The organism is Stenotrophomonas sp. YJH_SMC_19, assembly GCF_059367915.1.
On the sequence record NZ_JCAFRI010000001.1, the window covers coordinates 283256 to 338876 of the forward strand.

Sequence of the window (55621 nt, forward strand, 5' to 3'; positions counted from 1 at the left end):
ATGTTGGCCACCAGCGCGGCCACACCCGCGCGCACCGGGGTCTTGGTGTCCTGACGTGCGTAGAACGCCGGCAACACCACCTTCAGCAGGGCGAACGCCGGCAGGCCGAAACTCAGGCCGTACACCGACAGCGCGGTCATGCGGGTATCGAAGGCACTGAACTGGCCGTGCTGGAAGATGGTCGCGATCAGCGGTTCGGCCAGCAGCAGCAGGCCCAGCATGGCCGGCACCGAGATCAGCAGGGTCATCCGCAGGCCCCAGTCCAGCGAACGCGAGAAGCCCTCGCGGTCGGTGCTGACGTGGTGACGGGCCAGCGCCGGCAGGATCACCGTGCCCAGCGCCACGCCGAACACGCCCAGCGGCAGCTCCAGGAAGCGGTCGGCCAGCGACAGCCAGGACTGCGAGCCATCGGTCAGCTTGGCCGCGATGACGGTGTCCAGCAGCAGGTTGATCTGCGCCACCGAGGAGCCGAACAGGGTCGGCACCATCAGCGTCATCACCTTGCGCACGCCCGGATGGCTCCAGCCCCAGCGCGGCAGGGTCAGCAGGTTGATGCCCTTCAGCGAGGGCAGCTGGAACAGCAGCTGCAGGATGCCGGCAGCCAGTACCGCCCAGCCCAGCGCCAGGATCTGTTTCTCCGGGGTGCCGCCCAGCCGCGGGGCCAGCCACAGTGCACCGGCGATCATGCACAGGTTGAGGATGACCGGGGTCAGCGCCGGCATGGCGAAGCGCTGGAAGCTGTTCAGCGCGCCGCCGGCCAGGGCGGTCAGCGACACGAACAACAGGAACGGGAAGGTCAGGCGGAACAGGTCAACCAGCAGGCCCTGCTTGACCGGATCGGTATCAACGCCACTGGAGAAGACCGAGGCCAGCTGCGGCGCGAAGATCAGCGCCAGCGCAGTGACCAGCATCAGCACCCCGCCCAGGGTGCCGGCGGTGCGGGCCATCAGTTCACGCAGCTCGGCGTGGCTGCGGGTCTCCTTCACTTCCGTGAACACGGGCACGAAAGCGGTGGCGAAAGAGCCTTCGGCGAACAAACGCCGCAGGAAATTGGGTACCCTGAAGGCGACCCAGAAAGCATCAGTGATGGCGTTGGTGCCGAACGTGGTGGTCACCACGAAGTCCCGGACAAGTCCGAGAACGCGCGAGACCATGGTCATGCTGCTGAACGACAGCAGGCCCCGCAACAACTTGGGTGAACTCACTCAGCGTCCCTCTTGACAATCGACTTGACGTGCATTTCTTACGCCATCATACTAGCTAGCTTGCTGTTCCCATAACACCGATTTTTTCAGGAAACCACCACCGTGGCCAATATCAAGTCCGCCAAGAAGCGCGCCAAGCAGACCGTCGTGCGCAACGCGCGCAACGTGGCTCAGCGCTCGATGCTGCGCACCGCTGTCAAGAAAGTGATCAAGGCGCTGGACGCCAACGATGCCGCCGGCGCCGAAGCCGCCTTCGCCGTTGCCCAGCCGATCCTGGATCGCTTCAGCGCGCGTGGCCTGATCCACAAGAACAAGGCTGCTCGCCACAAGAGCCGCCTGAACGACCGCATCAAGGCCCTCAAGGCCGCCTGATCCGGCGTTGCCGCCCTGCCCTCCGGGGCCGGGCAGCAGACAAGAACCCGGCCCCGGCCGGGTTTTTTGTTGCCAGCGATCCGGTAGTGCCGGCCGCTGGCCGGCAACCCCGAGGAATGCCGGCCAGCGGCCGGCACTACCGGAAAATGAAAAACCCGGCCGAAGCCGGGTTTTTGCCAACGTCAGTCGACTGACAGTCGACTCTACTGCGCGTTACGGGCTTCCTGCTCTTCTTCCTTCTGGCGATCGAAGAAGGCCATGATCCGGCTCATGATCGGGAAGGTGCCTTCGCGGCCCAGCGCGGAGACCAGGAACCACGGCTCCTTCCAGCCCAGCTCGGCGACGATCTGCTCGGCCGCAGCCTTCGCTTCGTCCTCGAACATCAGGTCAGCCTTGTTCAGCACCAGCCAGCGCGGCTTCTGCAGCAGTTCCGGATCGTGCTTTTCCAGCTCGCGCTCGATGGCGCGCACCTGCTCGACCGGAGAAATGCCTTCCACCCCACCCTCCATCGGCGAGATGTCCACCAGGTGCAGCAGCAGGCGGGTGCGCTGCAGGTGGCGCAGGAACTGCGCACCCAGGCCGGCACCGTCGGCCGCGCCTTCGATCAGGCCCGGGATGTCGGCAATCACGAAGCTGCGGTAGTTTTCCACCTTCACCACACCCAGGTTCGGGTACAGCGTGGTGAACGGGTAATCGGCCACCTTCGGCGTCGCCGCCGAAACGGCACGGATCAGGGTGCTCTTGCCGGCGTTGGGGAAGCCCAGCAGGCCGACGTCGGCCAGCAGCTTCAGCTCCAGCTTCAGCGTGCGCTCCTCACCCGGCTCGCCCGGCAGCGCCTGGCGCGGCGAGCGGTTGGTCGAGCTCTTGAAGTGCATGTTGCCCAGGCCACCGCGGCCGCCCTTGGCCACCAGCAGGCGGTCGCCGTGCTGGGTCAGGTCGCCGATGACTTCATCGGTGGCAACGTTGATCACCACGGTGCCGACCGGCACGGTGATGGTCAGGTCTTCGCCGCCCCTGCCGTAGGCCTGGCGGCCCATGCCGTTCTCGCCCCGCTGCGCCTTGAAGATGCGGTCATGGCGGAAGTCGACCAGGGTGTTCAGGTTTTCGTCGGCGCGGATGTACACGCTGCCGCCCGCACCGCCGTCGCCGCCGTCCGGGCCGCCGAGCGGAATGAACTTCTCGCGACGGAAGCCAATGCAGCCGTTGCCGCCGTTGCCGGCGAACACTTCGATTTCTGCTTCGTCTACCAGTTTCATTGTTTCGATGCCTGCGATGGGCGCGGCCTGCCGGCCGTCACCTTGAATGTTATGCCTGCCGATGGCCGGCAGCCCGGCCTGGCCGGTCTTGCTTCAACTCTAACGAAAAGCCCCGCCGAAGCGGGGCTCTTCATGCAGCACCCCCATGCCGAGGCACGGGCGCCGGCGATGCCTGGATCAGGCGTCGGCCGAGACGATGCTGACGGTGCGACGCTTCTTGGCGCCCTTGACCGAGAACTCCACCTTGCCGTCCACGAGGGCGAACAGGGTGTGGTCACGGCCCAGGCCAACGCCGGTGCCCGGGTGGAACTGGGTGCCGCGCTGACGCACGATGATGTTGCCGGCTTCGATGGCCTGGCCGCCGAAGATCTTGACGCCCAGGTACTTCGGGTTGGAGTCGCGACCGTTGCGCGAGGAGCCTACGCCCTTTTTATGTGCCATGACTGCTTCTCCTGATGCTTAGCCGGCGATGCCGGTGATCTCGATTTCGGTGTAGTACTGACGGTGACCCTGACGCTTCATGTGGTGCTTGCGGCGACGGAACTTGATGATCCGGACCTTGTCAGCACGACCCTGGGACAGGACCTTGGCGGTGACGGCAGCGCCCTTCAGCGCATCGCCCAGCTTCACGCCGTCGCTGTCACCCAGCATCAGGATGTTGTCAAACTTGATCTCGCTGCCGACTTCGACTTCGAGCTTTTCAATGCGGAGCTTTTCGCCCTGCGCCACGCGGTATTGCTTACCGCCGGTGACCAGTACTGCGTACATGACCAGGCCTTCCTCTGTAGTTATTGTGGTCTGAGCTGCCGCCATCGAGGGCGGACAGGAGCGGAATTGTACGCAGATCAGCGGGGGCGGGTCAAGTCAACCCCTGAACGTCGAAGGAGACGGCAGCGGCACGGGGGTCAGATCCCTTTTCACGGCGTGAAAAGGGATCTGACCCCTGGCTGACGGCCTGTCTCACAAGGTGAGACACCGGGCTGGCATTGTCGCCCATTGCCCCCATCTGGTCACCTCGGTAGGCTGACCGATTGCCGTTCCCTGCTGGCCCGGCACCCAGCCAACGCCCCCACAACCGGATCCCCCATGGCGATGGATTTCATCCGCATCCGCGGCGCGCGGACGCACAACCTGAAGAACCTCGACCTCGACCTGCCCCGCGACAAGCTGATCGTGATCACCGGCCTGTCCGGCTCGGGCAAGTCCTCGCTGGCGTTCGACACCATCTATGCAGAAGGCCAGCGCCGCTATGTCGAGTCGTTGTCGGCCTATGCGCGCCAGTTCCTGAGCGTGATGGAAAAGCCGGACCTGGACCACATCGAAGGCCTGTCCCCGGCCATCTCGATCGAGCAGAAGTCGACCTCGCACAACCCGCGTTCGACCGTCGGCACGATCACCGAGATCTACGACTACCTGCGCCTGCTGTACGCCCGCGTCGGCACCCCGCGCTGCCCGGACCACGGCTATCCGCTGGAAGCGCAGACGGTCAGCCAGATGGTCGACCAGGTGCTGACGCTGGACCCGGAACAGCGCTACATGCTGCTGGCGCCGGTCATCCGCGACCGCAAGGGCGAGCATGCGCAGGTGTTCGACCAGCTGCGTGCGCAGGGCTTCGTCCGTGTGCGCGTGGACGGCGAGCTGCATGAAATCGACGCGGTGCCGCCGCTGGCACTGCGCCAGAAGCACACCATCGAGGCGGTGATCGACCGCTTCCGCCCGCGCGAGGACATCAAGCAGCGCCTGGCCGAGAGCTTCGAGACCGCGCTGAAGCTGGGCGACGGCATGGCCTCGGTGCAGAGCCTGGACAACACCGAAACCGCGCCGACGCTGTTCTCCTCCAAGTATTCCTGCCCGGTCTGCGATTACTCGCTGCCGGAGCTGGAACCGCGCCTGTTCTCGTTCAACGCACCGATGGGCGCCTGCCCCGGCTGCGATGGCCTGGGCATGGCCGAGTTCTTCGACCCCTCGCGCGTGGTGGTGCATCCCGAACTGTCGCTGGCCGCCGGTGCGGTGCGCGGCTGGGACCGCCGCAACGCCTACTACTTCCAGCTGATCGCTTCGCTGGCCAAGCACTACCGGTTCGACGTCGACGCGGCGTGGAACTCGCTGCCGGCCAAGGTGCAGCAGGCCGTGCTGTACGGCAGCGGCGACGAAGCGATCACCTTCACCTACTTCACCGAAGCCGGTGGCCGCACCCAGCGCAAGCACCGCTTCGAGGGCATCATTCCCAACCTCGAACGCCGCTACAAGGAAACCGAGTCGCCGGCGGTGCGCGAAGAACTGTCCAAGTACATCAGCGAGCAGCCGTGCCCGGAATGCCACGGCGCGCGCCTGAACAAGGCGGCTCGCAACGTGTTCGTGGCCGACCGCCCGCTGCCGGACCTGGTGGTGCTGCCGATCGACGAGGCGCTGAAGTTCTTCAGCGAACTGAGCCTGCCGGGCTGGCGTGGCGAAATCGCCGCGAAGATCGTCAAGGAAATCGGCGAACGCCTCGGCTTCCTGGTCGATGTGGGCCTGGATTACCTGACCCTGGAGCGCAAGGCCGACACCCTGTCCGGTGGTGAGGCACAGCGCATCCGCCTGGCCAGCCAGATCGGCGCCGGCCTGGTCGGCGTGATGTACGTGCTCGACGAGCCGTCCATCGGCCTGCACCAGCGCGACAACGAACGCCTGCTCGGCACCCTCACCCGCCTGCGCGACCTGGGCAACACGGTGATCGTGGTGGAGCATGACGAGGATGCGATCCGTCTGGCCGACTATGTGCTGGACATCGGCCCGGGCGCGGGCGTTCATGGCGGCGAGATCGTCGGCCAGGGCACCCTGCAGGACATCCTGGAAGCCCCGCGCTCGCTGACCGGCCAGTACCTGTCCGGCAAGCGCGCGATCGAGATTCCGGCGCGCCGGCACAAACCGAACCCGAAGATGACCCTGCACCTGCGCGGGGCCAGCGGCAACAACCTGAAGGGCGTGGACCTGGCGATTCCATCGGGCCTGCTGACCTGCGTGACCGGCGTGTCCGGCTCGGGCAAGTCGACCCTGATCAACGACACCCTGTTCTCGCTGGCCGCCAACGAGATCAACGGTTCCTCGCACCCGATCGCCCCGTACAAGGAGATCGATGGCCTGGACCTGTTCGACAAGGTGGTGGACATCGACCAGTCGCCGATCGGCCGCACCCCGCGTTCCAACCCGGCCACTTACACCGGCCTGTTCACTCCACTGCGCGAACTGTTCGCACAGGTGCCTGAGGCGCGTGCGCGCGGCTATTCGCCGGGCCGCTTCAGCTTCAACGTGCGCGGCGGCCGCTGCGAAGCCTGCCAGGGCGACGGCCTGATCAAGGTCGAGATGCACTTCCTGCCGGACGTGTACGTGCCCTGCGACGTCTGCCATGGCAAGCGCTACAACCGCGAAACGCTGGAGATCCTGTACAAGGGTTTCAACATCAACGACGTGCTGGAAATGACCGTCGAGGATGCGCTGAAGCTGTTCGAGCCGGTGCCGTCAATCGCGCGCAAGCTGGAAACGCTGGTCGACGTCGGCCTGAGCTACATCAAGCTGGGCCAGAGCGCGACCACGCTGTCTGGTGGTGAAGCGCAGCGCGTGAAGCTGTCCAAGGAACTGTCGCGCCGCGATACCGGCCGCACCCTGTACATCCTCGACGAACCGACCACCGGCCTGCACTTCCACGACATCGAAGCGCTGCTGGGCGTGCTGCACAAGCTGCGCGACGAGGGCAACACGGTGGTGGTGATCGAGCACAACCTGGACGTGATCAAGACCGCCGACTGGATCGTCGATCTGGGCCCGGAAGGCGGGCATCGCGGTGGCACCATCCTGGTCACCGGCACGCCAGAAGACGTGGCGGCCTGCCCGCAGTCGTACACCGGCCAGTTCCTGGCCCGCATGCTGCCGTCCACCAGCGCGCGCCCGGAACAGCCAGCCGCCGTGGCCAACAAGCCCGATGCCCGCCCGCCGCGCAAGGTGAAGCCTGAGAAGCCGGCCAAGGTGGCGAAGAAGGCGGTGGCTGCCAAGAGCACCGGCAAGGCCAGCAAGAGCACGACCAAGAAGAAGGACGCCTGATGAGCAGCGAACACAAGATCCTGGCCCGCATCCCGATCAGCGTACGCTGGCGTGACATGGACAGCATGGGCCACGTCAACAACGCCAAGTACATTTCCTACCTGGAGGAAGCGCGCGTGCGCTGGATGCTGGGCGTGGACGGCGTATCGATGACCGACCGCATCGCACCGGTGGTGGCCGCGACCAACGTCAATTACCGGCTGCCGATCGTGTGGCCCAACGACATCGTGGTCGAACTGTTCGTCGAGCGCCTGGGCAACAGCAGCGTGACCATCGGCCACCGCATCGTCGATCAGCAGGACGATTCGAAGCTGTATTCCGATGGCAACGTGGTGGTGGTCTGGATGGATACCCAGACCGGCAAGAGCGCACCGCTGCCGGAGGCGATCCGCAGCGCCTCTACCTGACGCGCCCTGGTGGGTGCCGACCTTGGTCGGCACGCATTGGCTGCAATGAGGTTGCCGGCCAGCGGCCGGCACGACCGACACTGATCAAAGGACTGACATGATCCACCAGACCGAACTGCGCGACCTGCTGCCCGGCATGGTCCCCTTCCCCACCGACGTCTTTCCCGCCGACCAGGCCTGGCTCGGCCAGCACCTGCTGCCGCTGCTGAAGATCGACCTGGGCGTGCTGCGCCCGGAACTGGCTGGCCAGGTGGCAACGATGCTGTGCCCGATCGAGCCGTACGACGGCTGCATCGGCGAGACCACCGAAGAACACCACAACGATTTCACCGGCACCAACTGGATCGCCTTCGAACTGACCGCCGGCAACCAGATGCGCTTCCTCGGCAACGAGGGCTATTTCATCGGCGATGCGGTACAGGACAAGGACGCACAGGAACACATCGCGCAGATGCGCGAGAGCTACGCCAAGGCCCGCGACTACCATGCCACGCACGGCCGTCTCGCCTGCTACTCGCGCTACGGCAAGGGTGAGGCCAGCGAGCGCGATTATCTGGATACGCTGGGTGGCCCCATTGGTTTCGGCAACTGGACCGAGACCGCGGAGATTCCCGCAGCCTTCGAACTGGGCTTCACCGAGGCGGCCGATGACCCCAATGCTGCGGACGATGCCGAAACGGTGATCATCACCCGCGATGGCAACAAATTCTTCGCCGTGGCCGACGTAGCCGGCTACAACTGGTGCGCCACCGGTGCCGACGCGATCGTGATGCTGTACGAGCCGGTCAGCCGCACGGTGCTGTTCTCTTACGACTGGTCGTAAGCCTGTTTGGTAGTGCCGGCCGCTGGCCGGCATTGCCCGTGCTGCCGGCCAGCGGCCGGCACTACCCGACCGTCATTTCGCAGCCTTGCGCACGGTCAGCGTCGCGCTCGCTTCACCCCCCCCTTCCAGCTGCAGCCGCAGCGGCAGCACCTGCCCTTCCTTCAGCGCGCCCTTGCCCTGCATCAGCATCAGGTGCAGGCCGCCGGGCTTGAGCTCGGCACGCGCGCCGGCTGCCAGCGGCAGGCGCTCGATCGCGCGCATCCGGCTGACCCCGTCGACAATCGTGGTCTCGTGCAGCGACACATCACCGAAGCTGCTGCTGGTCGCGCCGGTGATCGCCACCGCCATACTGCAGCGATTGTGGATGACGCCGTAGCCGGCGGTCATCGGCATTGCCGGATTCGGAGGCAACCGCGCCCAGCCCTGCTCCACCGTGACGCACGCCGGTTCGGCGGCCGAGGCCGATGCTGCGGTCGCACACAGGACCCACAGTACGCCAACGAATGGTTTGGTTATCATCGCCCAGGTTCCTTCTTCGCAACGAGACCGCAGCATGACGACGCTCATCGAGGTGATCAACCATGGCCCCATCCGCGAACTGCGCCTGGCACGGCCGCCGGTCAACGCACTGGACACCGAACTGTGCCGGCAGTTGATCCATGCCATCGAGCTGGCCATGGCCGAAGACGCGCATGGCATCGTGCTGTCGGGCAGCGAGCGCGTCTTCACCGGCGGCATGGACGTGCCGCACCTGCTCTCGCATGGCGATGACAAGCACAAGTTGTTGGACACCTGGAACGCCTTCTTTGGCGCCGTGCGCACGTTGGCCGAGAGCCGCATTCCGGTGGTCGCGGCGATCACCGGCCACGCCCCGGCGGGTGGCTGCGTGCTGGCCCTGTGCTGCGACTACCGGGTGATGGCGCGCAGCGCCGATCCGTCGCGGCCGTATGCCATCGGCCTGAACGAGGTGCAGGTCGGCCTGATTGCGCCGGAGGGCATCCAGCGCCTGCTGCGCCGTGCGGTGGGCGTGCACCGCGCCGGTGTGCTGCTGACCACCGGTTCGCTGGTGCCGGCCGAACAGGCGCTGCAGATCGGCCTGGTGGATGAGCTGGCCGAGGGAGACCTGGTGGTGGCACGCGCCATCGCTTGGCTGCAGAACCTGCTCAAGCAGCCGCGCCAGCCGATGCTGCTGACCCGCGCGATTGCCCGTGCCGACCTGCATGAGGCGCTGCACCCGGACCTGATCCAGCTGGACCGCTTCGTCGAGGCCTGGTTCGCCCCGGACGCACAGAACGCCCTGCAGGCACTGGTAGCCCGGCTGGGCAAGTAAACGGTAGTGCCGGCCGCTGGCCGGCAACCAGGCAATCCTTCCGGGACGCCTGTGGCTGCCGGCCAGCGGCCGGCACTACCGATGATGGGCTGGCCTGCACCGGTATAATCGGGGCCTCTTCACTGCTGTGGCCGCCCCCCCTTGAACGACACGCCCGAACCCGTCGTCTCCGAGCTGATCGACCTGCTCACGCTGGAGCGTCTGGAGGACAACCTGTTCCGCGGGCAGAGCCGCGACATCGGCACCAAGTACGTGTTCGGCGGGCAAGTGCTGGGCCAGGCGCTGGCCGCAGCGCAGGCCACGGTCGACAATGGCCGCCACGTGCACTCACTGCACGCCTATTTCCTGCGCGCCGGCAACATCGACCACCCGATCGTCTACGACGTGGACCGTACCCGCGACGGCGGCAGCTTCTCGGTGCGCCGGGTCACCGCGATCCAGCACGGCAAGGTGATCTTCTTCTGCGCGGCCTCGTTCCAGCAGGCCGAGACCGGCGCCGAGCACCAGCACAAGATGCCCGAAGTGCCACAGCCGGAAGACATCGAGCCGAATCGTCCGCTGCCGGCGGAAGTGCTCGAACGCCTGCCGATCAAGGTGCAGCGCTGGCTGTCGCGCGGTGGCCCGTTCGAGTTCCGCCACGTGTACCCGCGCGACGAACTGAACCCACCCAAGCGCCCGCCCTACCACCAGGTGTGGCTGCGCCTGAGCGAACCGGTGGGCGATGCGCCGGAGCTGCACCAGGCGCTGCTGGCTTACGCCTCCGACTTCCACCTGCTGGGCACGGCGACCTTCCCGCACGGTATCAGCTACTACCACCCGCACGTGCAGATGGCCTCGCTCGACCACGCGATCTGGTTCCACCGCCCGTTCCGCGCCGACGACTGGCTGCTGTATTCGCTGGACAGCCCCAGCGCGCAGGATTCGCGCGGCCTGGCCCGCGGCCAGTTCTTCACCCGCAATGGCGTGCTGGTGGCCAGCACCGCGCAGGAAGGCCTGATCCGCGTCGTTCCCGACCAGGCCGCGGCCGCTGCCGTGCCAGCCAAGGAGTAACCCCATGCGCCAGATCTTCAGCAGCCAGCGCGTGGAAACCGTCGAAGGCGTGGCCGAGCTCCTGCGCGAGCATGGCATCGACGTCAAGGTGACCAACGGGCGCTCGTACAAGACCCGCCGCCGCGGTCAGTTCAGCTATACCGACCTGGGCAACGCCAACGCCTATCCGGCGGTGTGGATCGTACGCGCCGACGACCAGCCGCGCGCGCGTGAAATCCTGCGCGAGGCGCGCCTGCTCGACACCACCCGTCGCGACCACCCGACCGCCGAGTTCGCCTTCCGCGACGCGCCGGAACCGGGCAGCGGCGGCCGCAGCTGGGCCTGGCGCATCCGCATCGCCCTGCTGGTGGTGATCGCCGGCGTGGCGTTGGTGATCGGCCTGCGCCATCGCGGTGCCCCGGCACCGGTCGCACCGGCCCCTGCGCCGCAGGCCCAGCCGCAGCAGGTACAGCCGGCACCGCAGGCCGCGCCGGAAGAGGAAGAAGAAGTCCGGGTCCGCATCCAGCCCTCAAAATGACGCACGGGTAGTGCCGGCCGCCGTCCGGCAGCCACAAAAAGGGGACGGAGGGGATTAAGTCGTTTGAGGCACAAACGACTTAATCCCCTCCGTCCCCTTTTTTGTCATGAGGATGCCGGCCAGCGGCCGGCACTACCGCACAGAAAGTCGGTCACATTGGGCGCGCGGCTCCGTCATGGGACACAATCCCAGCAGGAGAGCCGCCGCCATGACGACGTTCGCCGCATCGATCGACCAGACCCTGGAACGCGAACTGCCGGCCGCCGCCAGCGGTTGCCAGCACGCCTATGGCCGCATCGTGCTGGCTTGCCAGAACACGGTCACCGCCATCGCGCTGGCCATCACCCGCGACCGCCAGGCCAGCGAGGACATCGCCCAGGAAGCCTTCGTCAAGGGCTGGCAGCAGCTGCACCAGCTGCGCAGTTCGACCAGCTTCCTGCCCTGGCTTCGGCAGATCACCCGCAACCTGGCCCGCGATTGGCTGCGTGCACAACGTGGCCGGCCGCTGACCGGCGAGGCCGCCGAGGTGGCGATGGGCATGGCCGCCGACCCTTCACCGGGCGCGGCCGACCGCCTGCAGCGGGTGGAAGAAGAGATCGCCGCCGAGGACATCATTTCAGCGTTGCCGGCCGACAGCCGCGAAGTCCTGCTGCTGTACTACCGCGAAGGGCAGCGCTCGCAACAGGTCGCCGATCTGCTCGGGCTCAGCGATGCGGCCGTGCGCAAGCGCCTGTCACGTGCACGTGCCCTGGTGCGCGACGGCCTGCTGCAGCGCTTCGGTGAGTTCGCGCGCAGCAGCGCGCCGAGCGCCGCATTCGCCACGGCGGTGGCTTCGATGGTACTGGTGGCCGCGCCCGGCACGGCCAGCGCAGCGATCCTGCTCGGCACCGGTGTCGGCGTGGGCGGCAGCAAGCTGGGCCTGGGCGGCGTCAGTGCCGCAGGCGGGGCTGCCATGGGTTCACTGACGGCCGCCGCCAGCCAGCTGCACCTGATTCCCGCCAGCGACTGGGCCACCGTTGCCGGTGGCGTCGTCGGCGGCATCATCGGCAGCTATCTGGGTGGCCGCTTCCTGCTGCGCTTCGCAGACACCCAGCAGGAACGAACAGCAGTGCGGCGCTTCGTGCACCTCAATACGTTCACCGCGATGGTCGTCTGCACCAGCCTGCTGATCTCGCAGATGCTGCAGGTGCCAATCTGGCTGCAACTTGCGATTCTCGTCATCGGCCTGGGTACGGTGAACTACCAGTGCCTGGTGCCGCTGCAGCGCGTGATGGCACCCATGATCGCGCGCGATTCAGCGCGGCGCGGCCGCAGCGGAACCAACTGGAAATATGAATCCGTGTACGGGCGCACCGGCATCATCGGGGCGAACGTATTCGTGATCGGCCTGGTGGTATATGCGCTGATGCGCAACGGAAACGTGTAACGGACAACGCCGGCAGTACGCCGGCGTTGTCATCAATCACTGCATTGAACCTCAGCGCTGCGGCTTCGGCGCAGCGCCATCACGCGGACCGCCATGGCGCGGGCCACCGTGCATCGGGCCCTTGGCAGCGTCGAACTCGGCCTTGCTCAGCTGGCCATCCTTGTTGGTGTCGGCGGCAGCGAACCAGGCATCACGATGCTGCTTCATGCGCAGCTCGCGGTCGGCCTTGTCCAGGTAGCCGTCCTTGTTCAGATCAAGCTGGTCGAAGCGCGCGGCCAGGCGCGGATCGGCCTTGGCTTCCTCGCGGCTGATGCGGCCGTCCTTGTTGACGTCCAGCTTGGCCCAGCGCTCACCGCCGTGGCCACGTCGCCCATGCTGCCAGCGCGGCAGCTCATCGCGCGAGAGCTTGCCGTCCTTGTTCTTGTCCAGCTCGTCGAACTTCGCGGCCAGGCGCGGGTTGGCGGCGGCCTCGCTGCGGTCGATGACGCCGTCGCCGTTGGTGTCCAGCCTGGCCGGGCGCGGCGCGGGCGTGGTCGGGGTGTCGGCCGCCAGCGCGATACCGGAAGCGGAGGTGCCCAGCAGCAGGGCCAGCAGCAGGGGGGTACGGATCATGAGGTCACTCCTGGGGATGGGAACAGCGTCGGGGTGATCACTTCACCCTCGGGAGACAACAACGCCCGGGCGCGACGTCGGTTGACGCTACTGCCGATTCCATTCATCCGCCGGACAGTCGCCGCCACTGCGACAACCTGGGGCTATGCTGTGCCCATGGCGATACATGGCGACAGAGACGACGAACTGCGACTTTTCCAGACCGGCGAGCACCCCTGCGGGTACTGGTCGGACCGGGTAGCACGCGACCTGGTGCTGGACCCGAACGACCGCCGCCTCGGCGCGCTCTATCCACTGGCACTGAGCTGGGGCTTCCGCCGCAGTGGCGACCTGGTCTACCGGCCGCACTGCGCGCACTGCCAGGCCTGCGTCGCAGTGCGGATCCCGGTGGCACGCTTCGCTCCGGACCGCAGCCAACGCCGCTGCGCCGCCCGCAATGCCGACCTGGAGGTGCGGATCACCGCCGCCACCGCCCGCGACGACCTGTTCGCGCTGTACCACCGCTACCTCACCCACCGTCACGCCAATGGCGGCATGGACGATCACGGCCCGCACGAGTTCGAGCAGTTCCTGATCGGCAGCTGGTCGCACACACGCTTCATGGAAATGCGCCTGCCCGGCGACGACGGCCAGCCCAGCCAGCTGCTGGGGGTGGCGGTGACCGACGTCACCGAGCACGGCCTGTCGGCGGTCTACACCTTCTTCGACCCGGACCACGCCGCGCGCGGGCTGGGCACCTTCGCAATCCTGCAGCAGATCGAATGGGCGCGCCGCGAGGGGCTGCCGCACGTGTATCTGGGCTACTGGATCCGCGGCCACCAGAAGATGGACTACAAACGTCGCTTCCATCCGCTGGAAGCCTACGATGGCCGCCGCTGGCACGATTTCGACAATGATCTGGACGGGCGCTGACAAACCGCTGACACCGGGCCGGGTGCACAATACGGCCCATGAACATGACCCGCCGCCATCCCCTGATCCTCGCCCTGGCCCTGCTCTGCGGCGCCACCGCCCCTGCCTTCGCCACGTCCCCCGCGATGACCGAAAAGCCGTCCGCAGCGCTGCGCCTGGCCACCTACAACACCTCGCTGTACTCCGACGACGCCGGTGGCCTGATCAAGGAACTGGAAGGCGACAGCGAGCACGCGCGCAAGATCGCCGCGGTGCTGCAGCAGGTGCGCCCGGACCTGGTGCTGCTGAACGAATTCGATTTCGACGACGCCCATCGCGCCGCCGACCTGTTCCAGAAGCGCTACCTGGAAGTGGCCCAGCCCGGCGGCGACAAGCCGCTGCACTTCGCCTACCGCTACCTGGCACCGGTCAACACCGGCGTGCCCAGCGGGCTGGACCTGGACAACAACGGCGTGGTCGGTGGCGAAGGCCGCAGCCGCGGCAACGATGCATGGGGCTACGGCCTGCACCCGGGCCAGTACGGCATGCTGGTGCTGTCGCGCTACCCGATCGATGAAGCCAAGGTGCGCAGCTTCCAGCTGCTGAAGTGGAGCGCGATGCCCGGTGCGATCCGCCCGGTCGATCCGCGTACCGGCAAGAGCTTCTACAACGACCACGTGTGGTCGCAGCTGCGCCTGTCGTCGAAGTCGCATTGGGACGTGCCGGTGAAGACCCCGGCCGGCGTGGTGCATGCGCTGGTCTCGCATCCGACCCCGCCGGTGTTCGACGGTCCGGAGAAGCGCAACGCGGCGCGCAACCACGACGAACTGCGCCTGTGGCAGGAATACCTGTCCAAGGGTGACAAGCCGTGGCTGTGCGACGACAAGGGCCAGTGCGGCGGCCTGGCGCAGGACGCGCGCTTCGTGATCCTCGGCGACCTCAACAACGACCCGGTCGACGGCGACGGTCGCCATGAGGCGATCGTCGAGCTGATCGAGAACGCCCGCGTGCTGCGCTACCCCACCCCGCGCAGCGTCGGCGGCGAGCAGACCAGCCTGGCCTATGCGGCCAAGGGCATCGAGCGCAAGGGCGCACCGTTCCACGCCACCGGCGATTTCGGCCCGAAGTCCGGCACCATGCGCCTGGACTACGTGCTGCCCTCGACCGGTTTCGAATACGTCGGCAGCGGTATCTTCTGGCCGGCCAATGAAAGCCCGGAAGCGAAGATCGCCGACGGCAGCGACCATCATCTGGTGTGGGTGGACGTGCGGTAGAGCAGCGTACCGACCAACGGTCGGTACCCACCGGGTTTCGGTAGGCGACGACCGTTGGTCGTCGCTCCTTTTTCAGGGGCGCAGTTCGACGCCGATGGCGTCGGCGGCATCACGCGCGATGGCGCGTGCTTCGTCGATGGTTTCCGCGCGCGCCAGGGTCACGCCCACGCGGCGGTGGCCATGCACGCTCGGCTTGCCGAACAGGCGCACGGCGGTGTCCGGCACCTGCAGCGCGGCGGCGACGTTGTTGAAGTACGGCACGCCCTCGCCGTGGGCCAGCAGCGCGCACGATGCCGACGGGCCGCTCTGGCGGATCACCGGAATCGGCAGGCCAAGGATGGCGCGCGCATGCAGCGCGAATTCGCTCAGTTCCTGCGATACCAGCGTCACCAGGCCGGTGTCGTGCGGGCGCGGCGACACTTCGCTGAACCACACCTCATCACCCTTCACGAACAGCTCGACGCCGAACAGGCCCCAGCCGCCAAGGTCATCGGTGATCGCGCGCGAAATCTCTTCGGCACGCGCCAGTGCCGCGCTCGACATCGGCTGCGGCTGCCAGCTTTCGCGATAATCACCATCCTTCTGCAGATGGCCGATCGGCGCGCAGAACGAGGTGCCGCCGGCATGGCGCACGGTCAGCAGGGTGATCTCGTAATCGAAATCGATGAAGCCTTCGACGATGCAGCGGCCGGCACCGGCACGGCCACCGGTCTGCGCGTACTCCCAGGCGGGTGCGATGTCCGCCTCGCTGCGCAGGGTGCTCTGGCCCTTGCCCGAGGACGACATCACCGGCTTGACCACGCACGGCAGGCCGATGGCGGCCACGGCAGCACGGTATTCGGCCTCGGTATCGACGAAGCGGTACGGCGAGGTCGGCAGGCCCAGGGTCTCGGCGGCGAGGCGGCGGATGCCTTCGCGGTCCATGGTCAGGCGCGCAGCGCGCGCGGTCGGGATCACCCGCAGGCCCTGTTCCTGTTCCAGCTGGACCAGGGTTTCGGTGTGGATGGCCTCGATCTCCGGCACCACCAGGTGCGGCCGCTCCTGGGCGATCAGCGCACGCAGGGCCATCGCGTCGAGCATGTCGATCACGTGCGAGCGGTGCGCGACCTGCATGGCCGGCGCATCGGCATAGCGATCGGCGGCGATCACCTCCACGCCCAGCCGCTGCAGCTCGATGGCCACCTCCTTGCCGAGTTCGCCCGAGCCCAGCAGCAGCACACGGGTGGCGGAGGGGGACAACGGAGTTCCAAGCTTGGCCATGGCGATTCCAGCAGCGATGTGAAGGCGGGTGGGCATTCTAGCTGGCCGACCGCCCCGGCCACGGCATCCGACGAACGGTAGCCGACAAGTGATATCACTTTGATATCTTCATTCCGAACCCTCAAGGACGTACCGCCATGAAAGAGAAGTCGCTGTCTTCCCTCAACGGCCTCGGCACGCTGGCCGGCGCCCTGCTCGTCGCCCTCGCTGGCGCCGCCCTGTTCGTACTGGGAGTGGCAGCCAAGGCCAGTGCCGGCTCGCCCAACCTGCTGCTGATGCTGCTGGGCGCCCTGCTGGTGGCGCTGGGCGTGTTCATCCTGGCCGGCCTGTACACCATCCAGCCCAACCAGGCCGCCGTGCTGAGCCTGTTCGGCAAGTACGTGGGCACGGTCAAGGACAACGGCCTGCGCTGGAACAACCCCTTCTATGCCAAGCGCCGGGTCAGCCAGCGCGTGCGCAACTTCGAGAGCGGCAAGCTGAAGGTCAACGAGCTGGACGGCAGCCCGATCGAGATCGCTGCGGTGATCGTCTGGCAGGTGGTCGATGCCTCCGAGGCGGTCTACAACGTGGACGACTACGAGAGCTTCGTGCACATCCAGTCGGAATCGGCGTTGCGCGCGATGGCCACCAGCTATCCCTACGACCAGCACGAGGATGGCCAGCTGGCCCTGCGCAGCCACGCCAGCGAGATTTCCCAGCACCTGAAGAACGAGCTGGCCGAGCGTCTGGCCGACGCCGGCGTGCAGGTGATCGACGCACGCATCAGCCACCTGGCCTACGCCGCTGAAATTGCCCAGGCCATGCTGCAGCGTCAGCAGGCCAACGCGGTGATCGCCGCGCGCACGCGCATCGTGGCCGGTGCAGTCGGCATGGTCGAAATGGCCTTGGCCGAACTGCAGAAGAATGGCGTGGTTGAACTGGACGAGGAACGCAAGGCGCACATGGTCAGCAACCTGCTGACCGTGCTGTGCTCGGACCGCGGCACCCAACCGATCGTCAACGCCGGTTCGCTTTACTGAGCCATCCTCGCAACGGGGCGCCCCCACCGCCCCGCCAGGAGTTTTCATGAGTGAGAAGAAAGCCTATCCGCTGCGCATCAATGCCGAGGTCCTGGCAGCGGCACAGCGCTGGGCTGACGACGAGCTGCGCAGCCTCAACGCGCAGATCGAATACGTACTGCGCGACGCCTTGCGCAAGGCAGGACGCCTGCCGAGACCCAAGCCATCGCCGGAGGACAAGGAGTGAGCAAGCGCTGGAGCTACCAGACCATCGAGGTCAAGACGTCCATGATGGGTGTACTCAAGCCCGAGGACGTGCAGGCCGAACTCAGCCGCCAGGGCCAACTGGGCTGGGAACTGGTCAACATCATCATCCCGGCGCCGATGCGCCCGGCGATGCTGGTGTTCAAGAAGGAGGCCTGAACCATGGGCGGCAGCGACCCGAAACCCTTTGACGTGGCCGAGAGCTCGCCGCTGCGCGTGCTCTGGATCGTGCTGCCGCTGCTGGCTGCCTTCGTGGCCTGCCTGTATGCGCAGCTGTACAAGGCACCGGCGAGCGCACCCTGGATCGAAGTAACGCTGTCGCCGCCCTGGTTCCGGATGGGCGGCAGTGCGGCATGGAGCCTGCTGGTGATTGCCCTGCTGGGCATTGGACTGGGCACGGCCTTCTTCCGCCGCCGGGTGGAACTGGCCGGCGATGTGCTGGACGTGCGTTCAACGATGTACCGGCGGCGGGTGCCGGTGGCGCAGTTGCGGCTGGACCAGGCCGAGGTGGTCGACCTGCAGCGTGACCGCCGCTACGGCATCCGTGTCAAAACCAATGGCTATTCAATGCCGGGCTTCTACTCGGGCCACTTTCGCCTGCAGGGAGGCGGCAAGGGCTTCGCCCTGGTCACCGACCGTGCGCGTGTGCTCGCCCTGCCGGTCAGTGATGGCAGCACGCTGCTGCTCAGTGTGGACCGGCCGCAGGCGCTGCTCGATGCGCTGCGCAAGGTGGCCGCGTCGGCGCCACGGCAGTAAGCTGCGGCGATGCAACGACGCGCGCCCCTGCTGATCAATACCGAGGCCATCGAGCTGTGGCCCGCCCACCTGTTGCGCGCACGCAGCAACCTGGATGCACGCCTGCTGTCGCAGGCGCAGTGGGTGCTGCGGCGCAAGCGTGATGGCCGCTATCTGGCGGTGGTACTGGCGCAGGGTGTGCACGCCATGGTGCCGCGCCTGCCGCGCGAACCCGGGGTCGAGGAAGCACTGGCACTGCTGGATGCCGCGGCTGCACGGCCCTTCGGCGCCGGACTGGAAGATCAGTGGCTGCCGCTGGCCGGGTTGCAGCAGCGCCTGCAGCAGCTTGGCCTGGATGCACAGCGCTATGCCGACGACAGCGGCCTGCCGCTGGAATCCGAGCCGTGCCTGCTGCACTTCGCCGGTCGCGACCGCTTTGCACGCCCATTGTGGCTGCGCCGTGGCGCCGCGCAGGGCTGGCGACGGATGCGACTGCACGCGGCACAGGATGGAATTGCGCTGGATGCCATCTCCGGCTTCCGCAGCCATGCCTACCAGTTGGGCATCTTCGAACGGAAGCTGGCGCGCGGCTTGAGCGTGGCCGAGATCCTGAAGGTGAATGCCGCACCGGGTTTCAGCGAACACCACAGCGGCCACGCGCTGGACATCGGCACACCGGGCGACGCGCCGGCTGAAGAATCGTTCGAAGCCACCAACGCGTTCGCGTGGCTGCAGGCGCATGCCGGCGGGCACGGCTTCCATCTGAGTTACCCGCGCGAAAACCCGCACGGCATCGTCTACGAACCGTGGCACTGGTGCTGGAGGCCGGCCAACGGCTGAGCCCCTCGTGGCGGCCGCAGGGCGAAATTCATGGAGCTGTCCGGGCGGATTCCGCGCGCGCCCACCACGAGATGGAACAAGAAGGCAAAGACAGAAGCCGGTCGCTTCGCTCGAAGCCTCTACAACGGATCAGCGCGCGGCTGTTGGGTCCGCCTTCAAGCGAGCCGAGCACCGCAGGTCCGGCGAGGGCGAAGAGGTGCGGGTGTCTGAGCGCAGCGAGTTCCCGCACCGCCCCTCGACGGGCCGAGGAGCGCAGGGGACCGGTGCGCAGCACCGGCTCGCGGCCGGCGGCGCGTTTCTTTTGGTTACTTTTCTTTTCGCGCGAAAAGAAGAGTAACGCCCATGGACGGCGCAGATCGCATCAGCATGGATCGAAGAAACAACCTCGACTCAGTCACCGCCTCAACGCATTGATCGCCAGCAACACCCACCCGGCCATCATGCTGGTGCCCCCGATCGGCGCCATCCGCGTCGGCCACTGCCACAAGGCACCGCCCACCAGGCTGCCGGAAAACAGCAACACGCCCAGCAGCAGCACGTACAGCGCCAGGTGCGCGGTCGCCCCCTGCGCACGCGGGCCAAGCGCCACCAGCACCGCGCCATGCGCGAACGCATACAGTGCCGCCATGTTCAGGTGCTGCTGCGCCAGCGGGTCAGCCACACCGTGCGATGCGTAGGCGGACAGGCCGATCGAGGCCGCCGCCAGCAGCGCACCAAGGCAGGCCAGCAGGGAAGGCTTACGTGCGCGACGTTCCAGGTTGAACATGGGGGCTCCTTGCACAGCGCCCTTTCCGGGCGCCAGATGAAAAAAAACGCGCCGCAATGAGCGGCGCGTTTTCGTGTCCAACACTACATGGGTCAGCCGAGGCTTACTTGACGGCCCAGTAAATGTCGTAGGTACCTTCCGGGGTGAACGACTTGTCGATGCCATCCTTCCAGGTTTCGTACGGACGGTCGATCACTTCGTTGCCGGAGGTCACAGCCCAGGCGCGCAGGCCGTTGCGGGCAACGTCCAGACCCGCCATGTGGCCGGTGTAGGCCGCATGTGCCGAGCGGTGCGGAGCCACGTGCACGTACTTCACCGGAGCGCCACCGTCGATCTTGACGGTCAGGGCTTCAGCGGTGGCACCTTCAGCACCCTTCTTCTTCACCGGCTGGGCGATGTCGAAGGCGTACTTCTCCTGGCCGAAGTCGGTGGTGATGATGCGGAACGGACCGGCGGCTTCAAGGCCATTGGCCTCCATCACGCGCTTGATCCACTCCTGGTTGTCCTTGATGGACTTGGTGATCGTGTCCTGACCGCGGTCCACGTTACCGGCGTTGACGACCAGCAGATCCTCAGCCGGCACATCGACGATGGCCAGATCGGTCAGCGGGGCTTCCGGCGTGCGGTAGTCGACGTTCGGGACGGTAGCCAGCATGTTGGCCATGCGCGACAGGCCCATCTTGATGTCGTCGCCGATCTGGCGGCTGACATACAGGCCTGCATAACGGCCGAACAGGTCGAAGCCGTACTTCACCGAGTAGTCCTGGGTGATCTTCACGTTGCGGCCACCCTTGCCGGTCGGCTCCAGGGTGAAGGTGGTGACCTTGTCGTGACCCTTGGTGGCGTCTTCGATGGCGATCGCAACGCGCTTGTTCTCTTCGGCGTCGGTGATCTTCCAGGAGCCGGTGCCCAGGTCCTTGGAGGTGAAGTCCAGGGTGGCACCCTTGCCGGAGGCCGGGCCGGACAGCTTCAGTTCAACGGCGGGATCGCGCAGTACCAGCGGGTTCCAGTCCTTGAAGCGGCGCAGGCTGCTGACCGTGTCGTACACGATCGTCATCTTGCGGTTGGTCTCGATGCTTTCGGTGATGTGACGCTCGCCCGGCAGACATACGCCAATGATGACGAACAGGCCAGCCACGATCCCCAAGGCGATCAGGAACTCGATAATACGGGTCATTCAGAGAGTCTCCGGGGCCGATCCCACGGCCGGGTTGATTGAAGCGAAGCGCCAATCCTAGCAGGCTTCGCGGGCATTGTTTATCGGGATTGGCGCACCGGTTTCCCTGCCGGCTGCGTATTTGTATGGACAAAGAATTCGAAGGGTAACGCATACCGCTGCCCGGCAAGTAGGGGGGCACCTTGGCCGGAACCCCCTGCCACCACCCAAGTCTTTGTACCGAAACGATTTTCCTCAGACCAGCTGGAGTTCGAACGCCTTCAGTACCGCGCGCGTACGGTCGCGCACACCCAGCTTGGAGAGGATGTTGGACACGTGGTTCTTGATGGTGCCCTCGGCCACGCCCAGCGAGTTGGCGATCTCCTTGTTGGAGAAGCCGCTGGCCATCAGCCGCAGGATCTCGGTCTCGCGGTCGGTCAGCGGGTCCGGGCGGTCCAGGCTGACGAACTCGTTGCGCATGTGCTCCAGGCCCGACAACAGGCGCTGGGTCACCGCCGGCTGTACCAGCGAACCACCCTCGGCCACGGTACGGATGGCACCGACCAGCTGTGCCAGGGTCACATCCTTGAGCAGGTAACCCTTGGCACCGGCCTTGAGGCCAGCCAGCACCAGCTGATCGTCATCGAAGGTGGTGAGGATGATGGTCGGCGGCAGCTGTTCCTGCCGCGACAGCACCTGCAGCGCTTCCAGTCCGGACATCACCGGCATGCGCATGTCCATCAGGACCACGTCGGGGCGCACCTGCGGGATCAGCTCGACCGCCTGCCGGCCATCGCCGGCCTCGGCCACCACCTCGATGCCATCGTCGAGCGCCAGCAGGGAGCGGATTCCCTGCCGCACCAGGGTTTGGTCATCGACCAGGCAGACGCGAATCATCAACGTACTCCTTCAGGAACCTTGGTAAGGGCGGCCACCAGCACCGTTGCCGGCACCGTTGCCCGCAGGCGGAAGCCTTCACCGGGACGGGTCTCGATCTGCAGCTGGCCACCACATTGTTGCAGGCGCTCGCGCATGCCGCGCAAGCCATTGCCCACATTGACCATGTCCGCGCCGACACCGTCGTCGCGGGCCTCCACCACCACCCGGTCCGGGGCTTCACGGTACACCTTGATCCACAGGTGGCGCGCACCGGCGTGGCGCACGGCGTTGGTGATGATCTCCTGCGTGCAGCGCAGCAGGACGTGGGCCCGCTGGGGGTCCTCCACGTTCAGCGGATCCTCGATCTCCAGCTGGATGTCCAGCGAGGGCACGTTCTCGGTCAGCGGGCGCAGCGCCGCGGCCAGGTCGATCGCGCCGGTCTCGCGCAGCTGGCTGACCACCTCGCGCACGTTGCCCAGCAGCAGTTTGGCCAAGGTGTGGGAGCGCTTCACGTGCTCCAGCGCCTGCCCTTCGGCCAGGTGCCCGGCCACTTCCAGGTTCAGGGTCAGCGCGGTCAGCTGGTGGCCCAGCAGGTCATGCAGCTCGCGCGAGATGCGGGTGCGCTCATTGACGCGGGCACTCTCGGCAAGCAAGGCGCGGGTGGCACGCAGCTCTGAATTGAGCCGGCGCTGTTCGTCGCGCGCCTCGGTCTGCTGCCGGGCAACCAGGCTGGTCACGAAGATGAACATGGAAAAGCCGCCGTACAGCAGCGACTGCATCACCGCTTCGAACAACGGGAAGCGCAGCAGCAAGTAGTAGACCGGGGCCACCGCCAGTTGGCTGACCAGCAGCCACAGCACGCCCAGCCGCACCGACAGCATCCACGGGATGACCCCGGCGGCCACCATCATCAGGATGCTGCCCAAGCCCGAGCCGCTGAGGAAGCTGACGCCCAGCGCCGAAATCGTCAGCAGCAGCAGCAGGCCGCGGTCCAGCCAGCTGGTGGGGCTGTCGCTGCGCAGGATGCGGGTCAGCCAGTAATAGGAGGTGCCGAAGGACAGGTAAGCGACGAACAGCAGGACCGCCCAGCCGCCCATGTCACCGCGGCTGTGCAGGTTCTCGAACTGCGAGTACGCCAGGGGCAGACCGACCATGACCCAGGTGAACAGGCCGGCCAGGCGAAGGACGCGGGTATGGCTGAGGACTCCCAACATGCCAGCACTCTACGGGCCCGGCCTGCACATCGCACCCCACGGAAGTCATGCCTGCCCGGTCGCCTGTTCATGCCGCAGCCCACCCCGGGCATGCAATAATCGTGCGCAGGGTCCCTTGATGGACCAACCGCGTTACCCCACGGAGTCACAATGTCGATTGTCATCCGCGACGTGCGCGAGCACGAGCTCGATTCCGTCCTGGCTTTGAACAACAACGCTGGCCTGGCCATCCTTCCCCTGGATGCGGCCCGCCTGCGCCTGTTCTATGAAACCGCTGAGTATTTCCGCGTCGCCGAGCGCGACGGCAACCTGGCCGGCTTCCTGATCGGCTTCGGCAGCGACAGCCAGCACGACAGCAGCAACTTCGCCTGGTTCAAGCAGCAGCTGGACACCCCCTTCTTCTACATCGACCGCATCGTGGTCGCCAGCCGCCGCCGCGGCGGTGGCGTCGGCCGTGCGTTCTATGCCGACGCGCAGAGCTTTGCCGAGCTGCGCTACCCGCAGATGACCTGCGAAGTCTTCCTCGACCACGGCGCCGATGCCGCCCTGCTCTTCCACGGCAGCTTCGGCTTCCGCGAGCTGGGCCAGAACACCATGGCCCAGGTCGATGTGCGTGCCAGCATGCTGGCCAAGGAACTGTGCAGCTACCCGTGGGTCCAGGAGACCTACGGCGGCAAGCTGCCGGATGTGGCATGGACACGCGCCCGGCAGCTGCCGGCGCAGGCACAGCGGCCGACGGGGACCTGAGCGTGGCGGTGAATTTCGATTACGAACAGGCCGGTGAACTGAAGATCGGCCAGGTGGGCATCGCCAACCTTCGCATCCGTACCCTTGATGTCGAACGCCTCGTGCAGGAAATGCGCGAGCGCGTGACCCGTGCGCCGAAGCTGTTCGGCCGCGCGGCGGTGATCCTCGATTTCGGCGGCCTGAGCCAGGTTCCGGACGTGGCCACCGCGCAGGCGCTGGTCGATGGCCTGCGCAGCGCCGGCGTGCTGCCGGTGGCGCTGGCTTATGGCACCAGCGCGGTCGACCTGCTCTCGCAGCAGCTTGGCCTGCCGCTGCTGGCCAAGTTCCGCGCCCAGTACGAACGTGCCGAGGCCGAAGCGGCTCCGCCGCCGCCCGCACCGGAACCGCGCCGCGCCGCGCGCGCCGAACCGAAGCCAGCCCCGGCCGCACCGGTGGCCAAGATCGCCGATGCAGCCGCGCCGCAGCCAGGCCGCATGCAGCTGGGCAACGTGCGTTCGGGCCAGCAGCTGTACGCGGAGAACTGCGACCTGACCGTGATGGCCACCGTCGGCGCCGGCGCCGAGGTCATCGCCGATGGCAGCATCCATATCTACGGCACCCTGCGCGGCCGCGCGCTGGCAGGGGCCCAGGGCAACACCGCGGCACGCATCTTCTGCCGTGATTTCCATGCGGAACTGGTGGCCATTGCAGGCCACTACAAGGTACTGGACGATGTTCCGGACAACCTGCGCGGCAAGGCCGTGCAGGTGTGGCTGGAACAGGACCAGATCAAGATCGCTGCGCTGGACTGACGCAGCCCCAAACTAATGCAGAACCAGGAGAAGTCCTTTGGCTGAAATCATCGTAGTCACCTCCGGCAAGGGCGGCGTGGGCAAGACCACTTCCAGCGCGAGCCTGGCCTGTGGCCTGGCGCGGCGCGGCAAGAAGGTGGCGGTGATCGACTTCGACGTCGGCCTGCGCAACCTCGACCTGATCATGGGGTGCGAACGCCGCGTGGTGTACGACTTCGTCAACGTCGTGCATGGCGAAGCCACCCTCAAGCAGGCCCTGATCAAGGACAAGCGCTTCGACAACCTGTATGTGTTGGCCGCCTCGCAGACCCGCGACAAGGACGCACTGACCCAGGAAGGCGTGGGCAAGGTCCTGAAGGACCTGGCCGCCGATGGCTTCGATTACATCATCTGCGACTCGCCGGCCGGCATCGAGAAGGGAGCGTTCCTGGCGATGTACTTCGCCGACCGCGCCGTGGTGGTGGTGAACCCGGAAGTGTCCTCGGTGCGCGACTCCGACCGCATCATCGGCCTGCTGGACTCGAAGACCCACAAGGCCGAATCCGGCCAGAACGTGCCTGCCTTCCTGCTGCTGACCCGCTACACCCCGCTGCGCGTGGAAACCGGCGAGATGCTCAGCATCGCCGACGTCGAGGAAGTGCTGGGGCTGAAGGCCATCGGCGTGATCCCCGAATCGGGCGACGTGCTCAATGCGTCCAATAAGGGCGAACCGGTGATCCTGGATGTCGAATCCGCTGCCGGCCAGGCGTATGACGACGCCGTCGCGCGCATCCTCGGCGAAGATCGCCCGATGCGCTTCACCAGCGTCGAGAAGAAGGGCTTCTTCAGCAAGCTGTTCGGAGGGTAAGCATGGGCCTGTTCGATTTCCTCAAAGCGAAGAAGACCACCGCCGAAACCGCAAAGAACCGCCTGCAGATCATCATCGCGCAGGAACGCAGCCACCGCGGTGGCCCGGACTACCTGCCGCTGCTGCAGCGCGAGCTGCTGGAAGTGATCAAGAAGTACGTGAACATCGACGTCGATGCGGTGAAGGTCGACCTGGTGAAGGATGGCCAGCACGATGTGCTGGACATCTCCGTGGCGCTGCCTGAAGGCCCGGACAAACCCTGATGCCCCGCCCCGCCCGTGCCTGCATGGGCGGGGCCGCGTGACCTGCATGACCGATACGACAACCGCCGTGGACATCACCTGCGTGGGCGACATCGCCTTCGCCGACGCGCAATGCCTGCTCGCCGCGCATGGCCTTCGCCTGCACCACGTGGCCGCAGGCGAACCGATTCCCGGCAGCTACTGGGGCGAGCCCGAGGCGGGCATCATCGCCAGCAATGTCTATGTGCGCGATGACACCCCGGTGCATTCGATGCTGCATGAAGCCTGCCACCTGATCGTATTGCCGCCGGAGCGGCGCGCGCAGGTGCACACCGACGCCACCGATTCGGTGGCGGAGGAAGATGCCACCTGCTACCTGCAGATCGTGCTGGCCGGGCGTTTGCCTGGTGTCGGCAGTGCGCGGTTGATGGCCGATATGGATGCCTGGGGGTACACGTATCGGCTGGGGTCGACACAGGCGTGGTTTGAGCAGGACGCCGAAGACGCGAAGGCGTGGCTGGTCGAACGCGGGTTGCCGGTGGCGTAAGGCCGCGGGCGCGGTTGGCCACGGGCGCGTGGCGACGCGCCGGACCTTGCGGCGCCCCTCTTTTCACTCGGCGCGGTTCGAGCAGGACGCCGAAGACGCGAAGGCGTGGTTGATCGAGCGCGGGTTGCCGGTGGCGTAACGCATCGGTAGTGCCGGCCGCTGGCCGGCAACCTCATGAACCCGTGAAGCATTACCTGGTTGCCGGCCAGCGGCCGGCACTACCCCATCAGCCCTGCCCTGCCAGCGCGCGCAGGGTGATGCCGACGATGTAAGCCAGGTACGTGCCGGTGGCGTAGCCCATCGTGCCCAGCAGCACGCCCACCGGCGCCAGTGCCGGATGGAACGCCGCGGCCACCACCGGCGCCGAGGCCGGTCCACCGATGTTCGACTGCGAACCGATGGCGAAATAGAAGAACGGCACCTTCAGCAGCTTGCCCAGGCACCACAGCAGCACGATGTGCACGGCAATCCAGATCAGGCCGAGCAGGAACAGCCACGGGCGGTCCAGCAGCGCCAGCAGATCCATCTGCATGCCGATGCAGGCGATCAGGAAGTACAGCAGCAGCGAGCCCAGGCGCGATGCGCCCGCGCCTTCCAGCGTGCGCGCACGGGTGAAGCTCAGGCTCAGGCCCAGCGTGGTCGACAGCACCACCACCCACACGAACGGCGCGTCCAGGCTGAACTGCGAGGCCCAGCTGACGTTGGCCTTGAACCAGGCTGCGAGCGGCGCGCCGATGGCGTGCGAGAGGCCCACGCCGCCGAAGGCCACCGCCACGATCAGCATCAGGTCGGTGAGGCTGGGAATGCGCTCGTGTTCGGCCTGGAAGCGCGCGATGCGCTCCTTCAGTTCATCGATGGCCGAAGTATCGGCGCCACTGCGCGCGTCGATCTTCGCTGCCCGCCCCGCCAGGAAGATCAGTGCCGCCATCCACACGTAGCCGACACCGACATCGACCACCGCGAACTGGCCGAACGTGGTCGCATTGACGTCGAATACTTCGCGCATTGCCAGCATGTTGGCACCGCCACCGATCCAGCTGCCTGCCAATGCGGCCATGCCGGCCCAGGTGTCACCGGCCACGGTTTCCGGATGCAGCGCGCGCATCGCCAGGAACGCCACCACCGCACCGAGCATGATGCTGGCCGAGGCGCCCAGGTACATCAGCACCAGCTTCGGGCCCAGCCGCAGGATGCCCTTGATGTCCACCGCCAGGGTCAGCAGGATCAGCGCTGCCGGCAGCAGGATGTCGCGTGCGATCGGGTTGTAGAGCTTGGTGTTCTGCCCATCGATCAGGCCGACGGTGTTGTAGATGCCGGGAATCAGGTAGCACAGCAGCAGCGCCGGCACGAACGTGTAGAAGCGCTTCCACAGGCCCTGCTCGCGCGAGGCGGTCCAGAACACGGCGCCAAGGGTGGCGGCGATCAAACCGAAGACGACGATGTCGTTCTGGATCATGCAGGTGCTCTGGGTAGAGCCGGCCGCTGGCCGGCTGCTGTTGGCGGCGGATCATGAAGGTGTGCCGACCAACGGTCGGCCCCCACCGGTAAAGCAGATGGCGAAACAAAAGCGCCGCCCCGAAGGGCGGCGCTGCAGTCATCAGTTGCCGATGTGCTGCTTCAGCCAGGCATTGACGGTGTCATGCCACAGGATGCTGTTGTTCGGCTTCAGCACCCAGTGGTTTTCATCCGGGAAGTACAGGAACTTCGATTCGATGCCTTGGCGCTGGGCAGCGGTGAACGCGGCCAGGCCCTGCTCGACCGGAATGCGGAAGTCCTGCTGGCCGTGGATGACCAGGATCGGCTTCTTCCAGTCCGCCACGTGGTTGACCGGGTTGAACTTTTCGTAGTTCGCGGCCTTCTGGTACGGCGTGCCGCCCTGCTCCCACTCGGTGAACCACAGCTCTTCGGTGGCGTAGCCCATCATGCGCTGGTCGAACACGCCGTCGTGGTTGACCAGGCACTTGAACGGGCTGTTCCAGTTGCCGGCGATCCAGTTGACCATGAAGCCGCCGTAGCTGGCGCCCAGCGCACAGGCCTTGTCACCGTTGAGGAAGGAGTACTTCTTCAGCACCGCGTCCCAGCCCTTCTGCAGGTCTTCCAGCGGGCGGTCGCCCCAGTGCTGGCTGATCGCATCGGTGAAGGCCTGGCCGTAGCCGGTGGAACCGTGGAAGTCGATCATCACCACGGCGTAGCCCTGGCCCGCGTAGGTCTGCGGATTCCAACGGTAGCTCCAGCCATTGCCGAAGCTGCCCTGCGGGCCACCGTGGATCAGGAACGCGACCGGGTAGGACTTGCCTTCCTGGTAGTTGTGCGGCTTGACCACATAGCCATGCACGGTGTCGTTGTTCCAGCCCTTGAACTCGAACTGCTCGTAGTCGCCGAAGCTGACGTCCTTCAGCACCTCACCAGCGGCCGGGGTCAGCGCGCGCAGTTCGCCGATGGCCTCGCCCGCAGCCGGCAGCAGGCCGACCAGCACCTGGTCGTTGCTCTTCAGGCTGTTGCGGGTGATCGCCACGCTGTTGCCGGCCACATCCACCGAGGTCACGCTGCCGTCGCCGATCAGCTTGGTGGCCTTGCCGCTGGCCACGTCGATCTGGAACAGCGGGTGTTCGCCAAGGTCATCGGCCGTGGTGTAGATGCTGGCACCATCGGCGGACAGGGTGATGCCGCCCGCCGAGCGATCCCACTGCGGCGCGATTTCGCGGGTCTTGCCGCTGGCCAGGTCCATCGCCATCAGGCCGAAGCGGTCGGCCTCGAAGCCCGGGCGCTTCATCGCACGGTAGAACAGGGTCTTGCCGTCGGCGCTGAACACCGGGCCGGCATCCCAGGCCGGGTTGGAGGCGGTCAGGTTGACTGGCGCCTGCTTGCCGGCGGCGTCGAAGCGGTACAGGTCGAAGTTGGTCGACCACGGCTCCTGCTTGCCGGCCACGCGGATGCTGGCCACCACGCTGGCGCCGTCCGGCGACCACGCGAAGTCATCATTGCCGCCGAACGGCTTGGACGGCGCATCACCATCGATGGTCGCGCTCAGCGCCGACGCGCCCTTGACCGCACCGGCCTTGGCCGTCGGCAGCGGAGCGACGAACAGGGTGTTGCGGCGACCGTCGTTCCAGGTGTCCCAGTGGCGCACGAACAGCGAATCCCACACCTGGCCGCTGGCCTTGGCGTCCTTCTTTTCCTTCAGCTTCTTCTCGGTGCAGGCCAGGTCCGAGGCACAGTCCTGGAACACGCCGGCGCTGAACAGCACGCGGTCGTCCTGCGGCGACACGTGGTAGCTGTCCACGTCGACCGGGAAATCGGTCAGCTGGCGCGGAGCACCGCCGCTGATCGGCTGCGCGTACAGCTGCTGGCTGCCGTTCCTGGCACTGAGGAAATACACGGTCTGGCCATCGGCCGACAGCGAAGCGGAATTGACGTTCCAGCCGGCCGGGGTGATCTGCTTCGGCGGCGCCGCATCGCGGGTACGCAGGTTGCGCGCGAACAGCGCGGTGGAGGCCTTCAGGTTGGCATCGACGCTGCGCTTGGCGAACACCACGGTGCCACCGTCAGCGGTCAGCACCGGCGCGGAGACGCGGTCCATGGCCACCATGTCGCGGACTTCCAGGCCACGGGCAGCGGCGACGCTGGGCAGGGCGGCCAGCAGGCTCAGTGGCAGCAGGGCATGACGCAGTTTCATCGGGGTCTCCGCAGGACGGCAAAAAACCGATGGTAGGCCCGTGCGGCCGGGGCTGCCAAGGCCATCGGTCATGGCTGCCTGCGGGGTTGGCCCCGTCGCCAGAAACAGCAAACCGCGCCGTAGCGCGGTCTGCGGTAGTGCCGGCCGCTGGCCGGCAACCAGGGGTATCACGGGATTCCGGGATTGCCGGCCAGCGGCCGGCACTACCCGTTGAACCCAGGGGCAGAGCCCCCTTACGCCTTGGCGTACTTGCCGGTGCGGTAGATCAGCCAGCCGACCAGGAACAGCACGGCCAGGCCGATCCACTGCGCGCCCGGCAGGTGGAACGGCACGGCCAGCACGTCGGCGCGGCTGCTGACCACGATCGGAATCGCGATGGCGATGCCCATCAGCGCTTCGCCGGTGATCAGGCCCGCGGCGAACAGCACGCCCGGCTTGTGCACGCGGTCGCGGCCTTCTTCGTCATCGGCGCGCACCTTGTGGAAGCGCTCGACCAGGTGGGCGATCAGGCCGCCGAGGAAGATCGGCACCATCAGCTCCAGCGGCAGGTAGATGCCGATGGCGGCGGCCAGCACCGGCACGCGGAAGCGGGCGTTGCGCGCCTTCAGCCAGCTGTCGAAGGCGATGATGGCGGCACCGACCACGGCACCGATGCCGATGAAGGTCCACGGCAGTTCACCACCGAACAGGCCCTTGGCCACCGAGGCCATCAGGTTGGCCTGCGGTGCGGCCAGCGCGTTCGGGTGCAGCTCGGACTTCACGCCGATGCCGTAGGCGGTGGCCAGCAGGTTCAGCACCGGCGCCATGATCAGCGCACACGAGAAGGCACCGATGCCCAGCATCAGCTGCTGCTTCCACGGGGTGGCGCCGACGATGTAGCCGGCCTTGAGGTCCTGCAGGTTGTCACCACCGACCGCAGCGGCGCAGCACACCACCGCACCGATCATGATGGCGGCCACGGCGCCCAGCGGCGCGCCGCCGGCACCGACCGGCTTCAGGCCGTCGGCGCCCAGCAGCACGACCAGCACGGCCGAGGCGAACAGGATGGTGGAGATGGTGATGCCCGAGACCGGGTTGTTGGACGAACCGATCAGGCCGGCCAGGTAGGCCGAGACCGACACGAACAGGAAGCCGGCGACGATCATGATGAGGGTCATCGGGATCGACACGTGCCACTGGCCGACGATGGCCTGGTACAGGGCCAGCAGCGGCAGCACGAAGACCACCAGGGCCACCAGCATCCACTTCATCGGCAGGTCGCGCTCGGTGTGCGCCAGCACCGGGCCACCGCTCTTGCGGGCGGCGGCAAAGCCGCTCTTGACGCCGTTGAGCAGCGACTTGCGCAGCGAGATCAGCGTCCAGATGCCACCGATCAGCATCGCGCCGACACCCAGGTAGCGCATCTTCGCGCCCCAGATGGCGAACGCCGCCTCGGTGGACGAAGCCGCGGCAACCGACGCGGCCAGTGCCGGATCGGTGTTCATGAAGAACGCCTGGTAGATCGGAATGGCGATGTGCCAGGTCAGGATCGAACCGGACACCACCACGATGCCGACGTTGAGGCCGACGATGTAGCCCACGCCCAGCAGTGCCGGCGACAGGTTGGTACCGATGAAGGCGGTGACCTTGGAGCTGCCGACGTAGGCCGAGGTGGCCCAGGCATCCGGGATCAGGCGCATGCCGCTTTCCGCGGCCAGCTTGACGAAGGCACCGATCACCGCCGACAGGCCGAGGATCTTCAGGCCCGGGCCCGGATTCTCACCGGCCTTGAGCACTTCGGCCGCAGCCTTGCCTTCCGGGAACGGAAGCGGGTCTTCGACGATCATCGAACGACGCAGCGGCACCGAGAACAACACGCCCAGCAGGCCGCCGAGGCCGGCGATGCCGAGCACCCACCAGTACTTGAAGTCCGGCCAGTAGCCCATGATCACCAGCGCCGGGATGGTGAAGATCACACCGGCGGCGATCGACGAACCGGCCGAAGCGCCGGTCTGCACGATGTTGTTTTCAAGGATGGAGCCACCGCCCAGCAGGCGCAGCACGCCCATGGAAATCACCGCGGCGGGAATGGCGGTGGCGATGGTCAGGCCTGCGAACAGACCGAGGTAGGCGTTTGCGGCCGACAGCACCACCGCCAGCACGATGGCCAGGGCCACTGCGCGGAAGGTGAGCTGCTTGGGCGCAGCGTCGTGGTTCATGGAAGCCCCTGCTGGCAAAAAATCCCTTGCACGCTAGCGTTCAGGAGGCAGCAAGTCCAGTGCGGTTCGGGAGGGTTGCGGCCAGGTCGGCAGTGAGATAGTCGCTTCTGGCCAAACTCGGCCAACGCATCAAGCGCAGGGGGCACATCCCGGACGGCTGCCGGGCCTCGCGGTCTCTTTGTCCTGCAGGGGCCCGGCCAACCAGTACTGCAGCATCCCAGCCATCATCGTTTGAAGTGCCTCAACGCCCCGTGCATCGTGTTCATGATCTGAACCGATGACGCTGAGCCGCCCGATGAACAACCCACTGCGGATCCGCCCGATCAAATCACCGGTCGTGGCTGTCGTGGCCCTGATCTGCCTGATGCCGCTTTGCGATTACGCATCTGCCTGGAGCCGCATTGGCGCAGTCGAGATCACCGACCACGCCGGTAAACCTTGTTTCGGACTACCCAGGAAAGAGCGCAAGCGTATCGGTAAAACTCCGGAGGTGTTTGGTGTGGAGGTGCATGACGCAATTACTCCACCGCTGCGGCGGCAATGGTCGTTCTACTTTGCCCATCCCGCATCGATCCCACTTCCACCCGGAGCCTGCGTGGTCTACGGAGAAGTGCCAGCCAACGCCATTTCAAGGCAGACGGCGATGCCGCTGCAGCCCGGACGCCTGTACGACGTTTCGCTGTCGGCCACCAGGACCGGCGCCACGCAACACCACAGCGCCCGATTCTGCTTGAAGGCCAACCCCGACGGGAGCCTGCGAGCGATCCAGGTCCACTACGACGAGGCGCTGGGCTGGAGCCCCTCGGTTTGCCTGCCCTGAGCCGACGCGCGCGCTCGTCGGAACCGCCCAGCACACGCTGGAAAGACGTATTTGTAATGTTATATCCTGTCACGCCGACCGAACCTCGTACGTGGCTCCTTCCCCCACTACCCGCCTGGCCTCCATCGACCAGCTGCGCGGCACCGTGATGCTGTTGATGTTGCTCGACCACGTGCGCGAGACCTTCTTCCTGCAGCACCAGGTGAGCGACCCGATGGACGCGGCGACGGTCTCCCCCGCGCTGTTCGCCTGCCGTCTGCTGGCCCACCTGTGCGCACCCGTGTTCGTCCTGTTGACCGGCCTGTCGGCCTGGCTGTACGGCCAGCGCCAGGCGGATCCGCGCCGGGCCACGGCCGCGTTCCTGCTCAAGCGCGGGCTGTTCCTGGTCGTGCTGGAACTGACCCTGGTGAATTTCGCCTGGACCTTCCAGCTGCCGCCGGAAACCCTGTACCTGCAGGTGATCTGGGCCATCGGGCTGAGCATGATCGCGCTGGCCGGGCTGCTTTGGCTGCCACGCCCGGCCCTGCTGGTGCTGGCAATCGCGGTGGTCGCCGGGCACAACCTGTTCGACGGATTACGGGTGCAAGGCAATGGCCTGCTGGCGGTGCTGTGGAAAGTGCTGCACCAGCGCGACTGGATCGAGGCCGGCGCGCTGCGCCTGCGCACCTCCTATCCGGTGCTGCCGTGGATCGGGGTGATCGCCCTGGGTTATCTGATGGGGCCCTGGTTCGCCCGCGAGCGCGCGCCGGCGCAGCGTCAGCACTGGCTGCTGTGGGCAGGCGTCGGCGCGCTGGCCCTGTTCGCCTTACTGCGGTTCGCCAACGAGTACGGGGATGCCCCTTGGCAATACCAGACCACAGCACTGCGCACCTGGCTGAGCATCCTCAACATCACCAAGTACCCGCCGTCTCTGCAGTTCCTGCTGTTGACCCTGGGCGTGGGGCTGTTGCTGCTGCGCCTGTACGAATGGCCGCCACTGGCGCGTGCGCTGCGCCCGCTGGCCGATATCGGCGCCGCGCCGATGTTCTTCTACCTGCTGCACCTGTATGTGCTGAAGGCGCTGTACCTGGGCGCGCTGGCGGCCTGGGGGCCGACCCATGGCGAGTTGTATGCCCTGGATTCGGTCAGCGGCCTGCTGCTGGTGGCCTGTGCGCTGGCGGTGGTGCTGTACTCGCCGACCTGGGCATTCGCACGGTTCAAGGCGCGAAGGCGTGACCTGGCGTGGTTGCGGTACCTGTGATCGCCCAGGCCAGTCCGGCAATCCACGCATGGCGTGGATCTACTGAAAGCGGATCGGGCCACAGGCCTATAATTCCGCGATGAATTCCACCGCTATCGCTTCCGACGACTTCCTGGGCCACCCCAAGGGCGTCTACGTCTGCTTCTTCACCGAAATGTGGGAGCGCTTCTCCTTCTACGGCATGAAGGCGCTGTTGCTGCTGTACCTGACCAAGTACCACCTGTTCGGCGACAAGGCCGGCCTGGACCTGCTCGGCGCCTACGGTGGCCTGGTGTACTGCATCCCTGTATTCGGCGGCATGCTGGCCGACCGCTGGCTGGGCATGCGCCGGGCCGTGCTGTTCGGCGGCATCCTGCTGGTACTCGGCCACCTCGGTATGGCCTTCGAAGGCCACGCTGCGTACCGGGTGAACGGCGAAGTGGTGCGCGACACCTCGGCACTGGCGGTGACCTACCTGTCGCTGGCGCTGATCATCATGGGCGTCGGCTTCCTCAAGCCGAACATCTCCACCATTGTCGGCAAGCTGTACGCCAAGGACGATCCGCGCCGCGATTCGGGTTTCTCGCTGTTCTACGCCGGCATCAACCTGGGCGCGCTGTTCTCATCGCTGGTGTGCGGCTTCCTCGGCGAGGCCTACGGCTGGAAGTACGGTTTCGGTGCGGCCGGCATCGGCATGCTGGCCGGCCTGGCCATGTTCCTGTGGGGCCAGAAGTACCTGCAGGGCCACGCCGAGCCGCCGCAACCGGCGGCGTTGAAGCACAAGGTGCTGGGCCTGCCGCGCGAATGGCTCATCTATCTGTGCGCGGTGCTCGGTGTGTTGCCGGTGGCGTGGCTGATGTGGGCGGCCGGCAACGGCGCGTTCGCGCTGGGCGGTGAAATCAGCCTGGCACTGATGTTGATGGTGGTGGTGCTGGGCGGCGTGCTGGTCTGGTTCGCCTGGTTCACCGGCAGCAAGTGCACGCCGGTACAGCGCCAGCAGATGATCGCGCTGATGGTGCTGATCTTCATGGCGCTGGTGTTCTTCACCATGTACGAGCAGTCCTACGGCTCGTGGGTGACCTTCACCGACCGGCTGCTGACCAAGGACATCGTGCCCTCGCTGGTGATCACCGGCGGTACGCCGCTGCCGTGGTCGATCCTCTCACTGCTGCTGGCACCGCTGGGCTTCGTGGTCAGCGCGCGGTTGTCCGAGCGTCGTCCGGGTTCGGCTGCGCCGCGCACGTTCTTCGCCGCCATCGTCGTGCTGATGCTGGTGCTGCTGGTGCGCGACTGCCTGGTGATTCCGCAGACCGCCGGCTCGCTCACCTATCTCGGCGGCCTGTTCCTGGTGCTGCTGGCACCGGCCTTCGCCGCGCTGTGGACGTGGATGGACCGCCGCGGCTGGGAACCGGGCAAGCCGGTCAAATCAGCCTGGGGCCTGGTGATCGGCGCACTGTCGTTCGTGCCGCTGGCACTGGCCGCGCAGCAGGTTGGCGCCACCGGCGAGATGGCCAGCGTGTGGTGGCTGGTGCTGGCCTACTTCCTGCTGGCCAGTGGCGAGATGTGCCTGTCGCCGGTCGGCCTGTCGGCGGTGACCCAGTTGGCCGTGCCGCGGGTGATGAGCCTGATGATGGGCACCTGGTTCCTGGCCACCGCCTTCTCGGAGACGCTGGCCGCGCTGTTCGGCAAGCTGGCCGCGATCGAGGTGCCGGAAGGCGAATCGCTGGACATGGTGGCCGCCGCCGGTGCCTATGCGCACCTGTTCTGGCTGCTGATGTGGATCGGCCTGGGCTGTGCGCTGGCCGCTTTCATTGCCGCGCCACTGTTGAAGAAGATGATGCACGGGGTGAAGTAAGCCCACGCACAGGCAGGAACCGGGGCGGCGGTTGGATCATCCGCCGCCCTTTGCGTTACGGCGCCCTGCCCTTGCCGTCCGCAGCCGCAGTCGTGGCGGTCTTGCCACCCAGGCTGCGCGACAGGAAGGCCAGCAGCTTGCCGTAGTACTCGCTGCGATGGGCCTGGGTATAGAAGCCGTGCCCTTCGGTCTTGTAGTACAGGCTTTCCACCGGCGTACCGGCACGCTTGAGCGCCGCTTCCATGCGCTCGGTGTGCTGGACCGGGGCGCGCTTGTCCTGGCCACCGGCCGCCAGGAACACCGGCACCTTGATCCGCTCGGCCAGGTTGACCGGCGAGACCGCGCCCAGCGTGGCCGGATCACCCAGCCACTCGCGCAGGTAGCTCATTCCGGAATCGCGGTCCTGGATATCGCCGCCAGTAAACATCAGCGGCAGGTCGTAGACGCCCACATAGCCGGCCGCGCACTGGTACAGCCCCGGTTCGCGCGCGGCGCCCATCATCGCCGAGTAGGCACCGTAGCTGGCACCGTAGATGCAGATGCGCCGGGCATCGGCGATGCCTTCGCTGATCGCCCAGCGCGTGGCGTCGGTCACGTCGTCCTGCATCGCGCGCCCCCACTGTTTCAGTGCTGCCCGGCTGTGGGCACGGCCGTAGTTGCCCGAGCCGCGGAAATTGATCTGCAGCACGGCGTAGCCGGCAGCGGCCAGCAACTGGTTCTCGTGATCGAAACTGCCGTTGTCGAATATCCCGATCGGCCCACCATGCGGCACCACCACCATCGGCAGGTCACGGCCAGTGCTGCCATGCGGGACTGTCAGGAATCCATGGAGCTCCAGCCCGTCACGCGCCTTCAGCAGGACCGGCCGCACCGACGCAGTGCTCTCCGGGTCAATCCATTCGCTGCGCGCCATCAGGAAGCGTGCCTGGTTGCGGTCGCGGTCGTAGAGGTAGAACTCGCCCGGATTGGAACCGGACCCGGTTTCCACCAGCAGCCGGCGACCGTCGCGGGTACTGGAGGTGATGAATACTGCACGCCCGGGAAAGGCCGCCTCCAGGCTGCGGTACAACCGTGCCTCGTCCGAGCTTTCGTCGAAGAACCGGGTATGCGGCGTGTTTCCCAGGAACAGCGCACCGACCGGCACGGTGCTGCCCGGGCTGCGGATCAGTCGTGCCGGATCGACAACCTCATCGCGCAGCACGACCTTGCGCTCCTGCGTGGCCGGGTTCCAGCTGACGATGGCATCGGGGCCGCTGGGCTGCTCGCTGAGCAGGTAGGCCAGCTGGCCGTCGGCGGAAAAGCCCAGCGCCGCCTCGCTGCGACCACTCCGTTTCTCATCGTTGACCAGCGCCCAGTCGCCACCGTTGCGGTGGTAGAGCCGATGGACGTTGTCAGTACCGGCGCCCTGTACGAAACGTACGTCGCCGCGGGCATCCACCACATAGGAGGCACCCGGCATCGGCGCGCGGGCCAGCAGCCGCTGCTTGCCGCTTGCCAGTTCCAGCTGGGCCGCATAACCGTTGGCATCCAGCCGCGATCCGCCTACTGCGATGACCACATGGGCATCATCGCCAGGCAGGGCGTCACTGAGGAACGCCGCGGCCGACGTCCGGTACTTGGGCCGCACGCGCAGGCCAAGGTCGCGGTAGCCCACCAGTAGTTCCGGTCGTCCGGTGCGTGCATCCAGTGTCAGCAGCTCGCCGGTGGCCCACGGCGCGTCGCGGGTACCGAACTTCTGCGCCAGACCGAACATCACCTGATCGTTGTTGACCCAGTGCAGGCCGAAGACATGCGAATTGAGTGGTGGGCGCAGGTTGCCCACCGGCGTGTTGTCGTCCGTACGAAGGATGATCACAGCGGTGAAGCCGTCCGCAGGCACGGTCGCGGCCAGATAATCGCCCCCGGGAGACAGCATGACATCGCCGAACTTGTCCGCTCGCACATAGGCGCCCAGATCGATCGCAGCAGCGGTTCCACACCACAATCCCGCCACGATGATGGCGGCCAGCCAGCGCTTGTGCATCCTTCTCTCCCCCTGCCTGGACCCCTTGTCCCGGCTGGCCGATTCTAGGCAGGCCAGTGCCCGGCCCGCCAGTGGCGTACAAAAAACGACGGCACCGTTGCCGGTGCCGTCGTTACCACTACCTTGGAGAGAGAGTCAGGACGTGGGTTCGGGGGGCGTGCGCCGGGTCAGTGGACCCCGCGCACCGCCAATGTGAGGGCCAGGATGCTGAGGATCACCGCGATGGTGCCGTCGAGCACGCGCCAGGTGCTGGGCTTGGTGAACAGCGGCGCCAGCAGGCGCGCGCCCAGGCCCTGCGCGGTCAGCCACAGGCAACTGGCGGTGACCACACCGGCAGCGAAGGCCATGCGGGCGTTGCCGAAGTTCTCGGCGATCGAACCGATCACCATCATGTCCAGCCAGAAGTGCGGGTTGATCAGCGAGAAACCGACTGCGGCCATCAGCACCGCGCGGCGGCTGCCGTCGTCGCTGTCAGCCTCGCCCATGCCGCCGCCACCGGCGATCGCGCGGCGCGCCGACTTCATCGCGTACCAGGCCAGGAACGCCACGCCGGTCCACAGCACGGCGGTGGTCAGCCACGGCAGCGCCGAAGTGAGCGTGCGCAGGCCGGCCACGCTGGCAAAGATGAAGATCGCATCGATGGCCGCACAGGTGGCGACCACCGGCACGATGTGCTTGCGCAGGATGCCCTGGCGCAGGATGAAGGCGCTCTGGGCGCCGACCACGGCGAACAGGCCGATGCCGGTAGCTGCACCAGAGAACCAGGCACCGAGGCCGGTGCTGGCGGAGATGACCGAGAACATGGGATTCACTGCCTTTACTTGCTTGGGGGGACGGTGCCTCGCGAAGGCGGACAGCACCGGAACGAGCGCCATTGTCGCGCCGCAACATGAAAAAGACGAGCTAAACTTCCTAAACCAACATTAGCGGAACTTAATTCGATGCGTATCGACCATGCCCAGCTGCGTGCCCTGGCCGCAGTGATCCGCGAAGGCAGCTTCGACCGCGCCGCGCAGTCGCTGAATGTCACCCCGTCCGCCATCTCGCAGCGGGTCAAGGCGCTGGAGGACCGGATCGGCCGGCTGCTGGTCAAGCGCGGCACCCCGGCCACCGCCACCGCCGAGGGGCAGTTGCTGGTGCAGCTGGCCGAGCAGACCGCCCTGCTCGAGCACGATGCGCTGCACCGGATGGGCCTGGCCGATGAGGACCTGCCACAGGCCAGCATCCCGGTGGCGGTGAACCACGACAGCCTGGAAACCTGGTTCCCGCAGGCGGCCTACCAGTTCGCGCAGACCACCGGCACTACGCTGGACCTGCGCGTGGAGGACCAGGACCACACCGTGGAGCTGCTGCGCCAGGGCACGGTGCTGGGCGCGGTGACCACCCTGGACGAGCCGGTGCAGGGCTGCCAGATCCATGCGCTGGGCAGCATCCGCTACGCCGCCACCTGTACCCCCGAGTTCCGCGAGCGTCATTTCGCCAAGGGCGTGACCGCGCAGGCGCTGGCGCAGGCCCCGGTGCTGGTGTTCAACCGCAAGGACGACATGCAGTCGCGCTTCGCCCGGCGCATGGCCGGCGACGACCTGCCCAGCACCGCGCCGACCTGGTGGATTCCGTCCACGCGCGCCTTCGTGCAGGCCAACCTTGGCGGCATGGGCTGGACGATGAATCCGTTGCCGCTGGTCAAGCGGCACCTGGACGCGGGCCGCCTGGTCTACGTGCGCCAGCGCGCGTGGGAAGACGTGCCGCTGTACTGGCAGCATTGGAAGGGCGACGTGCAGACCATGGCCTTGCTGACCCGCGCGGTGCTGGAGGCCTCCTCGGCACTGATCCGGCGCAAGCGCTGAGCTGGCCTCCCAGGGGATGTAGATCTTGGTCGGCACCCGCTTTCGGCTCACGCGGCCAAAATTCGAGGCAATTGCGACACCGAATAGCTCAATTGCCAGCCGACAGATGTACTTGTTTTACGTAGGCTGGAAAGCTTGCCAATTGTGAGTCAAACCGAATGGAACTTCCTGACGAAATCTATGAGCGGGTCACTGACCTCTCAGAGCAGGGAAACGTCCTCATGGATGCCGATGACCATGCTGGCGCGACTCGGTGTTGGCTGCAGGCTTTAGAAGCGTTGCCAGCTCCTGCCAAGGATTGGGAGGCCTACACGTGGCTCTGTGCTTCACTTGGAGACGCGAGCTTTCTTTCTGGTGACGTAGTGACCGCCCTGAAGTACTTCATGGATGCATTGAATGGTCCGGACGGGCATACCAATCCCTTCATCCTGTATCGCGTTGGCCAATGCAACGAACTTCTGGGGCAGCGGGATCGGGCCCTTGAGTACCTGCTCAGGGCGTATGCATTGGATGGCGAGGACATATTCGACGCTGACGATGAAGGTGGAAGGTACCTTGCCTTGCTGCGACAGGAGGGCCTCACTGCGACCTGATACCACCAGGGCAGCCAAGCGTTCGGAATGCATCGCTTGGTAGTCAGGAGTTGTCGAGCCCGGGCCATGGAGAAGTCGGGTCGAAAGCGACTTAATCCCCTCCGTCCCTTTTTTACTCCATCCAATCTCCACGCAACCTCCACACCGGGTCCATGCGTGATGCGGATACTGGTCGGCCGATCACCGCAAGGATGCCCTGCATGCCTGTATTCGTCCGCGATGCGCGCCCCGAAGATGCCGCCGCCTGCATCGACCTGCGCGGGCGCACCCGCGAAAACGCCTTCAGCGCCGCGCAGTTGGCAGAGCTGGGCATCACCGAGGACAGCTGGGCGGCCGGCATCGCCCAGGGCGATTCGATCGGCCGCGTCGCCTGGGAGGGCGAGCGCATGGCCGGCTACTGCTTCGCCGACCGCGACAGCGGCGAGGTGCTGGTGCTGGCCCTGCTGCCCGAGTATGAAGGCCGCGGCCTCGGTCGCCAGCTACTGCAGGACGTGGTCAGCCTGACCCGCGATGCCGGCCACCAACGCCTGTTCCTGGCCTGTTCGGCCGACCCACGCTCGCGCTCGCATGGCTTCTACCGGCGCCTGGGCTGGCGCCCGACCGGCGAGATTGATGAGGCCGGCGACGAGATTCTTGAGCTGGTCTGAGTGAAGCTGTCGCCAGGGATGGCCTGACGCTGGCAAGGCTTCGTTCGCCGGGCATCACCCGGCGCTAGCGGGTGAGGATGGCGCGAAACGCCGGATGCTGCGTTGCATCAAAAACAGACCGGATCCGGTTAGAATCGCATATGGATGCTGCAAGGCGTTGTTTCTTCACGCCCTTTCCCTGCCCCACGCGCATCCTGACCCCTTCCCCTCCGCCAACGATCCCGCCCCCATGAAGAAATTTGGCAAGGCTCTTCTCGCCCTGCTCGTGCTGCTGTTGCTGGCCGCCGCGCTGTTCCTGTACTGGCCGCTGACCCAGCGCTCGGTGCCCGCCGCCAGCAACGACAAGCCCGTCGACGTTGTGCTGGTCGGCGCCGGCATCATGAGCATCACCCTGGCCACCTACCTGCAGGAACTGCAGCCGGACTGGAACATCCAGGTCTACGAACGCCTCGACGGCGTCGCCGGTGAAAGCTCCGACGGCTGGAACAACGCCGGCACCGGCCACTCGGCCTTCGCCGAACTGAACTACACCCCGGAACTGCCCGACGGCAGCATCGAAACCAAGCGCGCAGTCGGCATCGCCGAATCGTTCGAGGTCTCGCGCCAGTTCTGGTCGCACCAGGTGAAGGAAGGCCGGCTGAGCCAGCCCAGCGACTTCATCAACCCGACCCCGCACATGAGCTTCGTCTGGGGCGATGACAACATCGCCTACCTGCACAAGCGCCAGCAGGCCCTGGTGAAGAATCCGCTGTTCTACGGCATGCAGTACTCGGAGGATCCGGCTCAGATCAAGCAGTGGGCCCCGCTGCTGATGGAAGGCCGTGACCCGAAGCAGAAGGTTGCCGCGACCTGGATGCCGCTGGGCACCGACGTCAACTTCGGCGTGATCACCCGCCAGCTGACCGCCGGCCTGCAGCGCAGCCCGAACTTCAGCCTGCACCTCAACCACGAAGTGAGCGCGCTGCGGCAGAACGCCGACAAGAGCTGGAACGTGACGGTGAAGGACCTCAAGGCCGGCACCGAGTCCACCACCCACGCCCGCTTCGTGTTCATCGGTGCCGGTGGCGCTGCACTGAAGCTGCTGCAGATGTCCGGCATTCCGGAATCGAAGGACTACGCCGGCTTCCCGGTCGGTGGCCAGTTCCTCGCCTTCCAGGGCCAGGACGTGACCTCGCGCCACGGCGTGAAGGCCTACGGCATGGCCGAGACCGGCTCGCCGCCGATGTCGGTGCCGCACCTGGATGCGCGCAAGCTGGACGGCAAGCCGGTGGTCCTGTTCGGGCCGTTCGCGCTGTACAGCACCAAGTTCCTCAAGCACGGTTCGTGGTGGGACCTGTACTCGTCGGTGAACCACAACAACGTCGGCCCGATGCTGGAAGTGGGCAAGGACAACCTGGACCTGGTGCAGTACCTGATGGGCCAGGCGCGCCTGAACGATGCCGACCGCCAGGCCGAGCTGGTCAAGTACTTCCCCACTGCCAAGCCGGGTGACTGGAAGCTGGTCACCGCCGGCCAGCGCGTGCAGATCATCAAGCGTGATCCGCTGAAGGGCCCGGTGCTGCAGTTCGGTACCGAGATCGTGACCGACAAGGACCACACCATCGCCGCCCTGCTCGGCGCTTCGCCGGGTGCGTCGACCTCGCCGCCGATCATGCTGGACCTGATGGCCAAGGCCTTCCCGGACCAGATGAAGGCCGGCTGGGAAGCCCGCCTGCGCGAGATCGTGCCGTCGTACGGGCGCAAGCTCAACGACAGCGCCGCGCTGGTCAACGAGATCCGTACGCTGACCAGCCAGACCCTGCATCTGCCGTATCTGGAGGTGCCGGTGGATGCGAACGCGGCATCGCCTGCTGCGGCTGCAGTGCCGGCAGCGGCCAAGGAAAAGCGCAACGCCAACGAGGAACTGCAGGCGCTGTAAGCCCGCAGTTTGCTTTCGATGCAGACGGACGGCCACCTTCGGGTGGCCGTCTGTTTTTGTGCGAGGTGGGTCGGATCCCTCCCGCACGGAAGGGCTCTGACCTGCGCTTGGGATCCGATGATGGGGTCAGAGCCCATTGCCTGCGGCAACAGGATCCGACCCCGGCCCGCCACTGCTCTGCGCCGGAGAGCCCCTGCAAATGACGCGAATTGTAATGTTGTTAAGAATTATTTACATTTGCGTCCTGTGCAGTGATCGCACCTCCCCAGATGGACCTGACCGTGCCCGAAGCCGCCGCCCGGGTGCTGGACGACTGTTGCCGCCCTTCCCCGCTTCCGAGCCTCGAGCCCACCATGTCCCTGATCCTCCGTAACCGCCTGCCCCGCCGCGCGTTGCTGCCGGCTGCCCTGCTTTCGTCGCTGACCCTGCTGGCCGCGCCCAGCGCGTTCGCCGCCGCCGATGGCACTGCCGATGCCAAGACCCTGGACCGGGTCAGCGTCCGCGCCGAACAGTCCGCACCACCGTCGAGCACCACGCGCCTGCCGATCACCCTGCAGGAGACCCCGCAGTCCGCCACCGCCATCAGCCTGCAGCGCCTGCAGGACGAATCACTGTTCAGCATCAACGATGTGATGCGCAACGTAACCGGCGTGAGCGTGTCCTTCTATGACACGCAGCGCCCGCTGTACTACGCGCGCGGCTTCGCCATCACCGACTTCCAGGTCGATGGCATTCCCACCTACAGCGGCTCCACCAACCAGGAGTACGACACCGCCTTCTACGACCGTATCGAAGTGATCCGCGGCGCCAACGGCCTGCTCAGCGGCGCCGGCGTGCCGTCGGCCACGGTCAACCTGCTGCGCAAGCGCCCGGGCAAGGAATTCGATGCGTCGTTCGCGGTCAGCGCCGGCAGCTGGGACTACCGTCGCATGGAGGCCGACGTGACCGCGCCGCTGACCGCCGACGGCCGCTTCCGCAGCCGCGTGGTCGCCGCCTACACCGAACGTGGCCTGTATTACGACCGCTACGACGAGAACAAGATGGCCGGCATGGCGGTGCTGGAAGGCGACGTCACCGACAGCACCACGATCACCCTCGGTTACCAGAGCCAGGACAACAACCCCACCGGCTCGACCTGGGGCACCGTGCCGTTCTTCGACAACCAGGGCCATTTCGCGCACCTGCCGCGCTCGACCAACCTGTCGCCGAAATGGAGCTACTGGAAGCGCGAGAGCAACACCGCCTTCGCCAACCTGGAACAGCGTTTCGGCGACAACTGGCTGTTGAAGATCAACACCGCCTATACCCGTGGCAACGTGCAGAACGTGCGCCTGTACGGCACCGGGGAGCCGGACCCGGTGACCGGCTCGGGCATCTTCCTGCGTGCAGCCGCCGGTGATTCGAAGGACACCCGCCGCAACGTCGACGCCTACCTGACCGGCAGTTTCGATCTGTTCGGCCGCGACCACGACGTGACGCTCGGCGCACAGTGGTCGGACCTGGAAGGCACGACGAATACCCTGGCACTGAACTTCCCGAGCGACTGGGCAACGTGTGTCAGCGCCACGGGTGCACGCGAGCGCTGCTACTACATTCCCAACGTGTACAACTGGAACGGCGACATCTCCGAGGTGACCTACCGCCGCACCGGCGCGCGCCGCGTGGCCAAGACCACGCAGAGTGGCGTCTACCTGGCCACCCGCCTGCGCCTGGCCGATCCGCTGTCGCTGATTGCCGGCGCACGCCTGAGCCGCTGGGAAACCCTCACCCGCTCCTACAACGCCGCTGGCACCTACACCGGCACCAGCGGCGCGTACAAGGTGAGCGATGAAGTCACTCCCTACGTGGGCCTGGTCTACGACATCACCCCGAACGTGTCGGCCTATGCCAGTTACACCGAGATCTTCAACCCGCAGAACTTCAAGGACCGCAACGAGAACCTGCTGGCACCGGTGCAGGGTTCGAACCTGGAAGCGGGCATCAAGACCCAGTGGCTGGACGGCCGCCTGACCGCCAACGCCGCCGTGTTCGAGGCCAAGCAGGACAACTACGCCGTGCGCGACATGGGCGTGCCGGAAGGTTCGCTGAGCGATGGCACCTCCGCCTACATCGGCGTCAACGGCACCAAGGCACGCGGCTGGGAAGTGGACGTCAACGGCGAGATCCTGCCGGGCTGGACGGTCAATGCCGGCTACACCCACGTCAAGGTCACCCGCGCGGCTACCGACCTGCTGTACGCCAACCCGCCGAAGGATCTGTTGCAGCTCAACACGCAGCTGCAGCTGCGCGGTGCGCTGGAACGCCTGAGCGTTGGCGGTGGCGTGCAGTGGCAGAGCAAGGTGCAGGGCTACAACATCGCCTATCCGCTGGGCGGCACGGTGACGGTGAACCAGCCGGCCTACATGCTGGTGCAGTTCAATGCCAACTACCGCATCAGCGACAGCTGGACCGCAACGCTGAGCGTGCGCAACGCACTGGACAAGACCTACTGGGCGAATCTGGACTACAACAACTACGGCGAACCGCGCTTCGTGTCGGCCAGCCTGCGCTGGAAGTTCTGAGCAACCCGCGAACCGGTGGGTGCCTGGTGGGTGCCGACCGTTGGTCGGCACGCCCTCCGCCGCGACCCACGGTCGTGGCCTACCTGAATGGGCCCGCCTCCGCGCGGGCCCTTCCTTTTGCTGCACTGCAGGTTGCGGCGCCCTTCGTAATTATTTCGTAATTACATCGACACCAATCGGAAGCCGGTCGATGAACCCGAGCTGGGATACGTTGGAACGCAGCCGCCAGGCCCGCCTGGAACGTGCCGCGCCGTGGGCCCGGGGACGCGAGGTCGCCGCCGGCGACGTAGGCGAGCTGCTGCACGCACTGCTGGAGCCAGGCGACAAGGTCTGCCTGGAGGGCAACAACCAGAAGCAGGCCGATTTCCTCGCCCAGGCCCTGGCCGATCTTGACCCGGCCCGCGTGCACGACCTGCACATGGTGCAGTCGGTGCTGTCGCTGCCGTCGCACCTGGATGTATTCGAGCGTGGCATCGCTTCGAAACTGGACTTCTCGTTCTCCGGCCCGCAGTCGGTGCGGTTGGCCAACCTGGTGGCTGAAGGGCGCATCCAGATCGGTGCCATCCACACCTACCTGGAACTGTTCGGCCGCTACTTCATCGACCTGACCCCGCGCGTGGCCCTGGTCGCCGCGCAGGCCGCAGATCGGCACGGCAACCTGTACACCGGGCCGAACACCGAAGACACGCCGGTGATCGTCGAAGCCACCGCCTTCGGTGGCGGCATCGTCATCGCCCAGGTCAACGAGATCGTCGACACCCTCCCCCGCGTCGACATTCCCGCTGACTGGGTCAACTTCGTGGTGCAGGCGCCGAAGCCGAACCATATCGAACCGCTGTTCACCCGCGACCCGGCGCAGATCTCCGAGATCCAGGTGATGATGGCGATGATGGCGATCAAGGGCATCTACGCCGAGTACGGCGTGAACCGCCTCAACCATGGCATCGGCTTCGACACGGCGGCCATCGAACTGCTGCTCCCCACCTACGCCGAATCGCTCGGCCTGAAGGAAAAGATCTGCCAGCACTGGGCGTTGAACCCCCACCCGGCACTGATTCCGGCAATCGAATCGGGCTTCGTCAGATCGGTGCATTCGTTCGGTTCGGAACTGGGCATGGAGAAGTACATCGCCGCGCGAGGCGATGTGTTCTTCACCGGCGCCGATGGCTCGATGCGTTCCAACCGCGCCTTCTCGCAGACCGCCGGCCTGTATGCCTGCGACATGTTCATCGGTTCCACATTGCAGATCGACCTGCAGGGCAACAGCTCCACCGCCACCCGCGACCGCATCGCCGGCTTCGGTGGCGCACCGAACATGGGTTCCGATGCACGTGGCCGGCGCCATGCCAGCGAGGCCTGGATCAAGGCCGGCCAGCAGGCCGCGCGCCCGGGTGAGATGCCGCGTGGGCGCAAGCTGGTGGTGCAGATGGTGGAAACCTTCCGCGAGCACATGGCGCCGGCCTTCGTCGAGCGCCTCGACGCCTGGGACCTGGCCGAACGCGCGAACATGCCGCTGCCGCCGGTGATGATCTACGGCGACGACGTCAGCCATGTGCTGACCGAGGAAGGCATTGCCAACCTGCTGCTGTGCCGCACCCCTGAGGAGCGCGAACAGGCGATCCGTGGCGTGGCCGGCTATACCGCCGTGGGCATGGGGCGCGACCGCGCGATGGTGGAGAACCTGCGCGACCGCGGCGTGATCCGCCGTCCCGATGACCTCGGCATCTCCGTGCGCGATGCCAGCCGTGACCTGCTGGCGGCGCGTTCGGTGAAGGACCTGGTGCGCTGGTCCGGCGGTCTGTACGACCCGCCCAAGCGCTTCCGCAACTGGTAAGGGGCTGAGCATGGAAACCCTCGACTATCGATTCGAAGGGCACACTGCGGTGCAGTTTCCGCGCGATGCGGTGCTGGTCGGCGTGCTGGCCTCGGGCAACCTGGAAATCCTGCTGGAGCCGGCCGCACTGGACGGCGCGATGACGGTGCGCATCATCACCGCCGCGAAGGGCTTCGGCAGCGTGTGGCAAGCGGTGATCAGCGACTTCGCACAGCGTCATCCGCTGCGCGATGTAAGCATCTCGATCAACGATGCCGGTGCGACCCCGGCGGTAGTCAGCCTGCGCCTGGACCAGGCCGTGGAAACCCTGCGTGCTGGAGATCCACGATGAACCGGACGCAGCGCTACAGCTACTACGAAGCCGATGCGCGCGAGCGTATCGCCAGCCTGGTCGATGCCGGTTCCTTCAGGGAATTCCTCGGCCCGGCGCGGCGGATGATAAGCCCGCACCTGGCACAGCTCGACCAGCCCGCGGCGTTCGACGACGGCATCGTTGTCGGCGAAGCCGCGCTGCGTGGCCGACGCGTGCTGCTGGCCGCGCAGCAGGGTGAATTCATGGGCGGCGGCGTGGGCGAAGTGCACGGTGCCAAACTGACCGGGCTGCTGCGCCGCGCAGCCGAAACACATCCCGAAGGCGTGCTTCTGCTGCTGGACACCGGTGGTGTGCGCCTGCACGAAACCAATGCAGGGCTCATCGCCATTTCCGAGATCATGCGCGCCACCCTGGACGCGCGTGCAGCGGGTGTGCCGGTGATCGCGCTGATCGGCAGCGGCAACGGCGCCTTCGGCGGCATGGGCATCGTCGCCCGCTGCTGCAGCACGGTCATCATGTCCGAAGAGGGGCGCCTGTCGCTGTCCGGCCCGGAAGTGATCGAAACCGTGCGCGGCGTGGAAGAGTTCGATTCCCGCGATCGCGCGCTGGTCTGGCGCGTAACGGGAGGCAAGCACCGCTACCTGATCGACCAGGCACAGGTGCTGGTGCCCGATGCCATCGAGGCCTTCGCGCAGGCGGCCAGCAACGCGCTGCAGCCCGATACCAGCAGCACCGATCCAGACACTGCACTGGCCGCGCTGCAGGAACGCCATGCGGCGCTGAAGGCGCGCGTGCAGGCCTGGGGCGATTGCCGGGATGGCCTGGAGATCTGGGCCCGTCAGGGCATCACAGCCCCCGAGCGACTACCGCTGCTCGACACCGATGAGTTCCTCATCGCCACCGCCGACCGGAGCCTGCCATGAGCATGCCGCTGCAGACCCTGCTCGATGCCCTGTTCCCGCATGGGCATGCCATTGCGGTGAACGATTCGGTGCTGACCGGCAGCGCTGCCACCGAGGATGGCGAGGTGACCGTGATCGGCACCGCCGACAAACTCGAAGTCGGCGTGGACCACGCACTGGCACTGGCCGAAACCGTGCTTGCCAGCACCGGCGCACATCCACAGCGGCCGATCGTGATGCTGGTGGATACCGCGGGCCAGCGCCTGGCGCGGCGCGACGAACTGTTGGGCATCAATGGTTACTTTGCGCATCTCGCGCAGACGCTCGATCTGGCACGCCGCCGTGGTGCGCGCCTGATCACCCTGGTCTACGGAGAATCCGTCAGTGGCGGCTTCCTCTCATTCGGCCTGATGGCCGACCACATCCACGCCCTGCCCGATGCACAGGTGCGGGTGATGGACCTGCGCGCAATGGCGCGGGTGACCAAGCAACCGCTGGAGAAGCTGCAGGCGCTCAGCCAGAGCTCGCCGGTGTTCGCACCGGGCGTGGAAAACTACGTGGCGATGGGCGCGGTGGATTCGTTGTGGGAGGGCGATCTTTCCCAGCACCTGCTGCAGGCCCTGCGCACGCCCGCCGAAGGCGACCTGCGTGCCGCACGCGGCGCACAGCGTGGCGGCCGCGCCCTGGCGGCAGGGGTTTCGACTGCGGTGGCCCACGGCGATGCCTGAGCGGCCTGCCCGCCACACGCTGGCCTGGCTGTCGGCCGATGCCGACTGGCGGGCTGACGTGACTGCACACGAACCGCGCCTGGCAGCATGGTTCGCACAGGGCCTGCCAGGCATGGTGGCACGCAGTGCGGCGGATGATCCCGACCCGCGGCTGCGCCTGGGGGTGCCGCTGCCGCCAGGCGAAGGCAAGCAACGGCTGGCGCTGCGCGTGGCCCTGCAGGACATCCAGCACCTGCAGCCTCCCCCTGCCCTGGATGAGATTCTCGCCGGCGGCGTTCCGGCTGATTGGCAGGCGGCACTGCAGGCAATGCTGCGGCTTGCACCGGCCCGCGTGTTCGGCGCCTTCGCCTGGCAGCACCTCAGCGGCCTGCCCTATGTGCATGCACGCTCGGACATCGACCTGCTGTGGCAGGTGGGTGACGCACGCCAGGCCGACCTGCTGGTCGAGCGCCTGCAGCACTGGGAAAGCGCCTTCGGGCATCGGGTCGATGGCGAACTGTGCCTGGTGGATGGTGGCGCGGTGAACTGGCGCGAATACGCCGGGCGCAGCCGCGAGGTACTGGTCAAGCGCCTCGATGGTGCCGCACTGGAACTACGTGATGCGTTGTTCGCCTCCACCGGGGTGAGCGCGTGAACGCCCTCGTGCAACCGGCGGCCAGGCCAGCTGCCGTGGACAGCGCGCGTCTGGGGCGCCTCGCCATCGCCAGCCTGCACGCCGAACTGGCCCTTGCACCCAAGCCAGGGTTGGTCACGCCATTCGACAGCGGCAGCCACCACGACATGGACGCAGGCACGTTCCTGCGCAGCCTGTTCACGCTGCGCCACTACTTCGTCGCCGTGGCCGACGCCGGTGCCAGCGCGGCGCCGTTCCAGACGTTGCGCCGGCACGGCATCGCTGCGGAGATATCGATGCTGCACGCCACTGCGGGCATCAACACTCATCGCGGCGCGATCTTCAGCCTTGGCCTGCTGGTGGCGGCTTCCGCTGCCTGTCGGGGCCGCGCGGGCGGTGCCATCGCAGCCGAGCAGGTCTGCCAGGAAGTGCGCCGATGGGCTGCCGAGCTCGCCGGCGCACCACTTGATGCGAACAGCCCTGGCCAGCGCGCGCGCGCACGGCACGGCGTGCAGGGTGTGCGCGAACATGCGGCCGCCGGCTACCCACTGCTGCGCGAGGTGGCACTGCCTACACTGCGCCACGCGCTGGCCAGCGACCTGCCACGCGAGGCCGCGATGTGCCAGACCCTGGTGCAGCTGATCGCGTGCGTGGATGACCTCAACCTGCTGCACCGTGGCGGCGCCAACGGCCTGCGCTGGGCCCAGCAACAGGCGCGAGGCTTCCTCGATGCCGGTGGCGCCTTCGTACCCGGCTGGCAGGCACGCCTGCACAGCATCGGTGATGGATTCGTCGCACGCCGGCTGAGCCCCGGCGGCAGTGCCGACCTGCTGGCCTGTGCCTGGTTCCTGCTGCAGCAGGAGGTCGCATGAGCCTTGCCCTTCTCTGCTCCGGCCAAGGTGCGCAGCATGCGGCGATGTTCGACCGCGTACGCGATCTGCCCGCCGTGCGCGACGTACTGGAGACCGCCAGCGCAGTGCTTGGACGCGACGTGTTCGCGGCAGCTGCTGACGAATCGCGCTTCGACAATGCTCTGGCGCAGCCCTTGCTGTGTGCAGCCAGCCTCACGCACTGGCAGGGACTTCGCGAAGCGGTGCCTGCACCGGTGCTGGTGGCCGGCTACAGCATTGGCGAGCTCGCCGCGCACGCCATCGCCGGCAGCTTCGATGCCACCACCTGCCTGGCGCTGGCTGCGCAACGTGCGCAGTTGATGGACGGCGCCAGCCCCGCCGATGCAGGCCTGCAGGCGGTGCTCGGGCTGGAACGCCATGTACTGCAGCCGCTGTGCGATCTGCACGGCGCGCACGTGGCCATCGCCAACGGGCAGGACCATTTCATCGTGGGCGGCACGCACGCCTCGTTGCAGCGGCTGGCCGATGCAGCGCGGGCGCAGGGCGCGGACATCCGTCTGCTGCCGGTGCGCGTGCCCGCACACACACCATTGCTGGCGACGGCGGTCGCACCGTTCGCTGCCGCACTCGATGCATCGCCACTGCAGGCCCCACGCCTGCCGCTGCTGGCCGGCATCGATGCGCGACCGGTGCGGGACCGCGCAACGGCAGTCCACACGCTGTCGTTGCAACTGGCGCAGACCATCGAATGGGCGCAGGTGATGCGCCAGGCCTTCGAGCGCGGCGCGCGCGTGTTCCTGCAGCTGGGCCCGGGCAACGCGCTGGCGCGCATGGTCGCGCCGGCCTATCCGTGCTGCGAGGTGCGCGCGGTGGAAGAGTTCCAGAGCCTTGAAGGCGCGGCGGCCTGGGTCCGCAGCGCGCTGGAGCGGCTGCAGTAACGGGTTCGAGCAGTACGTATCACGCAACACGCCGTACGTCGCCTTACCCCGGGATGGCGGGTCTCCATCCGTGCTGTACGTGAGTCACGTGTCTGGGAGGGCGCATGAGTCCACAAATCGCAACGATCATCGGTCTGGTGATCATGTTCATTGTTGCCACGGCGATGCCGATCAACATGGGCGCCGTCGCCTTCGCGCTGGCCTTCATCATCGGCGGGCTGTGGGTCGACATGGGCGGCAAGGAGGTCCTGGCCGGCTTTCCCGGCGATCTGTTCCTGACCCTGGTCGGCATCACCTACCTGTTCGCCATCGCGCAGAAGAACGGCACCATCGACCTGCTGGTGCACTGGGCAGTAAAAGCCGTGCGCGGCCATATCGTGGCCATTCCGTGGGTGATGTTCGTGATCACCGCGGTCCTCACCGCGTTCGGTGCGCTGGGCCCGGCGGCGGTCGCGATCATCGGTCCGGTCGCGCTGCGCTTTGCCAAGCAGTACAACATCAATCCACTGATGATGGGCCTGCTGGTCATCCATGGCGCGCAGGCCGGTGGCTTCTCGCCGATCAGCGTGTACGGCAGCATCACCAACGGCGTGGTGCAGAAAGCCGGGCTGGAAGTGACCGAGATGGCGGTATTCCTGACCAGCCTGGGCTTCAACTTCATGATGGCGACGATCTGCTTCTTCGCGTTCGGCGGCATCGCCCTGCTGCGGCGTGGCTCGATCACCGCGGCCGGAACGCTCGGCAATGCCGAGCTGGCGATGGCCGGTGGCCCACAGGCCTCGTCGCGCCAATTCGCCATCGAAGGCCATGGCGCGCTGGTCGCAGCCGGCGGCGGCACGCTCAGCAATGATCCGGCAGCACTGGATGCGGTGAGCCTGACCCGCGAGCGGCTGTTCACCCTGATCGGCCTGCTCGGCCTGGGCGTGGCCGCGCTGATCTACAACCTCAACGTCGGCCTGGTCTCGATCACCGTGGCTGTCGCGCTGGCACTGCTGTCGCCACAAAGCCAGAAGGGCGCGGTGGATGGCATCAGCTGGTCCACCGTGCTGCTGATCTGCGGTGTGGTGACCTACATCGGCGTGCTGGAACATGCCGGCGCGGTGGACTTCATCGGCAATGGCGTGTCCGACATCGGCATTCCGCTGCTCGGCGCGCTGCTGGTCTGCTACGTCGGCGGCATTGTCTCCGCATTCGCCTCGTCGGCTGCGGTGCTGGGCGCCACGATTCCGCTGGCGGTGCCGTTCCTGATGCAGGGTCACCTCAGCGCCGCCGGCGTGATCTGCGCGCTGGCGGTGTCGTCCACCATCGTCGATGTCAGCCCGTTCTCCACCAATGGCGCACTGGTGGTGGCTTCGGCAGCCAAGGAGGAACGCGAGACCCTGTTCCGCCGCTTCCTGGTCTACAGCGGACTGGTGGTGGCCCTGGGGCCGCTGCTGGCCTGGCTGGTATTCGTGGTACCGGGCTGGATGTAACCACCCAACGGTAGTGCCGGCCGCTGCCCGGCAATCCCATGAAGCCATCCAGCGATCATGGGTTGCCGGCCAGCGGCCGGCACTACCTGGCGGTACACTTCCTCCATGGCCATTGCCCCTGCCCCGCGGTCACCGAAGAAGCGCGCACCTCTGTACGAAGAGGTGGCCGAACACGTGCGCGAACGCATCTACGATTACCGCCTGCCGCCGGGTGAGTGGATCGACGAGCCCGCACTGTGCGAAGAACTGGGGATCAGCCGTACGCCGCTGCGCGAGGCGCTGAAGCTGCTGGCTGCCGAAGGCCTGGTGCAGATCGATGCCGGTCGTGGCTGCCGGGTCACCCGGTTGACGCTGGAAGACCTCAACCAGCTGTTCCCGGTGATGGCGATGCTGGAAGGTCGCTGCGCGCACGAGGCGGTCAGGCACATCGACGATGCCGGCGTGCAGCAGCTGGAAGACCTGCATGCGGCGATGGAAACCGCGGCGGCCGAGGGCAACATCGCCGAGTACTACCGCAACAACTACCTGATCCACGAAACCGTGCAGCACTACGCCGGCAACCCGTGGCTGATCCGCATCACCCACGATCTGCATCGCATCCTGAAGATGCATCGCGGCCGCCAGCTGCTGACACCGGGGCGCACCGCGCAGTCGCTGGCCGAACATCGCGAGCTGATGGAGTGCTTCCGACGCCGCGACGCGCAGGCTGCCGAACGCACCATGGAGCGCCATCTGCTCAGCCAGGGCCAGGCTCTGGCCGCCTATGTGGCAGCAGGCGGGCTGTTGAACGTGCCGGCGCCCTTGCCGACCGAAGGCGGCGGTTGAGCGGATGAGGTTGCCGGCCAGCGGCCGGCACTACCAGGACGTGACCTTGGCCGGCACCCTGGAACGTCTCATCAATCGCCGCCACCGCAGCTGCCGCCGTCACCACCCCCACCGCTGTCGCCGCTTCCGCAGTCGGAGCTGCTGTAGCTGTGATGGCTGTGGTTGTCACTGGAATAGCCAACGGAGGTGTCATGGCTTCCGCCGCCATCCCCCCGGCTGCCCGAGCCATCGGCCGTGGCCACCGCCATGCACAGGATGGCGCCGACCAGCGGCAGCAGCCAGACCAGCAGCAACTGCACCGTCCGGCCGCCTGCCGAGAGGCCATCGCGCCTGACGATCACCACGGTAGCCACCACGTTCAGGCCCAGCACCAGCAGGACCAGCAGAAGGGCAACGATCAGCATTCGGCGGTTCCGTGCCTGGACTGGGGGCATTATGGCCTGCCTCCCCGGCAATGGCCCTGCCTGTCATGAAGATGGGACAATGTAGGGCGCGCCGGCCTGCTTCCGGGCCGCCGGCGCCCCCCGCACCACACGGAAGAAGAAGAACAACAACATGCTGAAAGTCATTTTCGATACCGACCCGGGCGTCGACGACGCCCTGGCCCTGCTGTACCTGCACAAGCACGCCCAGATCGACCTGATCGGTGTCACCACCACCTTCGGCAATGCCTCGGTGGAGTCGACCACGCACAATGCGCTGTACCTGAAGCAGGCCTGGGGCTTTGCCGCCCCGGTCGCACGCGGTGCCGGCGGCCCGCTGCAGCCGGAAGCCACCCCGGAAGCCTGGCCGGTGCACATCCATGGCCACAACGGCCTGGGCAACCACCCGGTGCCGGCCAGCCTGGACGTGGCGGCCGATGCGCGCCCGGCCCACCAGCTGATCATCGACCTGGTCCGCGCCCATCCGGGCGAGGTGACCCTGGTCGCGGTCGGCCGCATGACCAACCTGGCCCTGGCCCTGCAGCAGGCGCCGGACATCGCCGGCCTGGTGCGCGGCGTGGTGATCATGGGCGGCGCCTTCCACGTCAACGGCAACATCACCCCGGCCGCCGAGGCCAACATCTGGGGCGACGCCGAAGCAGCCGACGTGGTGTTCACCGCCAGCTGGCCGGTCACCGCCATCGGCCTGGACGTGACCACCCGCGTGGAAATGGACCGTGACGGCCTGGACAAGCTGGCTGCGATCGGTGGTGCCGATGCCGAACTGGTGCGTGCGCTGTCGCAGGATTACGTGGACTTCTACCTGCAGGCCGGCCA

55 protein-coding genes (2 of these 55 cut by a window edge) are annotated in these 55621 nt (G+C 66.7%); 38 read left to right on the forward strand and 17 right to left on the reverse strand.

The window, feature by feature from the left end; all coding sequences use genetic code 11:
• Positions 1-1190, reverse strand: the 5' portion of a protein-coding gene (murJ, locus tag AC5P5R_RS01280; protein WP_032965638.1) for a murein biosynthesis integral membrane protein MurJ. 415 nt of this gene lie to the left of the window's left edge; only the first 1190 of its 1605 coding nucleotides appear in the window; it begins with the start codon at positions 1188-1190; its stop codon lies off the left edge, out of view.
• Positions 1191-1307: 117 nt separating this feature from the next.
• On the opposite strand from murJ, the gene rpsT reads away from it, so the two are divergent.
• Positions 1308-1577, forward strand: a complete 270-nt coding sequence (gene rpsT / locus AC5P5R_RS01285; protein ID WP_005408560.1) for a 30S ribosomal protein S20 — start codon at positions 1308-1310, stop codon at positions 1575-1577.
• A 203-nt stretch (positions 1578-1780) separates the two neighbouring features.
• Here the strand turns inward: rpsT and cgtA are convergent, their stop codons facing one another.
• The 3 genes from cgtA to rplU all read right to left on the reverse strand — a co-directional run bounded on the left by cgtA (position 1781) and on the right by rplU (position 3601).
• Positions 1781-2833, reverse strand: a complete 1053-nt coding sequence (gene cgtA / locus AC5P5R_RS01290; RefSeq protein WP_164281467.1) for an Obg family GTPase CgtA — start codon at positions 2831-2833, stop codon at positions 1781-1783.
• Positions 2834-3010: 177 nt separating this feature from the next.
• Complete coding sequence (gene rpmA / locus AC5P5R_RS01295; protein ID WP_005408558.1) at positions 3011-3274, reverse strand: 50S ribosomal protein L27; 264 nt, start codon at positions 3272-3274, stop codon at positions 3011-3013.
• A gap of 18 nt (positions 3275-3292) precedes the next feature.
• On the reverse strand, positions 3293-3601 hold the full coding sequence (gene rplU / locus AC5P5R_RS01300; protein WP_005408557.1) for a 50S ribosomal protein L21: 309 nt from the start codon (positions 3599-3601) through the stop codon (positions 3293-3295).
• A 318-nt stretch (positions 3602-3919) separates the two neighbouring features.
• Between rplU and uvrA the strand changes: the two genes are divergently transcribed.
• From uvrA to AC5P5R_RS01315, 3 genes are all read left to right on the forward strand, one after another.
• Positions 3920-6913, forward strand: a complete 2994-nt coding sequence (gene uvrA, locus AC5P5R_RS01305; protein ID WP_024957497.1) for an excinuclease ABC subunit UvrA — start codon at positions 3920-3922, stop codon at positions 6911-6913.
• Positions 6913-7320 carry an acyl-CoA thioesterase gene (locus AC5P5R_RS01310; protein WP_033833359.1) on the forward strand — a complete coding sequence of 136 codons (408 nt, stop codon included), beginning with the start codon at positions 6913-6915 and terminating at the stop codon, positions 7318-7320. The genes uvrA and AC5P5R_RS01310 overlap by 1 nt, the downstream gene beginning before the upstream one ends.
• A gap of 97 nt (positions 7321-7417) precedes the next feature.
• Positions 7418-8143: a hypothetical protein gene (locus tag AC5P5R_RS01315; RefSeq protein WP_012479451.1), complete on the forward strand. Its 726-nt coding sequence runs from the start codon at positions 7418-7420 to the stop codon at positions 8141-8143.
• Between the two features lie 72 nt (positions 8144-8215).
• Here the strand turns inward: AC5P5R_RS01315 and AC5P5R_RS01320 are convergent, their stop codons facing one another.
• Positions 8216-8662: a copper chaperone PCu(A)C gene (locus tag AC5P5R_RS01320; protein WP_012479450.1), complete on the reverse strand. Its 447-nt coding sequence runs from the start codon at positions 8660-8662 to the stop codon at positions 8216-8218.
• A 34-nt stretch (positions 8663-8696) separates the two neighbouring features.
• Here AC5P5R_RS01320 and AC5P5R_RS01325 point away from each other — a divergent pair, with 34 nt between their 5' ends.
• The 4 genes from AC5P5R_RS01325 (at position 8697) to AC5P5R_RS01340 (ending at position 12466) form a co-directional block, all read left to right on the forward strand.
• Positions 8697-9473 carry an enoyl-CoA hydratase/isomerase family protein gene (locus AC5P5R_RS01325; protein WP_012479449.1) on the forward strand — a complete coding sequence of 259 codons (777 nt, stop codon included), beginning with the start codon at positions 8697-8699 and terminating at the stop codon, positions 9471-9473.
• Between the two features lie 141 nt (positions 9474-9614).
• Positions 9615-10523, forward strand: coding sequence for an acyl-CoA thioesterase II (tesB, locus tag AC5P5R_RS01330; protein WP_005412623.1), 909 nt, complete (start codon positions 9615-9617; stop codon positions 10521-10523).
• Between the two features lie 4 nt (positions 10524-10527).
• Positions 10528-11040: a hypothetical protein gene (locus AC5P5R_RS01335; RefSeq protein WP_012479448.1), complete on the forward strand. Its 513-nt coding sequence runs from the start codon at positions 10528-10530 to the stop codon at positions 11038-11040.
• A gap of 208 nt (positions 11041-11248) precedes the next feature.
• Complete coding sequence (locus tag AC5P5R_RS01340; protein ID WP_049395529.1) at positions 11249-12466, forward strand: RNA polymerase sigma factor; 1218 nt, start codon at positions 11249-11251, stop codon at positions 12464-12466.
• Between the two features lie 51 nt (positions 12467-12517).
• Here AC5P5R_RS01340 and AC5P5R_RS01345 read toward each other — a convergent pair whose 3' ends face one another.
• Entirely contained in the window at positions 12518-13078 is a 561-nt protein-coding gene (locus AC5P5R_RS01345) for an EF-hand domain-containing protein (RefSeq protein WP_005412620.1), read from the reverse strand.
• A 156-nt stretch (positions 13079-13234) separates the two neighbouring features.
• Between AC5P5R_RS01345 and AC5P5R_RS01350 the strand changes: the two genes are divergently transcribed.
• Positions 13235-13990, forward strand: a complete 756-nt coding sequence (locus AC5P5R_RS01350; RefSeq protein WP_049395530.1) for an arginyltransferase — start codon at positions 13235-13237, stop codon at positions 13988-13990.
• A 38-nt stretch (positions 13991-14028) separates the two neighbouring features.
• Positions 14029-15243 carry an endonuclease/exonuclease/phosphatase family protein gene (locus AC5P5R_RS01355; RefSeq protein ID WP_099524479.1) on the forward strand — a complete coding sequence of 405 codons (1215 nt, stop codon included), beginning with the start codon at positions 14029-14031 and terminating at the stop codon, positions 15241-15243.
• 72 nt (positions 15244-15315) lie between these two features.
• Here the strand turns inward: AC5P5R_RS01355 and purT are convergent, their stop codons facing one another.
• Positions 15316-16503 (reverse strand): formate-dependent phosphoribosylglycinamide formyltransferase, encoded by a 1188-nt coding sequence (gene purT, locus AC5P5R_RS01360; protein ID WP_043034130.1) that lies wholly within the window; start codon positions 16501-16503, stop codon positions 15316-15318.
• Between the two features lie 137 nt (positions 16504-16640).
• Between purT and AC5P5R_RS01365 the strand changes: the two genes are divergently transcribed.
• The 5 genes from AC5P5R_RS01365 to AC5P5R_RS01385 are packed head-to-tail and all read left to right on the forward strand — an operon-like array spanning position 16641 to position 19340.
• On the forward strand, positions 16641-17522 hold the full coding sequence (locus AC5P5R_RS01365) for an SPFH domain-containing protein (protein WP_005408544.1): 882 nt from the start codon (positions 16641-16643) through the stop codon (positions 17520-17522).
• A 46-nt stretch (positions 17523-17568) separates the two neighbouring features.
• Complete coding sequence (locus AC5P5R_RS01370; protein ID WP_049404701.1) at positions 17569-17748, forward strand: type II toxin-antitoxin system antitoxin; 180 nt, start codon at positions 17569-17571, stop codon at positions 17746-17748.
• Positions 17745-17924, forward strand: a complete 180-nt coding sequence (locus tag AC5P5R_RS01375; protein ID WP_005408542.1) for a DUF4177 domain-containing protein — start codon at positions 17745-17747, stop codon at positions 17922-17924. Before AC5P5R_RS01370 ends, AC5P5R_RS01375 begins: the two co-directional genes overlap by 4 nt.
• Positions 17925-17927: 3 nt before the next feature.
• Positions 17928-18521: a PH domain-containing protein gene (locus tag AC5P5R_RS01380; RefSeq protein ID WP_024956285.1), complete on the forward strand. Its 594-nt coding sequence runs from the start codon at positions 17928-17930 to the stop codon at positions 18519-18521.
• Between the two features lie 9 nt (positions 18522-18530).
• Positions 18531-19340 carry a M15 family metallopeptidase gene (locus AC5P5R_RS01385; RefSeq protein ID WP_044569655.1) on the forward strand — a complete coding sequence of 270 codons (810 nt, stop codon included), beginning with the start codon at positions 18531-18533 and terminating at the stop codon, positions 19338-19340.
• 394 nt (positions 19341-19734) lie between these two features.
• Here the strand turns inward: AC5P5R_RS01385 and AC5P5R_RS01390 are convergent, their stop codons facing one another.
• The 4 genes from AC5P5R_RS01390 to AC5P5R_RS01405 all read right to left on the reverse strand — a co-directional run bounded on the left by AC5P5R_RS01390 (position 19735) and on the right by AC5P5R_RS01405 (position 23355).
• The gene (locus AC5P5R_RS01390; protein WP_005408539.1) at positions 19735-20106 is read right to left on the reverse strand and encodes a DUF423 domain-containing protein; all 372 of its coding nucleotides are present in this window, start codon (positions 20104-20106) and stop codon (positions 19735-19737) included.
• 103 nt (positions 20107-20209) lie between these two features.
• Entirely contained in the window at positions 20210-21283 is a 1074-nt protein-coding gene (locus tag AC5P5R_RS01395; RefSeq protein WP_005408538.1) for a polyketide cyclase, read from the reverse strand.
• Between the two features lie 234 nt (positions 21284-21517).
• The gene (locus tag AC5P5R_RS01400; RefSeq protein ID WP_005408537.1) at positions 21518-22159 is read right to left on the reverse strand and encodes a response regulator; all 642 of its coding nucleotides are present in this window, start codon (positions 22157-22159) and stop codon (positions 21518-21520) included.
• The gene (locus AC5P5R_RS01405) at positions 22159-23355 is read right to left on the reverse strand and encodes a sensor histidine kinase (protein WP_005408536.1); all 1197 of its coding nucleotides are present in this window, start codon (positions 23353-23355) and stop codon (positions 22159-22161) included. The genes AC5P5R_RS01400 and AC5P5R_RS01405 overlap by 1 nt, the downstream gene beginning before the upstream one ends.
• Positions 23356-23505: 150 nt before the next feature.
• Between AC5P5R_RS01405 and AC5P5R_RS01410 the strand changes: the two genes are divergently transcribed.
• The 5 genes from AC5P5R_RS01410 to AC5P5R_RS01430 are packed head-to-tail and all read left to right on the forward strand — an operon-like array spanning position 23506 to position 26529.
• Entirely contained in the window at positions 23506-24102 is a 597-nt protein-coding gene (locus tag AC5P5R_RS01410) for a GNAT family N-acetyltransferase (protein WP_005408535.1), read from the forward strand.
• Positions 24048-24893: a septum site-determining protein MinC gene (gene minC / locus AC5P5R_RS01415; RefSeq protein WP_043034132.1), complete on the forward strand. Its 846-nt coding sequence runs from the start codon at positions 24048-24050 to the stop codon at positions 24891-24893. The genes AC5P5R_RS01410 and minC overlap by 55 nt, the downstream gene beginning before the upstream one ends.
• 37 nt (positions 24894-24930) lie before the next feature.
• Positions 24931-25740, forward strand: coding sequence for a septum site-determining protein MinD (gene minD / locus AC5P5R_RS01420; protein WP_005408533.1), 810 nt, complete (start codon positions 24931-24933; stop codon positions 25738-25740).
• Between the two features lie 2 nt (positions 25741-25742).
• A complete protein-coding gene (gene minE / locus AC5P5R_RS01425; RefSeq protein WP_005408532.1) occupies positions 25743-26003 on the forward strand; it encodes a cell division topological specificity factor MinE in 261 nt (86 codons plus the stop codon).
• A 46-nt stretch (positions 26004-26049) separates the two neighbouring features.
• The gene (locus AC5P5R_RS01430) at positions 26050-26529 is read left to right on the forward strand and encodes a hypothetical protein (RefSeq protein WP_044569652.1); all 480 of its coding nucleotides are present in this window, start codon (positions 26050-26052) and stop codon (positions 26527-26529) included.
• A 226-nt stretch (positions 26530-26755) separates the two neighbouring features.
• Here the strand turns inward: AC5P5R_RS01430 and AC5P5R_RS01435 are convergent, their stop codons facing one another.
• The 3 genes from AC5P5R_RS01435 to AC5P5R_RS01445 all read right to left on the reverse strand — a co-directional run bounded on the left by AC5P5R_RS01435 (position 26756) and on the right by AC5P5R_RS01445 (position 32403).
• Positions 26756-27985 carry a DUF819 family protein gene (locus AC5P5R_RS01435; protein WP_005408530.1) on the reverse strand — a complete coding sequence of 410 codons (1230 nt, stop codon included), beginning with the start codon at positions 27983-27985 and terminating at the stop codon, positions 26756-26758.
• Positions 27986-28126: 141 nt separating this feature from the next.
• A complete protein-coding gene (locus tag AC5P5R_RS01440) occupies positions 28127-30205 on the reverse strand; it encodes an alpha/beta hydrolase family protein (RefSeq protein ID WP_164281466.1) in 2079 nt (692 codons plus the stop codon).
• A 233-nt stretch (positions 30206-30438) separates the two neighbouring features.
• On the reverse strand, positions 30439-32403 hold the full coding sequence (locus tag AC5P5R_RS01445) for an OPT family oligopeptide transporter (protein ID WP_005408528.1): 1965 nt from the start codon (positions 32401-32403) through the stop codon (positions 30439-30441).
• A 277-nt stretch (positions 32404-32680) separates the two neighbouring features.
• Between AC5P5R_RS01445 and AC5P5R_RS01450 the strand changes: the two genes are divergently transcribed.
• The 3 genes from AC5P5R_RS01450 (at position 32681) to AC5P5R_RS01460 (ending at position 36297) form a co-directional block, all read left to right on the forward strand.
• Positions 32681-33223, forward strand: a complete 543-nt coding sequence (locus AC5P5R_RS01450; protein ID WP_229298713.1) for a hypothetical protein — start codon at positions 32681-32683, stop codon at positions 33221-33223.
• Between the two features lie 91 nt (positions 33224-33314).
• Complete coding sequence (locus AC5P5R_RS01455; RefSeq protein ID WP_099524481.1) at positions 33315-34463, forward strand: acetyltransferase domain-containing protein; 1149 nt, start codon at positions 33315-33317, stop codon at positions 34461-34463.
• Between the two features lie 79 nt (positions 34464-34542).
• Positions 34543-36297 carry a peptide MFS transporter gene (locus AC5P5R_RS01460; RefSeq protein ID WP_099524483.1) on the forward strand — a complete coding sequence of 585 codons (1755 nt, stop codon included), beginning with the start codon at positions 34543-34545 and terminating at the stop codon, positions 36295-36297.
• Between the two features lie 55 nt (positions 36298-36352).
• Here the strand turns inward: AC5P5R_RS01460 and AC5P5R_RS01465 are convergent, their stop codons facing one another.
• Positions 36353-38320, reverse strand: coding sequence for an alpha/beta hydrolase family protein (locus AC5P5R_RS01465; RefSeq protein WP_099524485.1), 1968 nt, complete (start codon positions 38318-38320; stop codon positions 36353-36355).
• 167 nt (positions 38321-38487) lie between these two features.
• A complete protein-coding gene (locus AC5P5R_RS01470; RefSeq protein WP_005408523.1) occupies positions 38488-39123 on the reverse strand; it encodes a LysE/ArgO family amino acid transporter in 636 nt (211 codons plus the stop codon).
• Positions 39124-39261: 138 nt separating this feature from the next.
• Here AC5P5R_RS01470 and AC5P5R_RS01475 point away from each other — a divergent pair, with 138 nt between their 5' ends.
• The 14 genes from AC5P5R_RS01475 to AC5P5R_RS01540 all read left to right on the forward strand — a co-directional run bounded on the left by AC5P5R_RS01475 (position 39262) and on the right by AC5P5R_RS01540 (position 54362).
• Positions 39262-40167, forward strand: coding sequence for a LysR family transcriptional regulator ArgP (locus tag AC5P5R_RS01475; RefSeq protein WP_005408522.1), 906 nt, complete (start codon positions 39262-39264; stop codon positions 40165-40167).
• Positions 40168-40325: 158 nt separating this feature from the next.
• On the forward strand, positions 40326-40760 hold the full coding sequence (locus tag AC5P5R_RS01480; protein WP_012479434.1) for a tetratricopeptide repeat protein: 435 nt from the start codon (positions 40326-40328) through the stop codon (positions 40758-40760).
• Positions 40761-40960: 200 nt separating this feature from the next.
• Positions 40961-41407: a GNAT family N-acetyltransferase gene (locus AC5P5R_RS01485; protein WP_099524488.1), complete on the forward strand. Its 447-nt coding sequence runs from the start codon at positions 40961-40963 to the stop codon at positions 41405-41407.
• 229 nt (positions 41408-41636) lie between these two features.
• Positions 41637-43325: a malate dehydrogenase (quinone) gene (mqo, locus tag AC5P5R_RS01490; protein ID WP_087802937.1), complete on the forward strand. Its 1689-nt coding sequence runs from the start codon at positions 41637-41639 to the stop codon at positions 43323-43325.
• 353 nt (positions 43326-43678) lie between these two features.
• A complete protein-coding gene (locus tag AC5P5R_RS01495) occupies positions 43679-45886 on the forward strand; it encodes a TonB-dependent siderophore receptor (protein ID WP_060380586.1) in 2208 nt (735 codons plus the stop codon).
• A gap of 190 nt (positions 45887-46076) precedes the next feature.
• Positions 46077-47720, forward strand: coding sequence for a malonate decarboxylase subunit alpha (gene mdcA, locus AC5P5R_RS01500; protein WP_164281465.1), 1644 nt, complete (start codon positions 46077-46079; stop codon positions 47718-47720).
• Positions 47721-47730: 10 nt separating this feature from the next.
• Positions 47731-48051 (forward strand): malonate decarboxylase acyl carrier protein, encoded by a 321-nt coding sequence (mdcC, locus tag AC5P5R_RS01505; RefSeq protein WP_049397623.1) that lies wholly within the window; start codon positions 47731-47733, stop codon positions 48049-48051.
• Positions 48048-48956 (forward strand): biotin-independent malonate decarboxylase subunit beta, encoded by a 909-nt coding sequence (locus AC5P5R_RS01510; RefSeq protein WP_495226298.1) that lies wholly within the window; start codon positions 48048-48050, stop codon positions 48954-48956. The genes mdcC and AC5P5R_RS01510 overlap by 4 nt, the downstream gene beginning before the upstream one ends.
• Positions 48957-48958: 2 nt before the next feature.
• The gene (gene mdcE / locus AC5P5R_RS01515; RefSeq protein WP_012479428.1) at positions 48959-49663 is read left to right on the forward strand and encodes a biotin-independent malonate decarboxylase subunit gamma; all 705 of its coding nucleotides are present in this window, start codon (positions 48959-48961) and stop codon (positions 49661-49663) included.
• The gene (mdcG, locus tag AC5P5R_RS01520; protein ID WP_060380857.1) at positions 49656-50297 is read left to right on the forward strand and encodes a malonate decarboxylase holo-[acyl-carrier-protein] synthase; all 642 of its coding nucleotides are present in this window, start codon (positions 49656-49658) and stop codon (positions 50295-50297) included. The genes mdcE and mdcG overlap by 8 nt, the downstream gene beginning before the upstream one ends.
• A gap of 35 nt (positions 50298-50332) precedes the next feature.
• Entirely contained in the window at positions 50333-51148 is an 816-nt protein-coding gene (gene mdcB, locus AC5P5R_RS01525) for a triphosphoribosyl-dephospho-CoA synthase MdcB (protein WP_100437998.1), read from the forward strand.
• Positions 51145-52065, forward strand: coding sequence for a malonate decarboxylase subunit epsilon (gene mdcH, locus AC5P5R_RS01530; protein WP_100437997.1), 921 nt, complete (start codon positions 51145-51147; stop codon positions 52063-52065). The genes mdcB and mdcH overlap by 4 nt, the downstream gene beginning before the upstream one ends.
• Before the next feature lie 104 nt (positions 52066-52169).
• Positions 52170-53537 (forward strand): SLC13 family permease, encoded by a 1368-nt coding sequence (locus AC5P5R_RS01535; RefSeq protein ID WP_005408510.1) that lies wholly within the window; start codon positions 52170-52172, stop codon positions 53535-53537.
• 105 nt (positions 53538-53642) lie between these two features.
• Positions 53643-54362, forward strand: a complete 720-nt coding sequence (locus AC5P5R_RS01540) for a GntR family transcriptional regulator (protein ID WP_024957000.1) — start codon at positions 53643-53645, stop codon at positions 54360-54362.
• A 71-nt stretch (positions 54363-54433) separates the two neighbouring features.
• On the opposite strand, the gene AC5P5R_RS01545 is transcribed toward AC5P5R_RS01540, so the two are convergent.
• Positions 54434-54766 carry a hypothetical protein gene (locus AC5P5R_RS01545; protein WP_043034145.1) on the reverse strand — a complete coding sequence of 111 codons (333 nt, stop codon included), beginning with the start codon at positions 54764-54766 and terminating at the stop codon, positions 54434-54436.
• Positions 54767-54917: 151 nt separating this feature from the next.
• Between AC5P5R_RS01545 and AC5P5R_RS01550 the strand changes: the two genes are divergently transcribed.
• Positions 54918-55621: the 5' portion of a nucleoside hydrolase gene (locus tag AC5P5R_RS01550; protein WP_004147861.1), read on the forward strand. Its footprint extends 244 nt past the window's final position; only the first 704 of its 948 coding nucleotides appear in the window; its start codon is at positions 54918-54920; the stop codon falls past the right edge of the window.

Bases quoted from the DNA above. Each gene is read 5' to 3' on its own strand.
- AC5P5R_RS01370 (WP_049404701.1), top strand. From the start codon at position 17,569: ATGAGTGAGAAGAAAGCCTATCCGCTGCGCATCAATGCCGAGGTCCTG.
- mdcG (WP_060380857.1), top strand. From the start codon at position 49,656: ATGCCTGAGCGGCCTGCCCGCCACACGCTGGCCTGGCTGTCGGCCGAT.
- AC5P5R_RS01410 (WP_005408535.1), top strand. From the start codon at position 23,506: ATGTCGATTGTCATCCGCGACGTGCGCGAGCACGAGCTCGATTCCGTC.
- minE (WP_005408532.1), top strand. From the start codon at position 25,743: ATGGGCCTGTTCGATTTCCTCAAAGCGAAGAAGACCACCGCCGAAACC.
- AC5P5R_RS01480 (WP_012479434.1), top strand. From the start codon at position 40,326: ATGGAACTTCCTGACGAAATCTATGAGCGGGTCACTGACCTCTCAGAG.
- purT (WP_043034130.1), bottom strand. From the start codon at position 16,503: ATGGCCAAGCTTGGAACTCCGTTGTCCCCCTCCGCCACCCGTGTGCTG.
- AC5P5R_RS01400 (WP_005408537.1), bottom strand. From the start codon at position 22,159: ATGATTCGCGTCTGCCTGGTCGATGACCAAACCCTGGTGCGGCAGGGA.
- AC5P5R_RS01435 (WP_005408530.1), bottom strand. From the start codon at position 27,985: ATGATCCAGAACGACATCGTCGTCTTCGGTTTGATCGCCGCCACCCTT.
- AC5P5R_RS01460 (WP_099524483.1), top strand. From the start codon at position 34,543: ATGAATTCCACCGCTATCGCTTCCGACGACTTCCTGGGCCACCCCAAG.
- AC5P5R_RS01440 (WP_164281466.1), bottom strand. From the start codon at position 30,205: ATGAAACTGCGTCATGCCCTGCTGCCACTGAGCCTGCTGGCCGCCCTG.
- AC5P5R_RS01320 (WP_012479450.1), bottom strand. From the start codon at position 8,662: ATGATAACCAAACCATTCGTTGGCGTACTGTGGGTCCTGTGTGCGACC.
- rplU (WP_005408557.1), bottom strand. From the start codon at position 3,601: ATGTACGCAGTACTGGTCACCGGCGGTAAGCAATACCGCGTGGCGCAG.
- AC5P5R_RS01325 (WP_012479449.1), top strand. From the start codon at position 8,697: ATGACGACGCTCATCGAGGTGATCAACCATGGCCCCATCCGCGAACTG.
- AC5P5R_RS01355 (WP_099524479.1), top strand. From the start codon at position 14,029: ATGAACATGACCCGCCGCCATCCCCTGATCCTCGCCCTGGCCCTGCTC.
- AC5P5R_RS01365 (WP_005408544.1), top strand. From the start codon at position 16,641: ATGAAAGAGAAGTCGCTGTCTTCCCTCAACGGCCTCGGCACGCTGGCC.
- AC5P5R_RS01465 (WP_099524485.1), bottom strand. From the start codon at position 38,320: ATGCACAAGCGCTGGCTGGCCGCCATCATCGTGGCGGGATTGTGGTGT.
- AC5P5R_RS01350 (WP_049395530.1), top strand. From the start codon at position 13,235: ATGGCGATACATGGCGACAGAGACGACGAACTGCGACTTTTCCAGACC.
- AC5P5R_RS01510 (WP_495226298.1), top strand. From the start codon at position 48,048: ATGAACCGGACGCAGCGCTACAGCTACTACGAAGCCGATGCGCGCGAG.
- uvrA (WP_024957497.1), top strand. From the start codon at position 3,920: ATGGCGATGGATTTCATCCGCATCCGCGGCGCGCGGACGCACAACCTG.
- AC5P5R_RS01445 (WP_005408528.1), bottom strand. From the start codon at position 32,403: ATGAACCACGACGCTGCGCCCAAGCAGCTCACCTTCCGCGCAGTGGCC.
- AC5P5R_RS01450 (WP_229298713.1), top strand. From the start codon at position 32,681: ATGACGCTGAGCCGCCCGATGAACAACCCACTGCGGATCCGCCCGATC.
- AC5P5R_RS01390 (WP_005408539.1), bottom strand. From the start codon at position 20,106: ATGTTCAACCTGGAACGTCGCGCACGTAAGCCTTCCCTGCTGGCCTGC.
- cgtA (WP_164281467.1), bottom strand. From the start codon at position 2,833: ATGAAACTGGTAGACGAAGCAGAAATCGAAGTGTTCGCCGGCAACGGC.
- AC5P5R_RS01315 (WP_012479451.1), top strand. From the start codon at position 7,418: ATGATCCACCAGACCGAACTGCGCGACCTGCTGCCCGGCATGGTCCCC.
- AC5P5R_RS01470 (WP_005408523.1), bottom strand. From the start codon at position 39,123: ATGTTCTCGGTCATCTCCGCCAGCACCGGCCTCGGTGCCTGGTTCTCT.
- AC5P5R_RS01340 (WP_049395529.1), top strand. From the start codon at position 11,249: ATGACGACGTTCGCCGCATCGATCGACCAGACCCTGGAACGCGAACTG.
- minC (WP_043034132.1), top strand. From the start codon at position 24,048: ATGGACACGCGCCCGGCAGCTGCCGGCGCAGGCACAGCGGCCGACGGG.
- mqo (WP_087802937.1), top strand. From the start codon at position 41,637: ATGAAGAAATTTGGCAAGGCTCTTCTCGCCCTGCTCGTGCTGCTGTTG.
- AC5P5R_RS01380 (WP_024956285.1), top strand. From the start codon at position 17,928: ATGGGCGGCAGCGACCCGAAACCCTTTGACGTGGCCGAGAGCTCGCCG.
- AC5P5R_RS01540 (WP_024957000.1), top strand. From the start codon at position 53,643: ATGGCCATTGCCCCTGCCCCGCGGTCACCGAAGAAGCGCGCACCTCTG.
- AC5P5R_RS01395 (WP_005408538.1), bottom strand. From the start codon at position 21,283: ATGACCCGTATTATCGAGTTCCTGATCGCCTTGGGGATCGTGGCTGGC.
- AC5P5R_RS01545 (WP_043034145.1), bottom strand. From the start codon at position 54,766: ATGCTGATCGTTGCCCTTCTGCTGGTCCTGCTGGTGCTGGGCCTGAAC.
- AC5P5R_RS01475 (WP_005408522.1), top strand. From the start codon at position 39,262: ATGCGTATCGACCATGCCCAGCTGCGTGCCCTGGCCGCAGTGATCCGC.
- AC5P5R_RS01385 (WP_044569655.1), top strand. From the start codon at position 18,531: ATGCAACGACGCGCGCCCCTGCTGATCAATACCGAGGCCATCGAGCTG.
- AC5P5R_RS01405 (WP_005408536.1), bottom strand. From the start codon at position 23,355: ATGTTGGGAGTCCTCAGCCATACCCGCGTCCTTCGCCTGGCCGGCCTG.
- AC5P5R_RS01535 (WP_005408510.1), top strand. From the start codon at position 52,170: ATGAGTCCACAAATCGCAACGATCATCGGTCTGGTGATCATGTTCATT.
- AC5P5R_RS01430 (WP_044569652.1), top strand. From the start codon at position 26,050: ATGACCGATACGACAACCGCCGTGGACATCACCTGCGTGGGCGACATC.
- AC5P5R_RS01495 (WP_060380586.1), top strand. From the start codon at position 43,679: ATGTCCCTGATCCTCCGTAACCGCCTGCCCCGCCGCGCGTTGCTGCCG.
- AC5P5R_RS01485 (WP_099524488.1), top strand. From the start codon at position 40,961: ATGCCTGTATTCGTCCGCGATGCGCGCCCCGAAGATGCCGCCGCCTGC.
- mdcC (WP_049397623.1), top strand. From the start codon at position 47,731: ATGGAAACCCTCGACTATCGATTCGAAGGGCACACTGCGGTGCAGTTT.
- AC5P5R_RS01310 (WP_033833359.1), top strand. From the start codon at position 6,913: ATGAGCAGCGAACACAAGATCCTGGCCCGCATCCCGATCAGCGTACGC.
- mdcH (WP_100437997.1), top strand. From the start codon at position 51,145: ATGAGCCTTGCCCTTCTCTGCTCCGGCCAAGGTGCGCAGCATGCGGCG.
- AC5P5R_RS01335 (WP_012479448.1), top strand. From the start codon at position 10,528: ATGCGCCAGATCTTCAGCAGCCAGCGCGTGGAAACCGTCGAAGGCGTG.
- mdcA (WP_164281465.1), top strand. From the start codon at position 46,077: ATGAACCCGAGCTGGGATACGTTGGAACGCAGCCGCCAGGCCCGCCTG.
- mdcE (WP_012479428.1), top strand. From the start codon at position 48,959: ATGCCGCTGCAGACCCTGCTCGATGCCCTGTTCCCGCATGGGCATGCC.
- AC5P5R_RS01345 (WP_005412620.1), bottom strand. From the start codon at position 13,078: ATGATCCGTACCCCCCTGCTGCTGGCCCTGCTGCTGGGCACCTCCGCT.
- rpmA (WP_005408558.1), bottom strand. From the start codon at position 3,274: ATGGCACATAAAAAGGGCGTAGGCTCCTCGCGCAACGGTCGCGACTCC.